This is a genomic window from Frigoribacterium sp. Leaf186 (assembly GCF_001423905.1).
Lineage (GTDB): Bacteria > Actinomycetota > Actinomycetes > Actinomycetales > Microbacteriaceae > Frigoribacterium.
The window spans coordinates 66,358-124,028 of the sequence record NZ_LMPQ01000006.1; the positions used below are offsets into that span (position 1 = coordinate 66,358).

A 57,671-nucleotide genomic window follows, 5' to 3' on the forward strand; every position below is an offset into this window, starting at 1 on the left:
TCCGGTCCGTCCCAGGCGGGGGTGTGCAACGGCGCGTCCGGCCCCGTCGTGTCCTCAGACGGGCAACGTCCCGGCCACGACGCGACCCCGCGCGACCACGGCCACGATGTTGGCCGTGTCGAGCACGCCCGCGTCGCGCCAGGGCCGACCGTGCATCACGACGAAGTCGGCTGCGGCCCCCACCGCGATCCGCCCCAGCACGGCCCCGCCCGACCCGGCACCGCCCGCGGACGGCGCGGCCCGACCGATGGCAGCCGCCGCGCGAGAGGTGCCCGCTTCGAGCACGCGTTCCGGTGACCAGCCGAAGACCTCTCCCATGCGTCGCAGTTCGTCCATCTGCTCGCCGAAGCGTACGTGGAACCCGTTCGCGTCGGTGCCGAGCACGAAGTCGACCCCGGCCGCTGCGGCGGCGGCGAATCCGGCGTCGCGAGTCGCGACCAGTTCGCGGGCGGCGGCCTGCTGGTCGGGGGTGACCGGCACCGTGCCATCGGCGATCGCGTCGTTGATCAGCAGCGTCGGGGCCACCGGCACGCCCGCGGCGATCACGTCGACGGCGAGCCCGGCACCGAGCTGTGTCGCGTGTTCGAGTGAGTCGACACCGGCACGCAGCGCGATCCGGATGCCCTCGGTCGTGTGAGCGTGCGCGGCCACGAGCAGGCCGAGCGCGTGGGACTCGTCGACGATGGCGTCGATCTCGGCGACCGTGTGGTTGCGCCATGACGGCTTGTCTCCGTCGGACAACAGCCCGCCGCTCGTGGCGATCTTGATGCCCGTTGCCCCCGCTCGGGCGTGGGCGCGCACCAACGCGCGGCAGGCGTCGACCCCGTCGGCAGTCGGCTTGCGCAGGCGGGGGTCGACCCCGGGTGGCACGAACATGTCGCCGTGCCCGCCGGTCATGCTCACCATGCCGTGGGCGAAGAGGCGCGGAGCCTCGACCAGCCCTGCCTCGACGGCCCGGGCAAGCGAGAACTGCACCTCGTCCGCCGACAGGTCGCGCAGGGTCGTCACCCCGCCGAGGAGCGCCCGACTGGCGTGCGCGAGACCGTGCAGCACCTGTTCGGTCGGCGGGGTGACCAACGGCCAGGTCAGGAATCCCGACGCTGCGCCTCCGGCGTTCCCGATCAGGTGCACGTGCGTGTCGATCAACCCGGGGATCACCGACAGCCCTTCGTAGCGAGGCGACGGGGGCACCGGCTGCAGGTCGGAGACGACCGCGTCCGGCGAGGCGTCCGTGCCCGACGGAGCCCAGGCCAGCCTGCGGGCCCCGAGGGGCTCGTGGCCGTCCCACACGTCGATTCCGTCGAGGGACGAGGGAGTGGAGCGATGGTGCACGGTGGGTCCTTGCGGTTCGGGAACGGGATCGAGGAGGCGTGGTGAGGGTCAGCTGCGTCGCGTGCGTCGAGGCACGAGTCGGCCGAGAGCGGCCGGAGGCCTCATGCGGGTGCCGGCCACCACGAGCACGGCCAGCGTGACGACGTAGGGCGTCGCGCTCGACACGGCGGCGGGCAGAGGGACGAACGCGAACACGGCGAGCAGCACGACTCCGAGCACGAGCGAGGGCACGCCGTCGCGCAGGCGTCGTCCTGGCGTTCCCCGGAGCAGTCGGCGCACCCCCACAGCGGCGAAGACGACGGCGAGCACGAAGACCAGGGCGCGCAGGGTCTCGGGACGACCGATGCCCACCGCGTCGCTGATGCCGAACAGCGAGGCGCCGAAGAAGACCCCGGACGGCGTCCAGTTGCCGAAGATCAGCGTCGCCAGGCCGATGAATCCTCGTCCGGCTGTCTGGTTCTCGATGTAGCCCTGCGAGATCAGGGTGAGGTAACCACCCGCGAACCCGGCCAGCCCCGACCCGACCAGCACCGCGATCCACCGCGTGCGGTGCACGCTGCCGCCCAGCGCCTGCAACGCGGCCGGTTCTTCGCCCGCCGATCGCCACCGCAGGCCGAACGGGGTCTTCCAGAGCACCCACGCCACCAGCGGGATCACGAGCAGTCCGAGGACGGCGGCCAGTGAGACGTCACGGGTGAGACCGCCGAGCACACCGCCGAGTTGTGCCACGACGGGCAGCTCGGAGGACTCCATCATGCGGCTGACGTCAGGCGTCCCGAGCCCGCCGCTGACCACGGGCAACGACAGGTGAGGCACGTCGCCGCCGATGCGCGGCGAACGGGCGATGGTGCCGCCGTCCATCTCGCTGAACACGACGTCCGCCATGAACCGCGCGACCGCCGCGGCGATCACGTTGATCGACACACCGACGATCAGCTGGTTGATGCCCATCTCGATGCAGAGCACGGCCATCAGCACACCGAAGCAGAGGCCACCGACGACCCCGCCGAGCAACGCGGCCCAGGGCCCGGCGAGGGTGCCGAACAGGCCCGCCATCCAGGTCCCGCCGATCATCATGCCCTCGAGGCCGACGTTGATCACCCCCGAACGCTCCGAGAACAGGCCTCCCATCGCGACCAGGGCGATCGGCACGGTCAGTCGCAGGGCGGAGCCCCAGGTCGACGATGCGGTGATGCCGGGTGCGTCGGCGAGGTAGCGCGCGAGGATCAGCAGACCGAGGCCGAGCAGGGTCCAGCGCAAGGCCGCACGCACGCGGCGAGACGACGGCCGGAGGCGCGCGACGGACGCGCGGGCCGGCACACCGTCCGACGGCGTCGGCATGGTCAGGGGGTTCGAGCCGAGGGTCATCGTGAGGTTCCTTCGGTCGGGGTCGGGGTCGACGACGCTCCGGGAGCGACGGCGTCACGCGCGGCTCGGAGGCGTCGACGCAGGGCGAGGGTCAGCGCGATGCGGGCGTCCGCGCGCTCCGTCAGCCAGTAGCCGACCGCCGACGAGAGCAGCACGACGGCCAGGAAGACCTGCCCCACCTCGGTCGGCAGCTGGACGAGGCCGAGCACCTGGGCGCTTCGCTCGACGAAAGCCAGGACGAAGGCCCCCAGGGCCATCCCGATCGGGTGCTGGCGGCCGAGCAGGGTCGCGGCGAGCCCGGTGAACATCAGGTCGGTCGGCAGCGTGCCGTCGAACCGACCGGCCACCGAGAGGATGTGCGGCAGCCCGACCAGCCCGGCGACGGCGCCGCTGATGAGCATGGCCTGCACGATCTTGCGGTCGACGCGGATGCCGGCCGACTCGGCGGCCTCGGGCGACCGGGCCGCCACGCGCAGCGAGTAGCCGAACACGCTGCGCTCGATGACGAGGTAGTAGACGATGCCGGCCAGCAGCGCGACGACGACGAAGCTCGAGACGGAGCCCTGACCGGTTCCGACACCCGGCAGGGCGGGCATCAGCCCTCCGTCGTCGATCACGGCGGTGCCGGTGTTCTGCCCGCCGCCCGAGCGGAAGACGCCGCTGAGCAGCACGGCGACGATGGTCGTCGCGATCGCGTTCAACAGGATCGACGTGATCACCTCGTTCACGCCTCGGTGGATCTTGAGCAGGGCGGGGATCAGCGCCCACCCGGCGCCGACCGCGCAGGCGATCAGCACAGTGAGCGGGAGGCGCACCGCGAGCGGGAAGGGCAGCGACGCGGCCGCGACGGCACCGGCCAGGGCCGCCATGCGGTACTGCCCGTCCACGCCGATGTTGAACAGCCCCATGCGCACCGCGAAGGCACCGGCGACGGCGGCGAGGTAGAGGGGCACGGCGTCGTTCAGGCTCGACACGAGCGAGTTCGGCTGGACGCCGTACGCCCACATCACGGAGAACGCGCTCGCGGCGCTGTAGCCGCCCGCGGTCAGGAAGAGCGCGGTGACCCCGAGGGCGAGCAGCACCGAGACGAGGGGGCCGGCCACCGTCACGGCGACGCGTCGCGGCAGACCGACCGGCAGGGTGCGTCGTCGGGTCACGACCGGCCTCCGGTCGTGGGCAGGTGGGCGCCGGTCATGTGTTCTCCGAGATCGATGGCGGTGACCGAACGGGGGTCGAGCTCGGCGACCACGCGTCCGCCGTACATGACGAGCAGGCGGTCGCTGAGGGCGAGCAACTCGTCGAGGTCGGCCGACACGAGCAGCGTGCCGAGCCCCGCGTCGCGTGCCGTGACCAACTCGCGCCAGACGGCGCTCTGCGCGCCGACGTCGACGCCACGAGTCGGATGAGCGGCGACGAGGACGGTCGGCTCCGATCCGAGCTCGCGGCCGATGATGAACTTCTGCTGATTGCCACCCGACAGCGAGCCCGCGGTCGTGGTCGGCGACCCACCGCGGACGTCGAAGCGACGGATGATGTCGGCGGCCGTCGACGCCGCCGCCGACCGGTCGAACCACCAGCCACGCTTGATCGGCGCCCGCTGTTGGTAGCCGAGTGCCGCGTTCTCGCTCAGGCTGAAGCCGAGCACCACACCGTCGCGGTGACGGTCCTCGGGGATGTAACCGACCCCCAGTGCGCGACGCTCCCGTGTCGACAGTGCATCGATGGCCTGACCGTCGAGGGTGATCTGCCCGTCGTAGTCGACGCGGCCGAGCAAGGCGGCCAACAACTCGGACTGCCCGTTTCCCTCGACGCCGGCGACGCCGACGATCTCGCCCGCGTGGACCGCCAACGACACGGCGTCGAGCAGGGGGCGCTCGTCGGGGGAGCCGACGGTGACGCCGTCGACCGAGAGCACGACGGCATCACCGGGCGGGCTGGTGCGCGGTTCGACGGTGGGCATCGCGACCTCGACCATCAGGCCGGCCAGCTCGCGCGGAGTCGTCTCGGCGGGAGTGGTCCGACCGACGACCCGCCCCGCGCGGATCACGGTGATCTCGTCGGCGAAGGCCAGCACCTCGTCGAGCTTGTGCGAGATGAAGACCACGGAGGCGCCCCGTGCGGTCAGGGTGCGGATCGAACGGAACAGCGCATTCGCCTCGGACGGCACGAGCACGGCCGTCGGCTCGTCGAGGATGATCACCCGCGCCTCTCGGTGGAGCACCTTCAGGATCTCGACGCGCTGTCGATCACCGACGCCCAGATCGGAGACGAAGGCGTCGACGTCGACGTCGAAGCCGTTCGCGTCGGCGAGTTCGGTGACGCGAGCGCGGGCCGTGGCCGCGTCGAGCCGCCACGACCTGCCCGGTTCGTCGGCGAGAACGACGTTCTCCCAGACGCGCAGGGCGCCGGCCAGCAAGAAGTGCTGGTGCACGATGCCGACCCCGGCCTGCTGCGCCTGGCGCGGTGACCGGAAATCGTGCACGACGCCTTCGACTTCGACGGTGCCCTCGTCGGGGCGCTCTTCGCCGGCGAGCACCTTCATGAGGGTCGACTTGCCGGCGCCGTTCTCGCCGACGATCGCGTGGACCGTGCCGGGGTGCACGAGGACGTCGATCCGGTCGTTGGCCGTGAACGTGCCGAACCGTTTGACGATCCCGGTCAGACGGACCGACGCCTCGTGCTCCGTCATCGGTTCAGAGTGCCGTCGGGACGGTGACGTCACCGTCGACGATCGAGGTCTCGGCTTCGTCGAGCTGGTCGGTGATGCCGTCGACGAAGCCGCCGCTGGTCGAGTAGCCGACCCCACCCGTCTCGAGGTCGAACACCTGCTCACCGGTCTCGAGCGTGCCGGCGTCGAACGCGGTGATGACGTCTTCGACCGCGACGTCGACGTTCTTCAGCGCCGACGTGAGGATGTAGGGCTTGATGTCGTCGTCGACCTGCTCGTAGGCGTCACCGTCCACGCCGATCGCCCAGACCTTCGAGTCGGGTGTGCTCGACTCGGCCGCCTGCTCGTAGACGCCCTGGCCCGACCCCCCGGCGGCCGCGTACACCACGTCGGCCCCACCGGCGTACATCGACGCCGCGGCCTCCTTGCCCTTGGTCGGGTCGGAGAAGCCGGTGAAGTCGCCCAGCGGCGAGAGATAGGTCGAGTCGATGGTGATCGACGGGTCGACCGACTTGGCGCCGGCCTCGTAGCCGACGAAGAAGTTCTGGATCGACGGCTGGTCGACGCCGCCCACGAACCCGATGTGACCGGTGGTCGAGGTGAGGGCCGCGGCGACGCCGACCAGGTACGACGATTCGTTGGCGGCGAACGAGATCGTCGTCACGCCGTCGATCTCGGTGCCGATGTCGGTGTCGACGTCGACGAAGGCCGTGTCGGGGTGTTCGGTGGTCTGCATCGGCTGGGCGAACTGGAATCCGATGCCGACCGCGAGATCCGCTCCCTGTGACACGGCGAGGTCGAGGCGGTCCTGGTAGTCGTCGGTGTTCGGGCTCGACAGTTCGACGGGGTTGAAGCCGAGCTTCTCCTGCGCGGCCGTGAAGCCGGAGTAGCCGCCGTCCATGATCGAGTAGTCGCCGGTGGTGCCGTAGAGCAGGGCGACGGTCGCCGCATCGGGGTCGGCCGACGGGGTGGTCGCGGCGGTCTGGCCCGAGCACGAGGCGAGCAGCATCGTGGCGGTGAGCGCCGCTCCGGACGCGATCACGAGGCGGTGGGCACGGACGAGGCGGTGGGAGCGGACGAGGTGCAGGGTGGGGCGGTCAGGCAGAGTGGGCACGGGGACTCCAAGGCTGTAAACGATTACCTGATCGAGAGTCGAGGGGCGTGGCTCACGGAGGTACGTCGGGGTGAAGGGGTGTCACCACGCTAGGGCTCTCGCTGTTTCGGGCGTGTTTCGAGCGCGTAAGCAATGAAGTAAACGTTCTCAAGAAAGCATCATCGTCTGCCATCGTTTCTCCATGACGACCGCACAACGCCCCGCTTCTGTCGACCTCGTGATCCGTCGGGTGACCGTGCTCACCGAGACGCGACGCCCCGTCGCGGCGTACCCCGACCTGCCACCGCTCGATCCGGCTCGCCCCCGACCGGTCACGTTCTCGCCCGACCACGCCATCGGCGTCTCGGGTGCCGACATCGTCTGGATCAAGCCCGACGACGAGGTCTCCGCCGCCGATCTCGACACGGCCCGGGTGATCGACGCGCCGGGGCGGGTCGCGATCCCGGGGATGATCAACACGCACAGCCACTCCTCGATGACGTACTTCCGGGGCTCCGCCGAAGACGTCCCCACCGCCTCCTGGTTCAACGACCACATCTGGCCGATGGAGGTCAACCTCACCGATCGCGACGTCCTGCTCGGAGCCCGGCTCGCGGTGGCCGAGATGCTGCTGGCCGGCGTCACGACCGTGGCCGACCATTACTTCTCGATGGCCCAGATCGCGACCGCCGTCGACGACGGCGGCATGCGCGCGGTGCTCGCCGAGACCTACTTCTCGTCCCAGGGGGCCGCCGGCCTGGAGCGCAGCGCCGCGTTCGCGGCCGAATGGAACGGCCGCGCCGACGGCCGCATCACGACCATGCTCGGGCCTCACGCGGTCTACACGGTCGACGACGCCGACCTCGCGCGGACGGCCGAGGCGGCACGCGCGATCGGCGTCCGCAGCCACGTGCACGCGTCCGAGACGATGCACCAGACCGAGTCGTCGCTGGCGAGGCGGGGGGCCACGCCGATCCAGGTGCTGCACGACACCGGCATGCTCGATGCCGGGGCCCTCATCGCGCACGGCACCGGCATCGTCGAGAGCGATCTCGCCTGGTTGACGCCGTACGCCGACCGCGTCGGGGTCTCCTGCTGCGCCAAGGTCTACCAGAAGCACACCCACTCGACGACGCCGATCCGGATGCTGCACGACGCCGGGATCGTCGTCGGCATCGGCACCGACGGTTGCGCGTCGAACAACACCCTCGACATGTTCGAGAGCCTGCGCAGCATGGCCCTGGTGCAGAAGGCCGACGCGGGTGACGCCACCTGGATGACGAGCGCGCACTCCCTCGACCTCCTGACCCGCCAGAGCGCCGCCGCGATCGGACGCGAGCACGACCTCGGAGCCCTGAAGCCGGGCTACAAAGCCGACATCGTGCTGATCGACCCCCGGAAACCCCACCTGCAGCCGATGAACGACCTGGCCGCGGCACTGGTGCTGAGCGTGCGGTCGAGCGACGTCGAGACCGTGATCGTCGACGGCCGTGTGGTCGTCGCCGAGGGCCGTCTGGTCGGCGTCGACCTCGGGCCGCTCATGGCAGAGATGAACGAACGCCTGCCCGGGCTGACGGACCGGTCGCACGGCACCACCATCCAGACGTACGCTCCCTGATGATGATCGACGCCGACCGCACGCCCTGGCCCGACGTGGCCGCCGCCTTCGACCGGGGGGCAGGTCTCGCCGTGCTGCCGTTCGGCGCCTTCGAGCAGCACGGGCCGCACCTGCCGCTCGGCACCGACACGGCGACCGCCGCCGAGGTGGCCGGTCGCCTGGCCGACCGACTGGACGCCGTGCTGCTCCCGCCGGTGCACTACGGGGACACCTGGAACACCGCGGGCTACCGTGGCACGCTCTCTCTGTCGACCGCGACGGTCACGGCGATCGTGGTCGACCTGGGACGGGCACTCGCGGCGTCCGGGGCCGGGGGGCTGATCGTCGTGAACGGCGACTGGGGAAACCGGGCTCCGTTGTACGCGGCCACACGCTTCCTGATCGACCAGGGCGTCCTGCCCACCGTGACGCTCGACCATCCCGGCATGGACGACGCGATCGACGACGTGCGTGAGAGCCGTGCCGCCGCGCCCGGCCTCGCTCACGCCGACGAGATCGAGACCTCGATCATGCTGCGCATCGCACCCGACGACGTGCGGCGTGACCGGTACGAGGCGAGCTACCCCGTCTTCCCGTCCGACTTCGGCACGACCCCGATGCAGTTGCACCCGTTCTCGGCGAGCGGCGTCTTCGGCGACCCCTCGTCGGCCACGGCGGAGAAGGGAGAGCGGCTGCTCGAGGCGACGGTCGACGGCGCGATGGCCGTGCTGACCGACTTCGTGGCGTCGATCGAGCACGAGCGTTCTCGTGCGAGGGACCGGTCCTCGACCGGCGGACCCGCAGAGGGTGCGGTGGACCGGTGACCCCGGTCGCCGGGCCCACCCTGGTCGACGTCGCCCGCGAGGCCGGTGTCTCGATCGCCACCGCGTCGCGGGTGCTCTCGGGTGCCCAGCACGTGTCGGAATCGCGGTCACGAGCCGTGCGCAAGGCCATCGCCGATCTCGGCTACCGGCACAACGCCGTCGCGAGCGCCCTGCGAAGCCAGCGCACCGAGACGGTCGGCCTGATCCTGCCGAGGTACACGACCGGCTTCCTGTCGGCGTTGATCGAGTCGGTCAGCGCCGCCCTCGACGACGAGGGCATGTCGCTCGTGCTGCGCTATTCGGCCGACGGCGACGACCACGACGTCGCGACGGTGGAGTCGATGCTGAGCCGTCGCGTCGACGGGCTCATCATCTGCCCGCCGAGCGAGGACGTCAGCCGCGACGCGATCGCCGCCGCCGCGCGGGTCCCGGTGGTGCAGGTCGGGCGGCACATCTTCGGCGACGGCACCGACTCGGTGGGTCTCGACGACCACCGTGCCACCGACCTGCTCGTCGGCTCACTTGCCGACGGCGGGGCACGATCGCTCGTCACGGTCGGGCTCTCGCCGGGCGATCCCGCCGACGCCCGTCGCATCGCGGCCGTGCGGGCGTCGTGCGAGCTGCGCGACGTGACGTTCGTCGAAGCGATCACGGCCGACGCTGTGCTCGCCGGGGGAGTCGCCGCGGCGAACACCCTGCTCGAGGGATCGACGTCGAACCGCGCGGGCACGGCAGCAGCAGCCGGTGCGGGACGGGGAGTCCCGCGGGGCATCGACGTCGGGCAGCACGTGGTCGACGCCGCGATCTGTGCCAACGACGACGTCGCCCACGGACTGGTCACGGTGCTCCGGCTGAACGGAGTGGCCGTGCCCGGCACCCTCCAGGTGGCCAGTCTGCTCGACGTGTCGCTCGGCGAGGACGACGACCGCGAGATCACGACCCTGCGTCACCCGTGGCCCGCGATGGGTCGCGAGGCGGTGCGGCTGCTGATCGACGCCCTGGGCTCGGCGGCGCACGCCGACGCAGGAGGCGCGCGCCGGGTCACGCTCGCACCGCGCCTCCTCACGGGGCGTTCGTCCCGCTGACGGATGCGCGGGTCAGGCGAGCGCGGCGGGGTCGAGGCCGTGCTGCTCGACCTGGATCGCTTGGCGGATCGTCAGCGGGTAGATGCGCGACAGCTCGGGGTTCGACGGGTCGCTCGAGATGTAGGCGACGCTCTCGACGTGCTGCTCGAAGGCGTTGACCTTGTCGCGCGGTGCCCCGACCACGAGCTGGAAGCCCAGCGAGGTCAGCGCCGCCAGCGCCCGGCCCGTGTATTCGGCATCGGCCTTGACGAAGCCCTCGTCGAGCACGATCGGCGCGTAGGTCGGCACCCGGTCGGTGCCGTCGCCCAACCGGAAGCGCAGGGCCGCTCCGAGCACGAACGCGATGAGCTCCTGGCCCTCGCCGCCGGACTTGCCGGCCACGCCCTCGTGCACGATCTGCGTGCCGTCGGCCCGGGTCTCGATCGCCCGGAACTGGTAGTGCTCACGGGCGTCGAGCACCCGCCGACGCCAGGCGTCACCGACCTTCGAGCGCTCCTCGAGGTGGGCCAGGTCGCGGCGGAGCCTCAGGAACCGGCGCTCGATCGCGGAGGCGTCCCGCGCCTCCTCGGGGCGTCCGCCGGTCGAGCCCTCGGCACCCGAGCCCGGCGCACCGGTGCGCTCGGCCCCGCTGGCGTGCTCGCGCAGCGTGCGCTTGAACTCGACCAGGTCGCCGTTCGAGACCGGGCGCGGCTCGATGTCGAGGGTCGAGCCCTGCCGGAACTCGATCGAGCGCAGGGCCTGCGAGATCGGGCGGACGCCGCGACGGATGACGTGGCCGTCCTCTTCGATCTGGACGAGCAGCGCCCGCAGGCTGTCGCCCACGTCGCTGCCCGCCTTCTCGAGCCAGCGCTGCTTCGCGTGCGGCAGGTCGTCGGCGACGAGTCGGCGGTGGATCGCCCGGACGGTCGGCAGGCTGTCGACGGTCGCGTCGAAGCCCGCCGTGCGGTCGAGTTCGAGGTAGCGCTCGAAGACCACGACGAGGGTCGCCTCGGCGTTCGCGCGGTCACGGTCGTGCGCGTCGACCTGGGCCCGCAGCTGCGACGCCGCGTCGCGGTACAGGCGCGCCACGTCGGTCGCCTCGCGCGGGGCGGCGAACGGCAACGGGGCCAGCAGCGCCTGCTCGTCGTCGGTCAGGGGGTCGGCGTCGGAGGCGTCGGCGAACTCGTCCTCGATGTCGACGAGGGTCGCGTGCTTCTCGTCGAGGCGGGCGAGCACCTGGTCGATCTCGGCGAGGCGTCGGGTGGCGGCGGACCGGTCGTCGTCGTGCTGCGCGGCCTCGGCCTGCAGCGTCGCGAGCTCGGGGCGCTCGATCGAGATGCGCTCGAGCTGGGCGCGCAGGTCGTCGAGCCTGGCTCGGGCGGGCGCGGTGTCGAGCTCGTCCCAGGTGAACTCCCTCGAGCGGGCCACGGCGTCGGCCACCCGACGACGCTCGGCCGCCTCGGTTTCGATCGCGTCGTACTCGGCGCGGACCCGGGCCAGTTCGGCCTCACGCCCGACGATCTCGTCGCCGAGCTCGGCGATGCGGGCGGCGTTGTCGAGGCCGATCCACGAGCGGGTCGACCGGTCGTCCTTGACCACCCGGTCGCGCGAGCCGGTGCGGAGCCCGCGTCGGGTGACGGCGCCGCGCGTGCCGGCCGGACGCGGGTCGTCGAGGTCGTCGGGGCCCTCGACGCAGAGCACGCTGCGGTCGGCGACGAGCTCGTCGTGCAGCCACCCGCGGAACGGGCTGGCCGGGTCGAGGCGCACCATCGCGGGGACCGTGTGCTCGACGGGCGTGAGCCGCGGCTCGGCGTCGAGGGTCGCGGGCACGAGCGTGACGCGTCCGCGCACGTCGTTCTCGTTCACCCAGCGGCGCACCGCGTCGAAGTCGTCACGGTCGACGAGGAGGTGCGTGGCGAGATCGCCGAGCACCCTCTCGATCGCGACGGCCCACCCGGCGTGCTCGGGCGCGACCTCGAACAGCTCGCCGGCGTAGGGCAGGCTCGACACCGGCACGCCCGCCCCCTCGGCGATGCGTCGACGTCGCTCGATCGCCTCGTCGGGCACGTTGCTGCGGCGCTGCTCGAACGACCGCTTCTGCTTCTCGAGGGCGGCCAGCGCGCGCTTCGTCTCGCCGATGCGGGCGGCGAGGTCGCTGCGGGCGTCGGCGGTCGCAGCGCGGGCCGCGGCGTCGTCGGCCGCGAGACGGTCGGCACGCTGCCCGAGGGCGGCGAGCTGCGCGTCGTCGCGGGGGAGGGACTCGCCCGTCCCGTCCAGGGCGGCGGCGAGGCGGCCGCGGGTGCGCTCCACGGCGGTGAGCTCGGCCTCGGCGGCGGCCACGTGCTCGCGGAGCGACTGCGTGGGGTCGCCCCCGAGTTCGCTGATCCGCGCCAGGGCCTGCTCACGGGACCGGAACGCGAGCTGCTCGTCCGCCTGGGCGCGCCTCCTGCGCTCGCTCTGCTCGCGCTTGTCGGCGGTGACGCGGTCGACCTCGCCGCTGACCCAGCTGCCGACACGCTCGGCCAGCCAGACGCGCAGGCGGCTGGGGCCGTCGTCGTCGACCAGCAGGCGACGCTTCGCCGAGCCGTCGCGGCCGGCGAGCTCGTACCGGTCGCCGAGGGCCGGCACCGGGTCGAGCACGTCGAGCTTCTTGCGCGTCGTCTCGAAGACGTCGTAGAGCGCCGAGGCCTCGCGGTAGGTGGCGAGCGTGGTCTCCCAGCGGCTGAGGGCCTGCGGCTGCACGAGCACGAACTGCTTGAACAGGTCGTCGATCGAGAACACGCCCTTCGAGGCCTGCGCCCGCCGCAGCAGGGTGAGGGCCTTGAGCTGCGACTCGTCGCTGCCGCCGATGCCGAGCTCGCCGCAGAGCTGCACCCGCAGCTCGGGCTGCGACGCCGTCGCGAGGTCGCGGGTCGGGTCGAGCAGCCGCGCGAGCGACCCGCGGGTCAGCGGGTTCTGGCTCGCGCCCTCGCGGGTCACCTCGGACAACCGGCTGAGGTCGAACGGGCCGTGCACGAGCAGGTAAACGCTCGCCTGGGTGACGTCGTCCTGGCTCGCGGTGTCGTCACCGATCCAGGCGACGCGGACGGCCGTGACGGTCTGGCCGAGCTCGGTCGACCACGTGATCGCGGCACCACTCGGGAACGCCTCGCCCAGCGGGCGGAGGAAGCGCGTCGTCGTGCGGTCGGTGGCGGCGTCGCGCACCTCGTCGGTCTTGCCACGCGCATAGCTGTAGACCGTGCGCTCGGACCGGTTGCGGCTGTCGTCGCGGGCGGCACGGTTGAACTCTTGCGGGTTCGGCATGATGACCGCGGCCATCGCGTCGAGCACGGTCGACTTGCCGCGACCGGTCGGGCCGAGGATGGCGATGCCGCCACGACCCACGGGCATGCGGTGCAGGCCGGCGTAGCTGCCCCAGTTGAGCAGCTGAACCTGCTCGATGCGGTACTGACCCGAGTGGAACATGCCGAGGTCGGGCGCGGTGTCGGCGGTGCTCATGACTGGGGTGCTTCCGGGTCGGTGTCGGGGTGGGTGCCGGGGGCGGTGCCGGCCGCGGGGTGGGTATCGAGGTCGAGGTCGAGGTCGAGGTCGAGGTCGAGGTCGAGCGGGACGGCGGTCGGGTCGGGCTCGGGGGAGTCGTCGGGCTCGGCGTCGGGGTCGGCGCTGTCGTCGGAGTCGGGCTCGACTTCCGGTTCGAGGGCATCGACGTCGGCATCGACGTCGCCCCGGGGTTCGTCGCCGGACCCCTCCACGCTCGCCTCGACATCCCCCTCGACCCCGGCCGCCTCGAGGTAGACGCGCTCGAGGTGGGCCAGCCGGTCGGCGGTCATCAGCGGAACGATCGCGGGCGACACGACGAACAGTTCGGGGTCGTCGGGCTCGGGCGAGAGCAGGTCGCGAGCGACGAGCGCGGCGATCGCGGCGTCGGCCCGGCGTCGCGCCCGCACCTCGTCGGCGCCCGAGTCGTCGTGGTAGCGCCCGACGAACTCGACGACCGCGTCCCTCGAGATCACGACCGCCTCGTCGAGGCCGTCGGTGAAGGCGTGCTCGCGGCGGGCGAAGACCATCAGCAGCGACGCGTCGCGTGACAGCGGCTTCTCGCGGCGCAGCAGCACGGGCACGTCGTCCTCGCCGCCCTGCCGCTTGAAGGCGACCTCGTGGTCGTGGTCGACGACCAGCACGAGGAACATCTCGTCGAGCCGGGCCCGGATCTCGGCCTCGTGGGCGAGCAGGCCGGCCCAGGCCTCCTGCTGCCGGGCACGCGACACGAACCGGTGGGTCAACAGCGTGACGAGGGCCTTGCGGCCGGCCAGCGGCAGGGCGTCCGAGGCCGCGCCCGACGGTGCGTCGTCCGCGTCGCCGTCGTCGAACGCGTCGCGGGAGGCTCGGGCCGGCTCGTCGACGGAGCCGCCGGTCGCCTCCACCGAGGAGGCGCGGGCCGGCTCGTCGACGCCGGTCTCGTCGAGCGGGGCTGCGGGGCTCATGCGGGGTCCTTCGTGCGGGGGGTGCTGGTCGTGAGGGCGGGCGCGACGGGTGCGGCGGGCTCGACGTCGGGCGGTGCCGCGGCGGGTTCGACGTCGGACGGAGCCGCGGGGGCTCGCCGGAAGACGAGGCGGGGGAGCGTGACCTGCCGGACCGCGCCTCCTCGACCCGCGCCTCCTGGGCCTGCGCCCCCGGTCCCCGTGCCGCCGGGCACCGTGGCGTCGGCCGGGTCGCCGGCGAGCTCGACCGTCTCGGTGTCGTCGCCGACGACGCCGCGGTCGAGGGCGAGGTCGAGCATGCTCAGCACGAGCCCGAGGCGGCGGAACTCGGGGTCGGTGGCGCGGTAGACGTCGGCGCTCGTGACCTCGTCGCGGTCGGCGAGCAGGCGGTCGATCGTCGCCGAGACGGCCGCTGTGCTCGTGCCCGAGGTGAGGCGCAGGGCGGCACGGTCGGCTTCGGGCAGGGCGGCGTCGCCGATCGTGACCTGCACGTCGACGGTCGGACGGGCACGGTCGGTGTGCAGCTGCACCTGGCTGACGTCGCGGACGTCGAGCGCCCCGAGCCCGAGCCCGTCGCCGTGGTCGGCCGGCAGCATCGCGTGACCCGGGCGCCGTTCGGCCCAGACGCCCCCGGCGTGCAGGGCCCGGTCGGCCAGGGTGAGCAGTCGCTGCTGCTGGTCCGAGCCCGACCGGGTCAAGAACCGGCGGAGCGACGACGTCCACCGGCCGTAGGTCTCTTGCACGGTCTGTTCTTCGGCGAGCAGCGACGAGATGAGCGACTCGAGCTGTGTGCGCTGCCGTTCGGTGAGCTGCTCGGCCGCGTCGGTTTGGGCCAGGACCTTCTCGATGTCGGCCCGCATCACGTCGATCTCGCGCGACGAGAGCATCTGCGCGAAGCCGCGGTAGGCCCGACCCTCGGGCGTCTGCTCGAGCAGGTCGTTGTCGCGCAGGTACTGGTCGACGAGCGCGCCCTTGCCGACGTGCTCGGACGACGCCCGGCGCGCGACCTCGCGGTGTCGCTGCTCGACCATGGCGCCGAGCTGCCGGAAGTCCTCGGGCAGCGAAGCGGTGAGGCGCACCACCTCGCGCACCTGCCGACGCAGCACGTCGGGGGCGGCCGGCTCGGTGCCGTGCCGCTCGATCTGCCGCTTGCGTCGCTCGAGCTCGGCGATCTGCTCGTCGAGCCGCGCGAGCTGGGCCTCGCGGCTGGGGTCGGCGAGGCCGGCGAGCTGCCCGACGGCGTGGGCGATGCTGCCGAGGCGGGCCTCGCTGACGGCGTTGTCCCGTTCGACGAGGTCGCGCACGAGGCGCAGCGCCTTGAGGGCGTGCGGCGACAGGCGGTACTCGGCGCGAGCGTCCGGTCCGGAGGCGCGGGTGCGGACGAGCCAACGGCTCTCGACCCAGCTGCGGCAGTACTCGGCCGGGGTGGTGCGGCCTTCGGCGGGAGGCGCGGGGGTGGTGGAGGAGGCCGGATCGGTGGGGGTGGCGTCCGCGGTGGTCGGGGTGGCGACGGTCGACGAGGACGCGACCCGCCCCTCCTCGGGGTGCTCGGACGCTGCCCGCTCGGACGCTGCCTGCTCGGCGGCGTTCTGTTCGACGGCGTCGGCGACCTGCCGGTGGAACCAGTCGGCCGACACCGGCCCCTCGGCGTGCTCGAGGTGGCGGGAGAAGAGCGGCAGCATCCAGCGGGCGTTGTAGCCGCGGAGCAGGGCCCAGGTGGGGTCGTCTTCGTACGCCGCGCGCACGTCGTCGCGGCTCAGGGCGTCGTCGTGCCCCGACGGGTGGTTCACCAAGCAAGACCTCCGGCAGTCGTCGGACGACGATACCAACTGGCCCGCACCTCCTGGTCGCCGTCGGTCGGGCGTCGCGGGGTGGGAGTCACCTGCCACTCGTGGAGGAACGACGGAGGCGCGTGGTGCAGTCTCGGACGATGAGTCCTGCACCCGACACTGCTCCCGTCGACCACGCCGACCCGACACCTGTCGTGCACATCCTGCACGACAACGCCGAGTGGCTGCCGCCGCTCGTCGCCGCGCTCGACGCCGCGGGGGTGCCCCACCGCGAGCACCTGCTCGACGGGACGTCGTTCGACCTCGCGGCCGCGCCTCCTGAGGGGGTCTTCTGGTCGCGCCTGAGCGGCTCGGCCCACACCCGTGGGCGGGCGACGGCGAAGGAGGTCGCCCGCGCGACCCTGCGCTGGGCCGAACGGCACGGGCGCCGGACGATCAACGGCAGCAGCGTCGTCGAGCTCGAGGTGAGCAAGGTCGCGCAGTACCTGGCGTTGGCGTCGGCCGGCTTCGACGTGCCCGCGACGACCGCCGTCTTCGGCACCGCCGACCTCAAGGCCCGGGCCCGCGAGCAGGCGCTGCCGTTCATCACGAAGCACAACCAGGGCGGCAAGGGCCTGGGCGTGCGCCGCTTCGACGACCTCGACTCGTTCGACGCCTACGTCGACGGCCCCGACTTCGAGGTGCCGGTCGACGGCATCACCCTGTTGCAGGAGTTCTTGCAGGCGGAAGAGCCGTTCAACACCCGCGTCGAGTTCGTCGGCGGGCGATTCGTCTACGCGGTGCGGGTCGACACCTCGGCGGGCAGCTTCGAGCTGTGCCCGGCCGACGCGTGCGTCGTGCCCGACGGCGCCGACCCGGCCACGTTCGCGCCGTTCGCCGTGCGCCCGTCGGTCACCGCCGAGCACCCGCTCGTGAAGCGTCTCGAGGCGTTCGTCGCCGAGCAGGGCATCGAGGTCGCGGGCATCGAGTTCATCGAGACCGCCGACGGCCGCTTCGTGCCGTACGACGTCAACACGAACACCAACTACAACCCCGACGTCGAGCGCGAGTCGTCGGTGTCGGCCGCGGCGACCCTGGCCGCCTGGCTCGGCGACGTGCTCGCGGCGGAGTACGCGCCCACCCCGGCCTGACGCCCGGCCATCGAAAGGTCCCGAAGCGTCCTTCGTTCGCGATCGAAGGACGCTTCGGGACCACTCGGTGCAGGCGTCGCCCGTCGAGTGGGCGGAAAGTGTCCTTCGTCGCTGGCGGAAGGACGGTTTCTGCCCACTCGACGGGACGGACGCGCCGCGGTGCGACGAGCTAGCGCCGAGGAGGCGCGGGTGGCGCCGGCGAGGTCGCGAACGCCCCGGCCGCGAGGGCCGTCAGCACGGCCGCACCGATCGTCACGGGCCCGAGCGGCCCGGCGAACGCCGCGGCCGGGCCCACCGTCGTGCCGAGGCCCACGACGAGCTGGCCGATCAGCAGCAGCACCAGGCCGAACGCGGAGCCCAGGAGGCTCACCCGGGCCAGGTCGTGCAGCCGCCGGGTGTCGTCGTCCGAGTGACGGGCACCCGCCGACTCGGACCCGAGCCGACGCCGCGTCCGCACGAAGAGCACGAGCGCCACGACCGAGAGCACCAGCGGGATCGCACTGCCGATCGTGAGCGCGGTCTGCACGACGCCGAACAGGGCGTCGGTGCCACCGGGGGAGGGCGGGGTGCTCATGCGTCTCCGTTCTGCCCTGACCGGACACGGCGACGCCGACCCGGCGATGAACCGGGTCGGCGTCGGGGCCGTGCGGCCGGGTGCCTAGTAGCGGGGCTTGCGGGCGGGCCGGTCGCCACCGGAGGACCGGTCGGGGCGGTCGTCGCGGCGGGGCGCGCCTCCTCGGCGGTCGGGCTTGATCTCGATCAGCTTGCCGCTGATGCGCGTGTCGCTCAGGCGGTCGAGCATGTCACTCGAGACGTCGGACGCGAGCTCGACCACCGAGAAGTCGGGACGGATCTGGATCGCCCCGAAGTCGTCACGGCTGAGACCGCCCTCGTTCGCCAGGGCGCCCACGATCTGACGCGGCTCGACGCGGTGACGACGACCGACCTCGATGCGGTAGGCCGTCATCGGCTTCGACGTGCGCGGTCCGCGTTCGCGGCGCTCACCCCGGTCGTCGTCGCGGCCGGCGCGCGGGGCACGGTCGTCGCGCTCGCGCAACGGACGCTCGTCACGCTGCGGACGCTCGTCTTTCGGGTCGAGCAGCAGGGGCGTCTCGCCCTGGGCCACGACCGCGAGGGCGGCGGCGACGTCGGCCTCTGGCACGTCGTGGTGCTCGACGTAGTGGCTGATGATGTCGCGGAAGGCCGAGATGCGGGCCTCTTGCGAGAGTGCCTCGGTGATGGCGTCGTCGAAGCGGGTGAGCCGCGTGCTGTTGACGTCTTCGACCGTGGGCAGCTGCATCTGCGTGAGCGGCTGACGGGTGGCCTTCTCGATCGCGCCGAGCAGACGGCGCTCGCGCGGCGTGACGAAACTGATCGCGGCACCGCTGCGGCCGGCACGACCCGTGCGGCCGATGCGGTGCACGTACGACTCGGTGTCGATCGGGATGTCGTAGTTGACGACGTGGCTGATGCGGTCGACGTCGAGACCGCGGGCCGCGACGTCGGTCGCGACGAGGATGTCGAGCTTGCCGCTCTTCAGCTGGTTGACCGTGCGCTCGCGCTGCGCCTGGGCGACGTCGCCGCTGATCGCGGCGGCCGAGTAGCCGCGGGCGCGCAGCTTCTCGGCGAGGGTCTCGGTCTCGCTCTTGGTGCGGACGAAGATGATCATGCCCTCGAAGTTCTCGACCTCGAGGATGCGCGTCAGGGCGTCGACCTTCTGCGGGTACGACACCATCAGGTAGCGCTGGGTCGTGTTGACCGAGGTGGTGGTCTTCGCCTTGACCGTGATCTCTTCGGCGTCGTTCAGGTACTGCTTCGAGATGCGACGGATCTGCGGCGGCATCGTGGCCGAGAAGAGGGCCACCTGCTTGTCGTCGGGGGTGTCGGCGAGGATCGTCTCGACGTCTTCGGCGAAGCCCATCTTCAGCATCTCGTCGGCTTCGTCGAGCACGAGGTACTTCAGCTCGCTCAGGTCGAGGGTGCCCTTGGCCAGGTGGTCCATGATGCGACCGGGCGTGCCGACGACGACGTGGACGCCGCGGCGCAGGGCGCTCAGCTGGACGCCGTACGCCTGACCGCCGTAGACCGGCAGGACGTGGACGCCGCGCATGCCCGAGGCGAACTGCTCGAACGCCTCGCAGACCTGCAGGGCGAGCTCGCGCGTGGGCGACAGCACGAGGGCCTGCGGCTTCTTGGCCGAGACGTCGAGGCGCGACAGGATGGGCAGGGCGAAGGCGGCCGTCTTGCCGGTTCCGGTCTGCGCGAGGCCGACGACGTCACGGCCGTCGAGCAGGGTGGGGATCGTGGCGGCCTGGATGGCCGAGGGGGTCTCGTAGCCGATCTCGCGGATCGCCTTGAGCACCTGGTCGCTCAAGCCCAGATCGGAGAACGTCGGCGTCGTGTCGGCTTGCTCTGTGGCGTCGCTCGGGGCTTGCTCGGTGGTGTCACTCATGGTGCAACGGTATCTCGTCCCGGGCCCCTGCCGGTGCCCCTCGCCCCGAGTCGGGCCGAGGGAGCCCCCGAGTTGGGCCGAGGTCGGGCCGAGGTCGGGCCGACGTCAGACCGGCACGAGCGCCAGGGCGGCCGCGACGAGGGTCGCGACGACGACGATCGTCGTGACCGCGGCGCAGGCGACGGCCGCCCACCGCAGCGTGTGGGACCGCCCGGGGCGGCGACCGACCGTGGCCGCCAGGAGGGCCGACACGGCGAAGGACGCCGACGTCAGCCCGACCACCGGTGCGGTCGCGCGTCGACCGCGGGCGAGGCCCAGGGGGAACTCGGCGGCGCCCTCGGACAGTTCGGTCCAGCCCCAGGCGAGGTAGCAGGCGACGGCGACTGCGCAGAGGGCGAACGCGAGTGACGGTTGGTGGGGGATCGGCTCGCGGTGCACGTAGACGGTCGGCGGGCGCCGCCGCGGCCGGCGACGGGGTTGCAGGATCGGGTCGTCCGGGTCGAGTGTCACGTCGAGGGGCAGGCGGCCCTGGCGATGGAGGACGATCACCTCGTCGACGGGTCGACGGCGTCTCGGGTCGGGGGACTGCTCCGTCGCAGGTGACAACACGGTCGTTAGCCTACTGGTCGTGCGGAGAACGGGCGCCCGTCGATGTCGGCGGCCCGAAGTAGTCTTCTCGACGACCTCCCCCCGACCCGCGACACCCCGAAGGACGACGTGCAACCGACCTACCGCACCGCCAGCGGTCGGCTCTTCCAGGCCGACTGCCTCGAGGTCCTCGCCGAGCTCGACGACGAGTCGGTCGACCTCGTGTTCGCCGACCCGCCCTTCAACCTCGGCAAGGTCTACGGCGCGGGCATCGACGACTCGCTCGACGACGACGCCTACCTCGTCTGGTGCCGCCGGTGGATCGCCGAGTGCGTCCGCGTGCTGCGGCCCGGTGGGTCGTTCTACCTCTTCAACCTCCCGCGCTGGAACATCGAGCTGGGCCACGTGCTCAACGGCGAGGGCATGACCTTCCGCCACTGGGTCGCCGTCGACATCAAGTACGGCCTGCCGATCCCGGGCAAGCTCTACCCCTCGCACTACTCGCTGCTCTACTACAGCAAGGGCAAGCCGTCGCGCTTCGTCCGGCCCCGACTGCCGATCCAGGTGTGCCGGCACTGCGGTCGTGACATCAAGGACTACGGCGGGCACCGCGGCAAGCTCCACCCCGACGGCATCAACCTCACCGACGTCTGGCTCGACATCCCGCCCGTTCGTCACCGGGCGACGAAGACCCGCGGGGCGAACGAGCTCAGCGAGAAGCTGCTCGAGCGCGTCCTGACCATCAGCTCCGAGCCCGGCGACCTCGTCCTCGACCCCTTCGGCGGCTCGGGCACGACGTACGCCGTGGCCGAGAAGATGCACCGACACTGGATCGGCGCCGAGATCGGCGACGTCCAGCCGATCGTCCGACGCCTCGAAGGCGAGGAGGCGCAGGTCGAGCCCCCAGGACGCGGCGACACCGGGCGGGGCGACACCGGGCGCGGGGCAGCAGCGGCCGTCGACCGCTAGTCGCTCGCGGGCGGCGTGTCCGCCGAGGGGGCGCCGGTGCGGACGGGCGTGGACAGGGCCACCCCGGGCAACCGGGGCGAGTCCGGGTCCGACAAGCGAGGACGCCCGGGCGCCTGCGACGGCATCGGCGTGGTGGCGAGCGGCAGCGGGGCGGTGGTCGGATCGTCAGCAGGGGCAGGGGCAGGGGCAGGGGCAGAAGCAGGTGCAGGCGCGGGTGCAGGTGCGGGTGCCGCGGCCGGCGCCGCCCCCGGCGCAGCGATCACGCTGATCGGCGTCGTGTCGGTGTGGACCGACTGCACGCGGACGCGCTTCGTCCGGCGCAGCCACCGTCGGGCCCCCGGGGTCGCCAGCAGGTTGCCGAGCACGAGCCCTGCGCCGATCGCGAGCGTCGTCAGCATCGAGAACACGAAGTCGACCTCGGCGCCGTCGGTGCCGGCCATGAAGTTCAGCAGCGACGACGCGACCGCGAGCGACGGCAGCAGCGACCCGCAGAACGCCGGCACGGCGATCACCGTCGCGGCCGTGCGCAGGCGGGCTGCCGCGACGGTCGACAGGGCGCCGAGCAGGGTGGCGGCGACGAACGTCGCGCCCATCAGGGGCAGGCCGAGCTGGCGCAGCGTGAACAGCGAGAGGTTGCCGACCAGGGCGACGCCGATCGTGATCGGGATCATGCGGGCGGTCGACCCCTGGGCGATCGAGTTGGCGGACGCCGCGGCGAAGCTCGAGATGAGCGAGAGCCAGAGGGGCAGGGCCTGCAGCGTGATGTTCGTCGGGTCGACCTCGATCGCGACGAACCGGGCCGTCACGGCGAGCCCGGCCGGGATGCCGCAGACCACGCCGGCCACGATCAACCCGATGACGAGCGCCCGGCCGACCGCCATCGAGCGGAACCCCGAGATGGCGTCCTGCGCCCAGGTGACGATCGTGGGGTGCGGCAGCACGAGGACGACCACCGCCGCGACCATCGCGGCCGCGCCTCCTGGTCTCAGCAGCCCCGCCCAGATGCCGAGGGTGCCGAGCGTCGCCGTCGCCGCGGCCTGCAGGCCGATGACGAAGAACTGCGGGATGCCCCGGGCGGTCAGGCCCCGCCCCGAGGTCATGATGCCGATCATCACCACGAAGGCTCCGACGGCGGCCTGCCAGGTGCCGCCGGCCTGCAGCGTCACCGAGACGCCGAGCAGGCCCATGGCGAGGTCGGTCAGCCACGACGGCCAGCGCGGCGGCGACTTCAGCACGTCGACGAGCCCGGCCACGGCCTCGGTCATGTCGCGGTCGTCGTGCAGCAGGTCGTCGACGATCTGGTAGACCAGCGACAGCCGGTGCAGGTTCGAGCCCTCGGCGTAGATGACGCGGGTCTTGACGAGCGGGTTGTGGCCGGCCGGCGCGTACTGGATCGTGATGGCCGTGCCGGTGATGTCGAGTTCGAGGGGCGCGAGGTTCCACTTGGTGCTGACCGCCACGATGGCGACCTCGGTGCTGCGCACGTCGGCACCCGACGAGAGCATCACGTCGCCGAGGTCGAGGCAGAAGTCGACGATCTGCCGGGGCGAGTAGAGGTCGCCACCGATGCCGTGCTCGGGCGTCGTGCCCTCGTAGATCGTGCCGCGGAGCCGGGCCCGGACGTCGCGCAGCTCGTGCTGGTTGACGAGGCGCGACTGCGCAGGCCCCCGGGGCTTGCCCTTCGGGGGCTTGGGCACGCGCGTCGGGCGGGCCTTCGGCGGGGCCGGTCGGTCGGTTCGTCTCGCGTCGGACACGCTGCCCCTCTCGCTCGCTGCGGACCGGGTCTCGGCACCGCCAGGCCGGGGCGGCGGGACCCGTCCGTCGAGTCTAGGAGGCGCGGGCCGCGTCGGGCACGACCGTCACCTCGCGCAGTCCCCGCTGGCCCGGCAGGTCTCGCGGGCGCCGCCGAGCCCGCTGGTGTCGCCGGTCCCCGAGGTCAGGACGCGTGGTCGGAGTCGTCGTCGTCGCGGTCTTCCCGCGACTCGCCCGAGTCTCTCCGCTCGCGACCGGCGTCGGCCATGTCGCGACGCCCGTCGACCGAGCTGCCGTGGTCGACCCTCGAGGCCGCATCGTCGCCGTCGAGCTCGGCCGCGTGGGCGCGGGCGTCTCGCTCGGCCTGCGCAATGAGTTCGGGGTCGTCGTCCATGTCGTCGTGGCCACCGGCGAACGGGGTCTGCGTCTGGGCGACGATCGCCTGCGAGGTCGACCCGAGGATGACGCCCGGGTCGACGCCCTTCTCGTGCGCCAGCGCGGCGGTGAGGCCCGCCGCCAGGCTGCCGCCGGCGGTGCCGAGGGTCGCGACGACGTCCTCCTGCCGGGCGGTGAACGGTTCATCGGTCAGTTCGCCAACGACCTCGCGCAGGTTCTCGTCGCTGGCCTCGACGGCCTCCGGGTCGCCCTGCGTGATGGCCGCGGCCTGCGACACGACGGCGAGCGCCAGGGCGGCGGCCTCTTCCTCGGGCGTCCGGGCGGTGGGCTCGTTCGTGTCCTGATCCATGGGCCGACCGTACGCCCGGCGCGTCGGGCTCCTTGTCAGGTGTGAGCCCCCGGGGTACGGGCCGGTCGGCCCCGGGCGGGAATGCCGGGGGACGCCCGCGGCTTGGGGCACAGATGAGCTCCACCGAGACACCCCAGACCGACAGCACCCGGCCCCAGAGCCCCGACACGGCCCCCGGCACCGCCCTCGTGGTGGGTGCCAGCGGCATCACCGGCACCGCGCTCGTCGAGCAGTTGACGCGCGAGGGGTGGGACGTCCTCGCCCTCTCGCGCCGCGCCTCCTCGTCCGCGGGCGTGACGGGCATCGCTGCCGACCTGACGAGCGCCGAGAGCCTGCGCACCGCGCTGGCGGACGCGAAGCCGACACACGTCTTCTTCGCCGCCTGGCAGCGGCGCGACACCGAGGCCGAGAACATCGCGGTCAACGGCGCCATGGTGCGCGACCTGCTGGCCGCCCTCGACCACGCGCCCCTGCGGCACGTGTCGCTCGTCACCGGGCTGAAGCACTACCTCGGCCCGTTCGAGGCCTACGGCAAGGGCGACATGCCCGACACGCCCTTCCACGAGGACGAGGAGCGCCTGCCCTACCCGAACTTCTACTACGCGCAGGAGGACGAGCTGTTCGCGGCCGCCGAGCGCCAGGGCTTCACCTGGTCGGTGCACCGTTCGCACACCGTCATCGGCTTCGCCGTCGGCAACGCCATGAACATGGGGCTGACCCTCGCCGTGCAGGCCGCGCTGAGCACGCGCCTCGGCCGCCCGTTCACGTTCCCCGGCAGCGAGACGCAGTGGAACTCGCTCGTCGACGTCACCGACGCCGGAGTGTTGGCCGAGCAGATGATCTGGGCCGCGACCGACCCGGCCGGCGCCGACGAGGCGTTCAACATCACGAACGGCGACGTGTTCCGCTGGCGCTGGCTGTGGCCCCGCCTCGCCGGACACCTCGGCGTCGACCCCGCGCTCGTCGAGGGGTTCGAGGGCGAGCCGCGGCCGCTCGAGCAGCAGATGGCCGGCCTTGAGCAGGAGTGGCGCGACCTCGTCGCCGAGCACGACCTCGCCGAGCCCGAGCTGTCGCGCCTCGCCTCGTGGTGGCACACCGACGGCGACCTCGGCCGCGACATCGAGGTCGTCACCGACATGGGCAAGGCGCGCGACGCCGGGTTCACCCGGTACCGCCGCACCGAGCAGACCTTCGTCGACCTGTTCGAGCGCTACCGCTCCGCCCGCCTGATCCCGTAGGGGCGGCAGGCCGAGGAGGCGCGGGGCCGCAGGCCGAGGAGGCGCGGGGCAGCAACCGGGGCCGTGCCGGGCGGCGGCCCAGGAGGCGCGGGGCGGCAGCCGGGGCGGCGTGCGGCGGCCGCACGGGCGATGCACAGGGGATGGCCAGGGCCGCGCGCCCCGGGCGTCGGTACGGTCGGCGAAAGCGACCCACCCGAGACGGAGCCGACATGACCCGCCCGACCCGCGCCTCCTGCGCCGCCCATCCGACCGCCTCCCGCCCCGCCGCGTGCCCGACCGCCTCGCGCCGCCCCGCGACGACGACGGCGACGATTCGATGAGGGTCACCGACACCAGCGACCTGTGGTGGAAGACCGCCGTCTTCTACAACCTCGACGTCGAGACGTACCTCGACTGGAACGACGACGGCGTGGGCGACCTCGAGGGGCTCGCACACCGTCTCGACCACCTCGCCGAGCTCGGCGTGACGTGCCTGTGGCTGGCGCCGTTCTACCCGTCGCCGCAGCAGGACAACGGCTACGACATCTCGGACTACTACGGCGTCGACCCGCGCTACGGGCACCTCGGCGACTTCGTCGAGGTGGTCCGCACCGCGAAGGACCGCGGCATGCGGGTGATCGTCGACCTCGTCGTGAACCACACGAGCGACCAGCACCCGTGGTTCCAGGCCGCGCGGCGCGACCCGGAGAGCCGGTTCCGCGAGTACTACCAGTGGCGCGACGACGTGCCCGACGACCAGCCCGAGAACATGTTTCCCGACGTCGAGGACGGCGTCTGGTCGTTCGACGAGACCGCCGGCCAGTACTACCGGCACTCGTTCTACTCGCACCAGCCCGACCTGGCGACCCACCGGCAGGCGGTGCGCGACGAGATCGCGAAGGTCATCGGCTTCTGGCTGCAGCTCGGCATCGACGGGTTCCGCGTCGACGCCGTGCCGCACCTGATCGACACCGAGGACGGTGCCGAGCACGAGTTCCTGCGGGCCCTGCGCGGGTACGTCTCGCGACGCAGCGGCAGCGGCATGATGCTCGGCGAGGTCAACCTGCCCTACGACGAGATGGTCGCGTTCTTCGGGGAGGACGACGGCGACGAGCTGACCATGCAGTTCGACTTCGTGGCCAACCAGGCGCTCTACCTCTCGCTCGCCCGGCAGGACGCCGCGCCGCTGGCGGCCGCGCTCGCCGACCGGCCGGCCCTGGCGCGAAGCAACCAGTGGGGCAACTTCGTCCGCAACCACGACGAGCTGACCCTCGACCAGCTGAGCGAGTCCGAGCGCGACGAGGTCTTCGAGGCGTTCGCCCCGCTCGAGTCGCAGCGCATCCACGGCCGGGGCATCGTGCGTCGCCTGCCGCCGATGCTCGACGGCGACCCGCGGCGGGTCCGCATGGTCTACAGCCTGATGTTCTCGACGCCGGGAGCGCCCGTGCTGTTCTACGGCGAAGAGATCGGCATGGGCGAGAACCCCGAGGTCTCGGGCCGCGGCGCCGTCCGCACGCCCATGCAGTGGACCGACGAGCCCGGCGGTGGCTTCTCGCGCGCCGACGCCGACGACCTGGTCGCCCCGGTCGCGGCCGAGGGCTGGGCGCCCGAGCACGTCAACGTCTCGCGGCAGCGCCACGAGCCCGACTCGATGCTGCGCTTCGTGCAGAACCTGATCCGGCACTACCGCGCCTCGCCCGAGATCGGCTGGGGCGACCTCACCGTGCTGGACTCCGGTCACGGTTGCGTGCTGGCCCACGCCGTCCACGGCAGCACGGGCACGCTCGTCGCGCTGCACAACTTCGCACCCGACGGCCGCTCGGTCGACCTCGACCTGGGAGCACTCGACCTCGACGGCTCGGCGAGGGTCGTCGACCTGCTCGCCGACCTGGCGACACCCGAAGAGCTGGCCGCCGACGGTCACCTGCGCGTCGAGCTCGAGGGCTACGGGTTCCGCTGGCTGCGCGTGCTGCGGCCGGGCGAGAAGCGGCTCGTCTAGCGGCCCGACCCGACGACCCAGGACGCGACGACCCGACGACCCGAGGAGGCGCGGTGCCGGTGACGAGACCGGCGCCGCGCCTCCTGTGTGCCTGACCCGCGCCTCCTGCGGTCTCGCTACGCGCCGGGGTCGACGCGCTCGGCGTCGGCGATCGCGTCGCTCGGCACGGGCTTGCCCCGGCGCGACACGAAGGTCACGAGCCAGAGCAGCACGCCGATCGCGAGCAGCCCGCCGGCGATCGTGTACTGCTCGGCGCCGCGACCGGACGACACCGGCAGCACGAGCCACAGGCAGGCCACCACGCCGATGATCGGCAGCACCGTGCCCGCCCGGAAGTGCCGGTGCGTCACGGTGTCGCGGCGCAGCACGAGCACGACGACGTTGACCAACGTGAAGACCGACAACAGCAGCAGCGACGTCGTGCCGCCGAGCACCGCGACGATCGGCGATTCGGGCGAGAGCGAGACGTAGCCGATCAGCAGCAGGCTGAGCGCCGTGGTGAAGACGATCGAGGCCCACGGCGTCTGGCGCTTCGGGTGCACCCGGCCGAGGAAGCCCGGCAGCACGCCCTGCTTGCTCATGCCGTAGAGCAGGCGGCTGGCCATCATCATGTTGATGAGGGCGCTGTTGGCTACGGCGAACATCGAGATGAACGGCAGCAGCTGACCGATCGGGAAGTCCGGGGCCGCCGTGTTCACGACGGTCACCAGTGGCGTCTCGTTGTCGGCCAGCTCGCCGATCGGCACGATGGCGACGGCGCAGATCGACACGAGCACGTAGATCACGGCGGTGATGCCGAGCCCGGTCAGCATGACCTTGGGGAAGATCCGGCTCGGGTCCTTCGTCTCTTCGGCCATGTTGACCGAGTCCTCGAAGCCCACCATCGCGAAGAACGCGAGCGACGTCGCCGTGCTCACGCTCAACAGCAGCGACTTGTCGCCGGGCGTCTCGAACAGCACCACCTGACCCCAGTCGGCGTTGCCGCCCGCGATGAACCAGAAGCCGATCAAAATCACCATGACGAGACCCGACAACTCGATCAGCGTCAGCACGACGTTCGCCTTGACGCTCTCGCTCACGCCTCGGAAGTTCACGGCCATCACCAGCAGCATGAACGCCATCGCGATCAGCATCACGGCCGAGTTCGACAGCTCGACCCCGATGCCGGCCGCCAGGTTCGCCGCGAACGCCCGCGACGCCGTCGACGCGCTCGTGATGCCCGAGCACATCACGACGAAGCAGACGATGAACGTCACGAAGTGGATGCCGAACGCCTTGTGCACGTACAGGGCCGCACCCGCGGTCTGCGGGTACTTCGTCACGAGCTCGAGGTACGAGAAGGCCGTCACGAGGGCCACGGCGAACGCGATCAAGAAGGGCAGCCACGCCGCGCCGCCGACCTCGGCCGCGACCTGGCCGGTCAGAGCGTAGACGCCCGTGCCGAGGATGTCCCCGACGATGAACAGCAGCAGCAGCTTCGGCCCGATCGCCCTCTTCAGCTCGGTCGGACTCTCGCCCGTGTCGGTCGTGGGCTGCTGGTTCGTCGTCGACATGCTGACCTCCGGGGCGCATCGGTGTGTCTCGGGCGTTCCGGTCATCCTGCTCCCGTCGCGGCCGGGGCGGAAGAGCCGGGAGCACATCGTCACGGCCCGGAAACACCGGCGCCGGCCCGGCCCGAGGACGCAGGCGGTTCACGAACACCGCGACGTACCCTGGGCCCATGTCGGTCCGCCTGTCCCCACCCCCGTCGTCGACGCCCGGCCCCGCCCCGACGCCCGGTGCCACCGACCCGATGACCCCACGGGCCGCCGGCCTCTGGGCCGCCCTCGTCGGCATCGTCTCGATGGCCGCGTTCCTCGCCGCCGCCGAGGTCGTCGCCCTGGCCACCGGCCCGACCGGCAGCCCGCTCTTCGCCGTCGGCTCGGCCGTCATCGACCTCGCCCCCGCCGGGGTGAAAGACACCATGGTGTCGCTGTTCGGCACCGGCGACAAGGTCGCACTCTTCGTGCTGATGGGCGTGCTGCTCGTCGTCATCACCGGCGCGGCCGGCTACGGCGAGTACCGCCGCCAGCCGATCGGCAAGGTCGCCTTCGTGGCGGGCGGGGCGCTCGCCGTGGTGGCGGTCCTGACCCGCGCGGACGCCGGCCAGGTGGACGCCATCCCGAGCCTCGTCGGCACCTTCGCGGCCGTCGTGCTGGTCGACAAGCTGGCCTCGCGCCTCCGTCGGTGGGTCGGCTCGACCTCGCCGGGCTGGGCCGAGCAGACGCAGCCCGTGCCTCCGTTGCGCGGGGCCGGCCTCGAGCGCCGGTCGTTCCTGACCTACACGGCGGTCGCCGGCGTCGCCGCGGTCGTCGTGGGCACGGGGGCCCGGGTCGTCAACGCGGGCCGAGCGAATGCGGCGGCGCTGCGGCGTGCCCTGACGTTGCCGAGCGCGAGCGTGACCGAGGCCGCGGTACCGGCCGGCGCCTCCCTCGACGTCGAGGGCATCACCCCGTACGTGACGCCCAACGCCGACTTCTACCGCATCGACACCGCGTTGCAGGTGCCGTCGATCGACCCGGCCGACTGGAGCCTGCGCATCCACGGCCTGGTCGACCGCGAGGTCACGATCTCGTTCGACGAGCTGCTCGCGCTGCCGCTCGAGGAGCACATGGCGACCCTCAGCTGCGTCTCGAACGACGTCGGCGGCGACCTCATCGGCAACGCGCTGTGGCTCGGGTACCCGATCCGGTCGCTGCTCGAACGCGCGGGGCCGAACGGCGGCGCCGACATGGTGCTCTCGCGCAGCATCGACGGCTTCTCGGCGGGGACGCCCCTCGACGTGCTGCAGGACGACGAAACCGACGCCCTGCTCGCCGTCGGCATGAACGGGCAGCCGTTGCCGATCGAGCACGGGTTCCCGGTGCGGATGGTCGTGCCGGGCCTGTTCGGCTACGTCTCGGCGACGAAGTGGGTCGTCGAGATGGAGGTCACGCGCTTCGCCGACGCCCAGGGGTACTGGACGCCCCGCGGCTGGGACGCCCTCGGGCCCGTCAAGCTCGAGTCGCGCATCGACGTGCCCCGCGACGGTGGCTCGGTCGACGCGGCGACGGTCTCGATCGCCGGCGTGGCCTGGCAGCCGCACACCGGGGTCGAGGCGGTGCAGGTGCGCATCGACGGCGGGTCCTGGCTCGACGCGACGCTCGCCGACTCGGTCTCGGCCGACACCTGGCGCCAGTGGGTCTACCGGTGGGACGCCGCGGCGGCCGGGTCGGGGTCGCACACGATCGACGTCCGGGCCCGGGGCGCCGACGGCACCTGGCAGGCCGAGGAGTACGTCCAGCCGGCACCGAACGGAGCCGAGGGCTGGCACCGGGTGACGGTCGACGTCGCCTGACCCGTCCCCGGCGCCGCTCGGCGACGCCGCCGCGACGCCGTGAGGCCGTGACGCTGTGAGGACGTCAGGAGGCGCGGGTGCCAGGGTGGGAGGGCGCGGCCCGTCCGCCGCGCGGCCCGCCCCCGGGGCCGCCGCCCGATCGAAGGAACCCCCATGCCCACCACCGTCCACCTCGAACTGCACGTCGACCCCGCCCGCCTCGACCTCGCCCACGAGATCGCCCGCGAGACGCTCGTCGCCACGCGCGCCTGGCCCGGCTGCGAGGGGCTCGAAGTGCTGATCGACGACGCCGACCCGTCGGTCATGATCGTCGTCGAGAGCTGGGCCACCTCGGCCGACCACGACGCCTACGTGGCGTGGCGCGCGACGCCCGAGGGAGCCAACCGCCTGCCCGAGGTGCTCGTCGCCCCGCCCACCACCCGGTCGTTCGCCGAGACGGTGCCGCTGGGCTGAAGGCTTGGGCCGCTGGCGCTGGCGCTGGCGCCGGCGCCGGCCGGCCCGGACCGACCCGCCCCGCCGTCAGGCGTCGAGCAGGCCGCGGATGTCGTCGGCCGTGAGCGCCGCGCTGAACACGGCGTCGTCGTCCATCACGGCGTCGAACAGCTGGGACTTCTGCGCCTGCAGGGCGAGCACCTTCTCTTCGATGGTGTCGTTGGCGATCATCCGGTAGACCATGACGTTGTCGGTCTGGCCGATGCGGTGCGTGCGGTCGACGGCCTGCGCCTCGGTCGCGGGATTCCACCACGGGTCGAGGATGAACACGTAGTCCGCCTCGGTGAGGTTGAGCCCGAAGCCGCCCGCCTTCAGGCTGATCAAGAACGCCGGGGCGTCACCCGTCTTGAAGCGGTCGATCACCTCGCCGCGCCTCCGGGTCGAGCCGTCGAGGTACTCGTAGGCGACGCCGCGTCGTTCGAGCCGGGCGGCCACCTTGTGCAAGAACGTCGTGAACTGGCTGAAGATCAGGGCGCGGTGCCCCTCGGCGACCACGTCGTCGAGTTCGTCGAGCAGCTGGTCGAGCTTGGCCGACGGGATGTCGGCGTAGGCCTCGTCGACGAGCGAGGCGTCGAGCGAGAGCAGCCGCAGCAGGGTCAACGACCGGAACACGATGAAGCGGTTGCGGTCGAGGTCGTCCATGAGGCCGAGCAGCTTCTGCCGCTCGCGCTGGAGGAAGGCGTCGTAGAGGTCACGGTGCGCGGGGTCGAGGTCGACGCGGAGGACCTGCTCTTGCTTGGCGGGCAGGTCGGACGCGACCTGCTCTTTCGTCCGCCGCATCATCAGCGGTCGGATGCGGCGGCGCAGCCGCTGCAGCAGCTCGGGCGCCTCGCCCGTGGCGATCGGCTTGACGTAGTCGTCGGCGAAGCGGACGCTGCTGCCGAGCAGGCCGGGTGCCACCACGTGCAGCAACGACCACAGGTCGGTGAGGCTGTTCTCCAGCGGCGTGCCCGTGATCGCGAGCTTGAACGGCACGTCGAGGTCGACCGCACAGCGGTGCGCCTGCGAGGAGCGGTTCTTGACGAACTGGGCCTCGTCGAGGATCAGCCCGGCCCAGCCCTCGGCCTGGTAGGCCGCGAAGTCGAGGCGGAACAGCGCGTACGACGTGACGACCACGTCGGCGCCCTTGGCCAGGTCGTGCACCGAGCCGCGCCCGCCCTTCGCCTGGGTGGCGGTGACCGCGCGGACGGTCAGGCCCGGGGTGAACCGGGCGGCCTCGGCCACCCAGTTCGACACGACCGACGTGGGGGCGACGACCAGGAAGGGCGCAGGCGTGGTGCCTTCGCCCGCGGGGACGGGTGACGCGGCGGGGACGGGCGACGCGGCGGGGGCCGGCGACCCGCCTTGGGCCGGTGAGGCCGCCGCCTCGCCTCGTGCCCGCTCGGCCTCGCGGACGTGTGCGACGAGCGCCAGGGTCTGCAGGGTCTTGCCGAGTCCCATGTCGTCGGCGAGGACGCCGCCGAGCCCGTGCTCGTGCAGGAAGGCCAGCCAGGCGAACCCTTCGTGCTGGTACGGACGCAGGGTCGCGTCCACCGAGGCTGGCACCGGCACGGCCGTCGCGGCGTCGAGACCGCCGGACTCGGCGAGGGCCAGCAGCCCGCCGACGGCCCGCTGCCACTCGGCGGCCGGGATCGTCTCGTCGGCGAGGTCGTCGAGCTCGGACCAGAGACTCGCCTGGTAGCGGTTGATGCGCGGGGCGACCTGCCACTCGTCGAGGGCCGAGGCCTCGTCGATCAGCCGCTTCAGCTCGTCGAAGGCCGGGTGGTCGAGCGAGAGGTACGAGTGGTCGACCAGCAGCAACTTCTTGCGACCCTTGGCGAGGGCGGTGATGAGCGGCGTGAAGGGGACCGTCCGGCCCTCGACCGTCACCATCACGCCGAGGTCGAACCAGTCGCGCTTGTCGGTCGGCATCGTGGTGATCGTCAGTCGGGGCGTGTCGGTCAGCTCGCGGTAGTCCGGGCGCGTGCCGACGAGGTCGACCCGCAGGTCGGGTCGCGCCTCGAGGGCGGGCAGCGTGCCGGTGGCGAACTCGGCCGCGGTCACGCCCGTCAGCACCTGGTCGCGGGGGACGACGTCGAGCTCGCCCAGGTCGGGCACGGGGGAGTGGACGGTCAGCGGCCGCAGTCCGCCGTCGATCGTCCACCCCCAGGCGAGGCGGATCGTCTGGGCCTTGTCGAACCCGACGGTCAGCGTTAGCATCGGCGGCACGATCGTCGGGAACTCGACCGAGGCGTCCGAGCTGACGACGTCGACGTTCCGTCGCAGGGTCGGGTAGTAGTCGCGCAAGAACTCGGCCGAGTCGCCGGCTGGCACGACCACCTCGGGGGTGATGGTCAGCAGGCGTCGCTGTTCGTCGTCGAGCGGGGACGCGGTCGGTGCGAGGGTGAAGGTCAGCACGGGTTCGTGCGCGACGCACCAGACGCCGTGGTCGGCGATCACCCCGGTCGACTCGGCACGACGGGCCACGCCGTCGACGGTGACACCGGCGGTCAGCAGCATCGACCCGTCGTCGCCCCGCACGGCGTCGACCGTGACGCGGGCCTCGTCACCGACCACGACGTCGGTCGACCGCTTGCCCGTCACGAGCGAGACGCCGAGCCGCTCGGCCTCGGCGAGCAGGGGCCAGAGCAGCGGGCTCGCGAAGTCGTCGACGAACAGCCAGTCGGCGTCGCCGGGCGTGTAGGTCGAGACGGCCGAGCGGTGCAGCGCCGCGAACTGGCCGAACCAGGCGTGCTGTTCGGGCTCGATGGCGAGCCGGTTGAGCTGGTAGGGCAGCGACGACCACGTCAGGTTGCCTCGCACCCAGTTGCCCGTGCCGCTGAGGGTCACGGGTCGCACGCCGAGTCGCTGGACGGTCGGGCCGCCCTGACGGCGTGCCGAGGGGGCGACCGCCCGCCCCCGGGTCGAGTGCGCCCGGTCGCGGAGCTCGAACAGCAACCCCATGCGCGTCGTCCGAGCCGAGGAGGCGCGGGTGGGCCGCCCGACCGCCCCCACCGTCGACCGCCAGTCGCCCGTACCCGTGCCGGGCCGTGCGGCGCCCAGCGCGGTCACGCCCCCGGTCGTGAGGTCGTCGGCGCTGGGCGACGGTGCGCTGCGGTCGGCCACGGCGCGGGAGTTGCTCTGCAGCAGGGTCGCCGCGACGTGCTTGCAGTCGCTGCCGATCGGACAGCTGCACCGACTTCGGACCGGACGGCTGTACTCGCCCCGGGTCGCCCGCAGGTCGACGACGACCTGGTAGGGAGTCGTCTCGGCGCCGCGGACGGTGCCTTCGAGTCGCTCGTCGGCCGGGTGCCACGTGGTCTCGAGCACGGCGCCGTCGCGGACGTACTCTTTGGCCCGGTTGAACGCCCGGGGACCCACGAGCCGGATGACGTCGACGGCGTCGACGAGCGGCACGGTCGTCGAGTGGACGGGCCCGTCGGCGTCGTCGGGGTCACCGCCCGAGGCGTCGCGAGCGGCACCGGAGCCGGCGGCCGGGAAGCTACCGTGCACGTCGAACTCGTCGCCCAGGTCCATGTCGCCCATGATGTCAGCCGCCACCGACAGCTCGACCGCCCTCCACAGCCCGGAGAGCCGCCCCCAGGCAGGCCGGAGGCGACGCGACGTCCTGTCCCCAGGGAGGCCGTCGTCCACACCCCGGACGAGTGGCTAGGTGTCCGGCCGGAGCGGTGCCACACTTGACCCGTGCGGTTCACCCCGCACCACCCTCGTCGGCGCAGCAGCTGGCTCGCATCACCCCCGCTCGTCCCGTTGCCCCGCCTCAGTCCCGCCCCGCCTCAGTCCCGCCCCGCCACAGTCCTGCCCCCGCATCGCTCCCGCCTCACCGGCACCGGGCCGTCGTCGCCCCGGTGCCGATCATCCTGCCCCCACGCTCGAAGGGACCGGCACCCCCGTGTCTTCCGCCACGCCCCGCGATGCCTCGCGCCTCGCCCACCTCGACGCCCTGCTCTTCGACCTGGACGGCGTCCTCACGCCGACCGCCGAGGTCCACATGCGCGCGTGGTCCCGGCTCTTCTCCGAGTACTTCGCCGCGCACGACCTCGCGCCGTACACCGAGGGCGACTACTTCGAGCACGTCGACGGTCGTCCCCGCTACGACGGCGTCCGCGCCATGCTCGCCGCCCGCGACGTCGTGCTGCCCGAGGGCTCGCCCGACGACGGCCCCGACGTCGAGTCGGTCTGCGGTCTCGGAAACCGCAAGAACGCCGCCTTCGCCGCCGAGCTCGACGAGAACGGCGTCACGCCCTACCCGGGGTCGGTGGCCTTCCTCGACCGCGCCATCGCCGAAGGCGTGCGGGTCGCCGTGGTCTCCAGTTCGCGCAACGCCGTCCCCGTCCTCGAGGCCGCCGGCCTGCGCGACCGCTTCGACGTCATCGTCGACGGCGTCGTCGCCGCCGCCGAGGGCATCGCCGGCAAGCCGGCCCCCGACACCTACCTCGAGGGCGCCCGCCGCCTCGGCCTGACCGCCGACGACTGCGTCGTCGTCGAGGACGCCCAGTCGGGCGTCGAGGCCGGCCGCCGTGGGGCCTTCGGCCTCGTCCTGGGGGTCGACCGCGGCACCGGTGCCCAGACCCTGCTCGACTTCGGTGCCGACCTCGTGGTCGACGACCTCGGCACGCTGGTCGGGGCACTCGACCGAACCCGTGCCTCCTCGGCTCCGAACCCCGGCCAGGCGACACCGAGCACCCCCTCGAACAGCAGCAGCAGCACCGGCACCACGGAGGCACAGTCGTGAACCACATCACGTCCGACCCGCTCGATCGTTCGAGGTTTCCCGTCGACGAGTGGGCGCTCGTCGAGGACGAGTACATCCAGGGTGACGAGGGCCTGACCGAGACCGTCTTCGCGGTCGGCAACGGCTACCTGGGCCTCCGCGGCAACCCCGACGAGGGCCGCGGCGGTCACTCGTTCGGTACCTTCGTGAACGGGTTCCACGAGACCTGGCCGATCCGGCACGCCGAAGAAGCCTTCGGCTTCGCCCGCGTCGGCCAGACCATCGTCAACGTGCCCGACGCCAAGGTGATCCGCCTCTACGTCGACGACGAGCCGTTCGTGCTCTTCGAGGCCGACATCCTGCGGCACACCCGGCGCCTCGACTTCCGTGACGGCGTGCTCGTCCGCGAGATCGACTGGCGGACGCCCTCGGGCAAGCGCGTTCTGGTCACGAGCCGTCGCCTGGTCAGCTTCGAGGACCGCCACCTCGTCGTGATCGAGTACGAGGTGACGATGCTCGACTCGTCGGCCTCGTTGCTCATCTCGAGCCAGATCCTCAACCGTCAAGACCTCGGCGACCAGTACCACGCCGGCATGCGGGCCGCGGCCGAGGCGTTCGACCCGCGCAAGGCCGAGTCGTTCGACGACCGCGTCCTGCAGCCCGTGCTCAAGCGCAACGGCGGCACGCGAGCCGTGCTCGGCTACCGGACGACCAACTCGGGCATGACGATCGCGGTCGGGGCCGACCACCGCATCGAGACCGACGCCGAGTGGGACCAGTCGTCGCAGATCGACGACGACATCGCCAAGCACGTCTACCGGGTCAAGGCCCAGGCCGGCCAGAAGGTGCGGCTGGTCAAGACCATCAGCTACCACACCAGTCGGGGCGTGCCCCCGCGTGAGCTGGCCGACCGGTGCGACCGCACCCTCGACCGGGCGTCCGAGACGCCGACCGCCGAGATCTTCGCGCACCAGCGGGCCTGGCTCGACGACTACTGGCAGCGCAGCGACGTGCAGGTCGCCGGGCAGCCCGAGATCCAGCAGGCCGTCCGCTGGAACCTCTTCCAGCTCGCCCAGGCCACGGCCCGCACCGACGGCCAGGGCGTCGCCGCGAAGGGCGTCACGGGGTCGGGCTACGGCGGCCACTACTTCTGGGACACCGAGATCTACGTCCTGCCGTTCTTGACCTACACGTCGCCGAACGTCGCTCGCAACGCCCTGCGCTTCCGCCTCGGCATGCTCGACGCCGCTCGCGACCGTGCGGTCGAGCTCAACCAGCGCGGGGCACTCTTCCCGTGGCGGACGATCAACGGGCTCGAATCGAGCGCCTACTACGCGGCCGGCACGGCGCAGTACCACATCGACGCCGACATCAGCCACGCGCTCAGCCAGTACGTCCAGGCGACGGGCGACGAGGACTTCCTGCAGCGGGGCGCGGTCGACATCCTGGTCGAGACCGCCCGGCTCTGGGCCGACCTCGGCTTCTGGCGCTCGAACGGCGACCAGCGGTTCCACATCGACGGCGTCACCGGGCCCGACGAGTACACGACCGTGGTCGACGACAACCTCTACACGAACGTCATGGCGCGGGCCAACCTGCGTGCGGCCGTCCGGGCGGTCACCCGCCTGAAGGACGACGCGCCGGTCGCGTTCGACCGCATGGTCGCCCGCCTGGGTCTCGAAGAGCACGAGATCACGGGCTGGCAGCTGGCCGCCGAGGCCATGCACATCCCCTACGACGACCACCGGGGCATCCACCCGCAGGACGCGCAGTTCCTCGACAAAGAGCTGTGGGACCTCGAGGCCACCCCGGCCAACAAGCGTCCGTTGCTGTTGCACTACCACCCGCTGGTCATCTACCGCTTCCAGGTGCTCAAGCAGGCCGACGTCGTGCTGGCGCTGTACCTGCAGGGCGACGAGTTCACGCCCGAGCAGAAGCTGCGCAACTTCGAGTACTACGACGCGCTGACGACGGGCGACTCGACCCTGTCGGGCGTCGTGCAGTCGATCATCGCGGCCGAGGTCGGTCACCACCAGCTCTCGCAGCAGTACTTCCTGTCGTCGCTGTACGTCGACCTCGCCGACCTGCACAAGAACACCTCCGACGGCGTGCACGTCGCCTCGACGGGCGGCATCTGGAGTGCGCTCGTCAACGGCTACGGCGGCATGCGCGACTGGCTCGGGTCGTTCACGTTCGACCCCCGCCTGCCGTCCGACTGGGACGAACTGTCGTTCCGGGTCTCGATCAAGGGCAGCCGCCTGCGGGTCGACCTCGCCCAGCACGAGATCGTCTTCACGATCGAGACGGGCGACGCGGTGACCGTGGCCGTCCGAGGCGAAGAAGTCCACGTGTCGCCCGATGCGCCGGTCCGCGTGGCGCTCGAGGGCCAGGGCCCACGCATCACGACGCCCGTGCCCACCACGAGCGACCTGCGAGGCCTCATGCGCGCCGACGGCTCGGTCATCACCGCGTCGATCCCGACCATCAGCGTCGACCGCTACGACGAGGACGAAGCCGCGTCCTGACGGGCGAGGCGTCGTGACGGGCGACGCGTCCTGAAGGGCGCGGCGTCCTGACCGACGCGGCGTCGTGACCGGCGCGACGTCCGTCACCGACACGACCCGCGCCTCCCCGGCCCCGAGGGCTGAGGAGGCGCGGGTCGTCCGCGTGCGCGGCTCGCGTCAGTGCACCGGCACCGGGGCGTCGACGGCGGGCGAGGTCGACGGGTCGACCTGGTCGGTCTGCGGCACGCGTCGGCGGAACACCAGCGCCGCGACGACCGCGCCGACGGCGAAGAACCCGGCTCCCCACCAGTACGCCGTGGCGTAGCCGGTGACCGCGGCCTCGGCGGCGACGGCTCCGGTCGCGGGCAGGTGGTCGGCGACGTAGTTCGCGGCCGCGGTCGCGGCCAGCGTGTTGAGCAGTGCGGTGCCGATCGAGCCGCCGACCTGCTGGCTGGTGTTGACCATGGCCGAGGCGACGCCCGCGTGCCCGCGGTCGACGCCGAGCGTGGCGGTCTGGATCGACGCGGGCATGATCGAGCCCATGCCGAAGCCGAGCACCATCAGGGCCGGCAGGACGTTCGCGGCGTAGGTGCTCTCGAGGTCGAGTCGGGTGAGCAGCAGCATGCCGATCACGCCGAGCGTCATGCCGAAGGGGACCATGACCTTCGGCCCGAAGCGCGGCACGAAGATGTTCGTCGACAGTTGGGCCGCGAGCACGAGCATGGCGATCATCGGCAAGAAGGCGAGCCCGGTCTTCGTCGGGGTGTAGCCGAGCGAGGTCTGCAGGTAGTAGGTCACGAACAGGAAGATGCCGAACATGCCGGCGCCGGCGATGGTGACCGAGGCATAGGCGGCCCCGCGGTTGCGGTCGAGGACGATCGACAGCGGCAGCAGGGGGTGCTCGGCCCGACGCTGCCACGCCACGAACGAGCTGAGCAGCACGACGGCCGCGACCAGGAACCCCCAGGTCAGCGGTGAATCCCAGCCCTGGGTCTCGGCGTTCGAGAACCCGTAGACGAGCGAGAACAGGGCGCCCGAGACGAGCAGCGTGCCGGGCACGTCGAGCTTCGGGCGCGGGCCGGTGCGGGTGACGTGCGACACGAAGATCGCGGCCCCGACCACGGCGACGGCGGCGATCACGACGTTGATGTAGAGGTTCCAGCGCCACGAGGCGTACTGCGTCAGGAACCCGCCGAGCAGCAGGCCGATCGCGCCGCCGGCCCCGGCGATGGCGCCGAAGACGCCGAAGGCCCGGGCGCGCTCCTTGGGGATCGTGAAGGTCGTCGTCAGCACGGCCAGCGCGGTCGGGGCGAGCAGCGCGCCGAAGGCACCCTGCAGGGCGCGGGCGAAGACGAGCAGCCCGAAGGTGCCGGCCGCACCGCCGAGGGCCGAGGCGAGGGCGAAGCCGATCAGGCCGATGATGAAGGTGCGCTTGCGACCGATCAGGTCGCTGACGCGTCCGCCGACCAGCAGCAGGCTGCCGAACGCGAGCGAGTAGGCGGTGATGATCCACTGCCGGTCGCCGTCCGAGAAGCCGAGGTCGGTCTGGGCGGCGGGCAGGGCGATGTTGACGACGGTGGAGTCGAGCACGACCATCAGCTGCGCGAGCGCGACCGTGGTGAGGGTCCACCAGCGCCGTGACGACGGCGGGGTGGGCGAGGACGAGGAGGCGCGGGTCGCGCCGTCACGGGAGGTGGAGGCCTGAGACATGAGCGCGAGCATATACGAGTCCCGACAGTTTCGGATACAGCCAGTTTCGTAAACATCCGATGTAGAGTCACCCCATGACCGACAGGGAAGGCGAGGCGACGACGCCCGCCGAGGCCGAGCCCGCGACGCCCGCGACGCCCGGGCGACCCGGGCGCAAGCGCGACCACAGCCGCGACCCCGAGATCCTCCAGTGCACCATCGACGTGCTGGCCGAGACCGGGTTCGAGGGCATGACCATCGAGATGGTCGCGGCCCGCGCCAAGGCCGGCAAGGCCACGCTCTACCGTCGCTGGGCGTCGAAGGGCGAACTCGTCGTCGACGCCGTGGCCTGCCTCAAGCGGGGTGCCGTCGATCTCGACGACCTGCCCGACACGGGCACGTTGCGGGGCGACCTCGTCGCGATGATCAAGCCGCAGAGCATCGACGAGGCCGAGAAGAAGATGCGGGTCATGGCCGGCGTGGTCACGATGCTCTCGACCACCCCTGAACTGGCCGAGGCGGTCGACGCCGCGATCGTCCAGCCCCGCGCCGAGGCCAACCGACTGCTCATGCGCCGTGCCCTCGAGCGGGGCGAGATCTCGGCCGACGCCGACATCGAGGCGCTCGCGCTCGTCACGCCGTCGATGGTGTCGTACCGGGTGCTCGTGCTTCGCAAGCCTGTCGACCGCGAGTTCCTGATCGGACTCATCGACGGCGTGCTGCTGCCCGCCGCGGGGGTGCGCCAGACCGCCGAGGTCTGACCCGGCCGACGACCCGGGCGGTGACCCGGCCGACGACCCGGCCGGTGATGCGGCCGGTGACCCGGCCCGCGCCTCCTCGTGTTCCGATCATGTGAACTCCTCATGAAACCGGGGACGCGGTGGGGACGCGCCCCTACTGTGCAGGCATGAGCGCAGAGCTGACGCTGGGGGCCGAAGAAGAGCTGCACCTGATCGATCTCGAGACGGGGCGGTTGTCGGCCCGGGCGCCGCACCTGCTCGCTCGCCTTCCTGCCGACCGCTACGGGGCCGAGCTGCAGCGGACGACGGTCGAGACCAACGTGCCCGTCGTGACCACGCTCGACGACCTGCGCCGCGAGATCCTGACGCTGCGGCGCGACCTGGTCGAGGTGACGAGCACCGAGGGGCTGGCCATCGGGGCGGTCGGCACGGCGCCCCGCAGCGAGTTCGCCGACTTCGAGCTCACCACGACCGGTCGCTACGGCCGCATGCACGAGCAGTACCGGCTGCTGGTCGACGAGCAGCTGATCTGCGGCCTGCAGATCCACGTGGGCGTGGCCGACCGCGACCTGGCCGTGCAGATCGCCGGGCGCATCGCCCCCGTGCTGCCGGCCCTGCTCGCCCTGAGCGCGAGTTCGCCCTACTGGAACGGGCAGGACACCGGGTACGCGAGCATCCGCTCGATCATCTGGCAGCGCTGGCCGAGCGCCGGGGCGACCGGGCCCATGGCCGACGCCGCAGAGTACGACCGCCTGCTGGCCGACCTCATCGACACGGGCGTGATCGCCGACAGCAAGATGGCCTACTTCGACGTGCGCCCGTCGAGCCACGAGCCGACCCTCGAGCTGCGCACCTGCGACGCGTGCCCACTGGTCGACGACGCCGTGCTGATCGCCGGGCTGTACCGCGCCGCCGTCCGTCGGGCCGAGACGGACGTCGAGGCCGGTCGACCCGCCGAGCACCGGGCCGCACCCCTGCACCGCGCCGCGATGTGGCAGGCCGCGCGCAGCGGGCTCGGCGGCGAGCTGCTCGACCTCGAGCAGCACCCGTCGCGGCTGCCCGCGGCCGAGGCGGTCCGCCAGCTCGTGACCCGGCTGCGGCCGCAGCTCGAGGAGTTCGGCGACTGGCAGACCGTGACCGACCTGGCGGAGGCGACGCTCGCCCGTGGCAACTCGGCCGACCGGCAGCGCGCCGCGTTCGCCGAGCGGGGGCGGCTCGACGACGTGGTCGACCTCGTCGTCCGCGAGACGCACGGCCCGGCCGCGGGGCTCGACGCCCCCACGCCGACCCTCGTCGGGTACCGGTTCCGCGCCGGCGACGAGGCGATCGGGCCAGGGCTGCACCCGCGCCCGGCCTACCGTGACGTGGCCGGGTTCTTCCAGGAGCTCGGGCCGACCGAGGCCCACGCCCGCGCCGTCGCCCGTGACGCGTGGTGCGAGCAGGCGGGGCTCGGCTTCGGGGTCGGGGGCGACCACCGGGCGTTCCACTGCGACCTGGTGCCCCGCATCGTCACGCGCCACGAGTGGAGCCAGCTCGAGGCCGGCCTCACCCAGCGGGCCCGGGCGATCGAGGCCTTCCTCCGCGACGCCTACGGCGAACGCCGGGTCGTCGCCGACGGTGTGCTGTCCGCCGAGCAGGTCGTCGGTGCGGCGGGCTGGCGGGACGAGGCCTCGCGACTGCCCGTGGACGCGGTCCGGGCGCCGGTGCAGGGCTTCGACCTGGTGCGGAACGAGCTCGGCGGCTGGCGGGTGCTCGAGGACAACGTGCGCTCGCCCAGCGGGGCGGCGTTCTCGATCGCCGTGCGGCGGCTGCTCGACGAGGTGGTGCCGGACGCTCCGCGGCCGGCGGGGCTGCTCGACCCGACGAGCGTGTTCGCGGTGCTGCGGGCGACGTTGCTGGCGCACGCCGCGCCTCCTCGGGATGACGACGGTGGCGACGGTGGCGACGGTGCCACCCGCGTGCCGGTCGGGGCGATCCTGTCCGAGGGGCCGACGAGCTCGGCCTGGTACGAGCACCGCACCCTCGCCGAGGGGGCCGGCCTGCTGTTGCTGCAGGCCGACGACGTCGAGGTCCGGGAGGCGCGGGTCGTCGACCGCAGGACGGGCACCGTCGTCGACGCCCTCTACCTGCGCCTCGACGGTGAGTTGGTCGAGCTGCATGCGCCGCACGACCCGCTGCTCGGCGAGCACCTGATGGACGTGGCGGCCGCGGGCGACGTCGTGCTCGCGAACGCCCCCGGCAACGGGCTGGCCGACGACAAGGCGATGTACTGCGCCGTGCCCGACCTGATCTGGTACTACCTGGGCGAGCGTCCGCTGCTCGAGTCGGTGCCGACCTACCGGACGGGCGACCCGGCCGAGCGGATGGCCGTGCTCGAGCGCGTGGGCGAGCTGGTCACCAAGCCGGTCGACGGCGAGGGTGGTCGGGGCGTGCTGATCGGTCCGTCGGCGAGCGCCGCGGTCGTTGCCGAGCGCCGGGCCGAGATCGCCCGGGATCCGGCGGGCTGGGTCGCCCAGGAGGTCGTCACGCTGTCGTCGCACCCGACCCTGACCTCGACCGGGCTGCAGCCGCGACACGTCGACCTGCGCTGCTTCGTCTACCTGACCGGCACCGGTGCGGGCGAGAGCGTGCTGGCCGACCTGGGGCTCACCCGGGTCGCTCCCGAGGGCAGCCTGATCGTCAACTCGTCGCAGGGCGGGGGAGCGAAGGACACCTGGATCGTCGGGGACGTGAGCTGACGCAGGGCCCGCGCCGCCCGGGTCAGAAGGGCCCGGCGGCCGTGGCGATCGCCTCGAAGAGGGCGGTGGTGTCGTCGTCTCGGCGCTTGACCGAGGTACCCACGGTGCCCCCGGGGGAGTGCACCTCGGCCGCGACGCGGCTGCCGCGGTCGGAGGCCGTGAAGTCGAGTCGCACGGCGTCGGCGACGCTCGCGGACGCCGACCGCCGCAGCAGGGTGGCGCCCGATTCGTCGGCGTCGCTCAACGAGAACGTCGGGCTCGCCTGCAGGGCCCGGCGCACCAGCCCGGGCAGCATCGCCACCGGCAGCTTGAGGTCGAGCGTCGCCCGGGTCACCTCGGGGTCGCCTCGGACGATCTGGGGTCCACGCGTGTCGGCCATGGTCGGAGCGTAGCGCCGACCGTCGGGTCGTGCGTGCGGCAGCGGCGACCATCTGTGAGGATTCCTCGCCCAGGAGGGCCGGCCCGTACGCTGTCGGCATGAGTGAACCGACCCCTCTGCCTGCTTCGAGCGGCACGCCGTTGCCGCCGCCGCGGTCCGCCGACGAGATGCGGGTCGCCAGCGAACGCATCGACGAGCTGGCACGGGTCGCCGAACTCCGCGGCATCGACGACATCGACGCCCAGGCCGACCTCTGGGACGCGATCTTCGCGCTCGACCGCTGGTGGTTCGTCGCCCGCGGCGAACTGCCCGACGTGCAACCGCTGGTGGCCGAGGTCGACGGTCGTCCGATGGTGCTGGCGTTCACGTCGCCCGAGCGGGCACGGCAGCACGGCCTCGCACGAGGACTGCCGGACGACGAGGCCGGCCGACTGCTCGCCCTGCCCTCCGCCGGATTCGTCGACGACGCCGCGGCCCTCGAACGGACAGGCGTGTTCGGCGTCCTCGTCGACGTGCAGGGCAGGGGCCCCTTCGCGCCGCTCGGAGCGCTCGAGGCCATGCGCCGCTTCGGCCTCGACAGGCAGGCGCGACGCGGGAAGGCTGCCGAGGCGCCCGCGGACCGTCGACCGGGTCGCCCCGCGTCCGACGACGCGCCCGCCGACCGCTTCGCGCTCCCGACCGACCCGCCGGTGCTCGTGGCCGCCCACGACGGGCGTCGGCTGCGTCGTCAGCTGGTCGGTTCCGGGCTCGGCGTCCTGCTCGCCCTCGCGTTGATGGCCGCCCTCGTCACCTGGTCGATCACGAGCACGGGGTGGCTGTGGTTCGTCGTGGCCCTGTGGGTGCTGCCGACCCTGCTGCCCGTCGCGACCTTCTCCGAGTACGTCGGTGCGGCGCGTCGTCGCGGCAGCCGGTTGCTGGCGGTCCACGCGTCGGCGATCGTGATCGACGGCAGCGTCGTCGTGCCGTGGAGTTCCGTCACGCGCGTGAGTTGGGTCGACGGGCCGGCCGAACCCCTGGCCGGCGGTACCGGTCGATCGATGCGCCGGGTCTCGTTCGTGGCGCGCCTGTTCGCGATCGGCGACGGCAAGCGGCTCGTCAACGTCCACCTGCGGGACCACGACGAGGTGCGTCGGCACGCCGGCGGCGCGGGGACGACCCGTCTCGTCGACCCGACCCGGGCGACGCCCTCGCTGCCGGCCGACGCCGCGCACGCGTACGTGGTCCTGACCGACGCCCTCGGCCCGAAGGACTTCGCGGCCCTGACCACGGCCCTCCGTGGCATGGTCGAGGCCCGCGGGCTCGGCTGGGCACGCGCGGCGGAGTAGCCGGACGAGTCGGCCCGACGGGCCCGGCCCGGTCGGCCCACGTCCGCCCGGCCCGGTCGGCCGCCGTGTCCGGCTCCCGTCCGGTCGCCGCGCACCGGGTCGCCCTACGCTGGGTCGATGCCGAGCCCCGACCCGTCGACCCGCCGCCGACCGAGCGGCACCGCCGCCCTGACCTGGGGCGTCGTGCTGCTCGCGATCGCCGTGGTCGGCTCGCCGATCGGGGCGTCGGTGCTGCTCGTCGGCCTCGTGGCGCCGGGGCGCCAGTCGTCGGTCGACGTCGTCGTCGCGCTCGTCGTCGTGGCCGTGCTCGTCGCGGGCGGTGTCGTGCTCGTGCGCATCGGGGTGACCCAGAGGAGGCGCGCGCGGCTCGAGCGGGTCGTCGACCGGACCGCCTCGCCGGCCGGTCGCCCGGGGTCGACCGTCACCGCGCCTCCTGCGGTCGCACCCGTGGTCGGGGCACCCGTCCCGGCTCCCGTCCCGACCCCCGGCCCGGCGGACGCACCGCAGGAGCGGATCGCCGCGATCGTCGCCGACGACCCCGTCGCCCTCTGGCGCTCGGCGTTCCGCCTCGAGGCCTGGTGGTTCGTCGACCGCGGCACCGCGGGGGCGTCGAAGCCCTTCGCCGTCGTCGACGAGGGCACGCCGACGCTGCTCGCCTTCACGTCACCCGAGCGCGCCCGCGACGCCGCGCTCGCCCGGGGGCTCGACCCCTCGGCGGCCGACCGGATCGTCTGGCGGGCACCCGCCGACTTCGTGGCCGACGTCGGCACCTACACGCGGGCCGGGCTGAAGCGGCTCGCGCTCGACCCCGACCAGCACGGGGCGTCCGGCACCCTGGCGACGCTGCCCGAGATCGCACGGCTCGTCCGGCGCTGAGGGCCGGCGCCGAGGGCCGGCGCCGAGGGCCGGTGCCAGCGGCCGGCAGTGCCGTCCGACGCGGACGACCGCGTCAGAGCCCGGGGAACGCCTCGGTCAGCGACGTGAGCACGGCGTCGGCCCCGGCCTCGCGGAGTTCGTCGACCGAGTGCTTGCCGCTCGCGACGCCGATGCCCGTCGCCCCGGCCGCGTGGGCGCTCGTGACGTCGTGCGGGGTGTCGCCGACGACGAAGACCTCGGTCGGCGACAGGTCGTGGCCGACGAGCAGCGACGCCTTGCGGATCGCGGCCCGGGTCGCCTCGGTCCGGTCGGGGCTGTCCGAGCCGTAGCCGCCGAAGACGAACCAGCGGCCGAGCCCGGCCGGCTCCATCTTCGTGCGGGCCGCGCCCTCCATCGCGCCCGAGATCACGCCGAGGACGACGCCCGCGTCGCTCAGCGCCCGCAGCGCCTCCTCGGCTCCGTCGAGCACCCGGTACCCCTCGGAGGTGCGGATGTCGTCCGCGAGGTGCCAGAGGTAGGCCGCGTAGAGCGCTGCCATCTCGGCGTCGGTCGGCGTGCGCCCCATCACGCCCTCGAAGGTCTGCCGGCCGACCTCGGGGTCGGTCTCGCCCGCACTCGTGTGGTCGCCGATGTCGGCCGCCACGCCGTGCAGGTGGTCGAAGGCCCAGGTCCAGCTGCGTCCGCCGGCCCCGCCGGTGTGCACGAGGGTCTCGTCGATGTCGAACAGAACGGCCAGTGGTTTCTGCATCGTCCCGGTCTACCGGCCCCGTCGGGCGGCTCGCCCAGCAGGCCGGCCGTCGGGGTACGCCGGGTCAGTTCCAGCGGTAGCCGTGCTCGGGGCGGCCGGGGCTGCCGTACCGGGGTTCTCGGGTCGCCGCCCCCGTGTCGGCGAGGTGTTCGAGGTAGCGGCGGGCCGTCACGCGCGACACCCCGGCCGCGTCGGCCACCTCGCCGGCGGACGGCGACCCGCCCCGACGCAGCACGGCCACGACCTGGTCGAGGGTCGCCGGGGCGAGCCCCTTCGCCAGCGCCGGGGCCGGCGCCTGCCTCAGGCTGGCGAGGCCCAGGTCGACGTCGGACTGCGTCACCTGCCCCTGCCCGGCGGCGAGCGACTCGCGGAACGCCCGGTAGGCCCCCAGTCGCTCGGCGAAGGTCGCGAACGTGAACGGTTTGATCAGGTACTGCACGATGCCGAGCGACACGGCCGTCCGCACCACGGACGCGTCGCGGACGGCCGTGATCGCGATGACGTCGACCGTCGAACCCGCCGCGCGGAGGGCCCGGCACAGCTGGAGGCCGTGGGTGTCGGGCAGGTTCATGTCGAGCAGCACGAGGTCGAGCCCCGTGCCCCCGGGTGCACCGGCCGCACGCACCGCGTCGAGCGTCTCGCGACGGTCACGGGCCCGGCCGACCACCTCGAAGCCCTCGAGTCGTTCGAGGTAGGCGACGTGCGCCTCGGCGGTCAGGGGCTCGTCCTCGACGACGAGCACCCGGACCCGGTCGTCGGACGAGGAGGCGCGGGTCACGACCGCACCCCGCCCCGGTGCCGCACGTCGGCGTCGGCGTCCCCGGGCCGTGGGTCGGGCAGCAGCACCGAGAAGGTGGTCCCGTCGGGCCCCGTGGCGACGTCGAGCCGGCCCCCGACCCGACCCACGGCCTGACGCACGAGCGCGAGGCCGATGCCGCGCCCGCCCACCGCCGCCGGCTTCGTGCTGAAGCCCCTCCGGAACGCGAGTTCGACGTCGTCGAGCCCCGGCCCGTCGTCCTCGACGTCGAGCTGCACGCCGCCCTCGACCCGGGCCACGGTCACCTCGACCCGTGGCGGACGGACCGGGGAGGGCGCGGGGACGGGGTCGGCGGCGGGGTCGAGCGTCGGGGCCACGGCGTCGAAGGCGTTGTCGAGCAGGTTGCCGACGATCGTCACGAGGTCGCCGGGCTCGACGTCGATCGCCCCCAGCCCGGGTTCGACGTCGACGCGCAGGTCGATCGAGCGCTCGCGGGCCTGCGCGGCCTTGCCCAGCAGCAGGGCGGCGAGGGTCGGCTCGTCGATCGAGGCGACGACCCGGTCGGCGAGCCTCTGGCCGAGGTCGAGCTCGTCGGCGGCGAAGCGCAGCGCCTCGTCGCCGCGGCCGAGCTCGATCAGCGACACGATCGTGTGAAGCCGGTTCGAGAACTCGTGCGTCTGCGACCGCAGCGCGTCCGAGAGCGTGCGCATGGTCTCGACTTCGCCCGAGAGGTGCGCGAGCTCGGTGTGGTCGCGCAGGGTCGTCACCGTCCCGAGCGTGCGCCGGGGGCGGAGGCGGGCCGCGCCGGTCGCGGGCGCCGCGCCTCCTGCGGGCACCGCGCCTCCCGGGGTCGACGCGGCCACTGCGGGCACAGCACCTGCCGGGACCGACGCGTCGGGCACGGATCTCGTGCCCCGGCGGCCGGGCGGGGGAGGCGTGCCGTCCGAGGGCTCGGTGACCTCCTGGTTGACGACGAGGACGCGGTCGTCGGTCACGTGCACCTCGTCGGAGGCTCGGCGACCCGAGGCCAGCAACTCGCGCAGCGAGGCGGGCAGCTGCAACTCGTCGAGCGGCACGGGCGCGGCGATGCCCCCGGGCGGCAGGTCGAGCAGCTCGGCGGCCTGGTCGTTGTAGAGCGTCAGGCGCCCGCGCTCGTCGACCAGGACGAGGCCCTCGCGCACCGAGTGCAGCACGCCCTCGTAGTAGGCGAACATCCGCGCGAGCTCTTCGGGCCCGCGACCCCAGGTGACCCGACGCAGGTAGCGACTCAGCAACCACGACACCACGCCGCCGAGCAGCACGGTGGCCCCGGCGGCGGCGAACACCAGGGGCAGGCGCTCGCCGACGGACTGCGTGATGGAGTCGACCGTCACGCCGGCCGACACCAGGGCGACGACCTCGCCGTCGCTCTCGATCGGCACGACCGCCCGGACTGACGGGCCCAGGGTGCCGGCGTAGGTCTCGGTGAACGACTCGCCGCGCAGCGCGGGGGCGACGGTGCCGACGAACGGACGGCCGATCTCGGCGGGGTCCGGGTGCGTCAGGCGGGTGCGGTCGGGGCGCATGATCGTGACGAAGTCGGTCGATGTGTCACTCATCAAGGCCACGGCGTAGGGCTGCAGGCGTTCGCTCGGGTCGTCGGTCGCCAGCGCGTCGACGACGTAGGGGTTGTCGGCGATCGAGGTGGCGAGGGCCAGGCACGCCCGCGCGGCCGAGCGGTCGGCGTCCTCGCGGGCCGAACGGAGGGTCCCGGCCGTCGCGAGCACGGCGACGGCGACCACGAAGACCACGAGCAGCGCGAAGAGCCGGGTGGCGATGCTCCACCGGGTGGGATCGACGGTCATCTCGGGCGGGCTCCTCGCTGCGCTGCGGCCGGGTCCATCATGACGCACGGCAGGACCGGAGCGCGCGTGACCGCTGCGCAGGGCGCGACGGGATCGCACGGCTCGACCGGACAGCACGGCTCGACCGGACAGCGCGGCGCGACCGGACCGCACGGCGCGACCAGTATGACCACAAGGTCGACGACCGTCGGGCGAGCGACCAGAGTCGCGTCACCGCACCCCCGCACGACCGTCGACGACGACGCCGCCGGTCATGAGCTCGAGGAAGACCCCATGGCAAAGACGCACAAGGGCCCGCAGACCCCCACCCCCGGCGGCACGACGCTGACGAACGGCGTTCGTGCCCGTCGCCGCATCGACCGCTCGCACTGGCTGTACATCGCGGTGATCGTCGCCGTCGCGGCCGGCATCGTCGTCGGCCTGACCGCCCCCGAGGTCGCGGTGCAGCTCAAGCCGATCGGCACGGCGTTCGTGTCGCTCATCTCGATGATGATCGCGCCGGTGATCTTCTGCACGATCGTGCTCGGCGTCGGCTCGATCGCGAAGGCCGCCACCGTCGGCAAGGTCGGCGGGCTGGCGCTCGGCTACTTCATCGCGATGTCGACCTTCGCGCTCGCGATCGGCCTGGTCGTCGGCAACCTGATCCACCCGGGCGAGGGCCTGATGGTCGGCTCGACCGGCTACGAGGCGCCTGCCGCCGAAGAGGCCGGCGGCACCGCGGCCTTCCTGCTCGGCATCATCCCCGAGACGCTCGTGTCGTCGCTGACCAGCGGGTCGATCCTGCAGACGCTGTTCGTCGCGCTGCTCGTCGGCTTCGCCCTGCAGCGCATGGGCGACCGCGGCAAGACCATCCTCGAGGGCGTCCGCAACCTGCAGCTGCTGGTGTTCCGCATCCTCGCGATGATCATGTGGGTCGCCCCGATCGGTGCGTTCGGCGCCATCGCCGCCGTCGTCGGCGAGACCGGCGTCGCGGCCATCGTCGCGCTCGGCACGCTGATGGTCGCCTTCTACATCACGTGCATCCTGTTCGTCGCCGTCGTGCTCGGCACGATCCTCAAGCTCGTCACCGGCGTCAACATCTTCCGGGTGATGAAGTACCTCGGCCGCGAGTACCTGCTGATCGTGTCGACCTCGTCGAGCGAGGTCGCCCTGCCCCGCCTCATCGCCAAGATGGAGCACCTGGGCGTCTCGAAGCCCGTCGTCGGCATCACCGTGCCCACCGGGTACTCGTTCAACCTCGACGGCACGGCCATCTACCTGACCATGGCGTCGCTCTTCATCGCCAACGCCATGGGCACGCCGCTCAGCGTCGGCGAGCAGGTGTCGCTGCTGCTGTTCATGATGATCGCCTCGAAGGGTGCCGCCGGCGTCACCGGGGCCGGCATCGCCACACTGGCCGGCGGCCTGCAGGCCCACCGCCCCGACCTGGTCGACGGCGTCGGCGTCATCGTCGGCATCGACCGCTTCATGTCGGAGGCCCGCGCCCTGACGAACTTCACCGGCAACGCCGTCGCGACGATCCTCGTCGGCACCTGGACGAAGCAGATCGACAAGGACCGCGTCGAGACCGTGCTGTCGGGTCGCGCGCCCTTCGACGAGGCGACCATGAACGCCGACGGGCACGGCGCCTCCTCGGCCTCCGGTTCGTCGGGTCCGCTGGCCGCGACCGCCCACGAGGACGAGGCCGCGCTCTCGACCGACGACGCCGGTCGACCCACCGGGGCCCGACTGCTCGACGGTCGCACGGGTGGGCTCGGCTCGCTCGAGGGCACCTCGCCCGACCGCATCTCGACCGGGTCGCTGCACGCGATGGTCGGCACCGACGGTCGCCGGGCCGACGAGCAGCTCGCCGACGCCCCGGCGGGCGACGCCCACTCGGACGACGAGCCGCGCCTCCGGTAGGGCCCCGGCCCGAGACCCCGGAAAGTCGCCGAGACCCCCGTGCGCGCGCGGGGGTCTCGGCGCGTTCCCGGGGTCTCGGCGCCCGCCCGCCGAGCGGCGGCGGGGGCGGCGGCGGGTGCAGCGTGCAACATCGGCCGTGGCGGCGTAGCGTCGCACCCGATGTGCGGTCACGCCCGCGGTCAGAGCCGACCGACCGGGCCCCGCAGGACGGAGTCACCATGCTCGCCGGACGCCTCGACGTCAGCACCCGCCACTTCTCGGTCACCGAGGTGCCCACCCCCGACGCCGGGCCCGGTCAGGTCCGCATCGCCGTCGCCGCCGCCGGCGTCTGCCTGAGCGACGTGCACCTGATCCAGGGTTCGCTCACGCCGCTGAAGCTGGCGGGTGACACCGTGACCCTCGGCCACGAGGTCGCGGGCACGGTCGACCAGGTGGGCGAGGGTGTCACGCACGTCGCCGTCGGCGACCGCGTCCTGTTGCAGGCCGGTGAGGAGCGCGACGGCCAGGTCTTCACCCGCGGCGTCGACTACGACGGCGGCTGGGCCGAGTTCGCCGTGGCCCGCGCCGACACGGTCGTGCCGATCCCCGACTCGCTGCCGTTCGAGCAGGCCTGCTTCATCCCCGACGCGGTGTCGACGCCATGGGCCGCCCTGACCACGACGGCCGACGTCCGCCCCGGCACGGCGGTCGGCGTCTGGGGCGTCGGCGGTCTCGGCGCCCACGCCGTGCAGCTGCTCTCGCTGATCGGTGCCGCGCCGATCATCGCGGTCGACCCGCTGCCCCGGGCCCGCGAGCGGGCGCTCGAGTTCGGTGCCGACCTGGCGCTCGACCCCGCCGACCCGGACTTCGCCACGGCGCTCGGTCGGGCCACCGGCGGGCGCGGGCTCGCCCGGGCCTTCGACTTCGCGGGCGTGCCGGCCGTCCGCGAGCAGGCGATCGCCTGCCTCGGGTACCGCGGCCGGCTGACGCTCGTCGGCCTCTCGGACAAGCCGATCACGATCACCGACGGCACGAAGTTCAGCTTCCTGCAGCAGCAGGTGCTCGGGCACTACGGCTCGGAACCCTCCGACGTCACCACCCTCGTCGCGCTGGCAGGCCGGGGGCGGCTCGACTTCTCACGCTCGGTCAGCGCCACCGTGCCGCTCGCCGAGGCCGAACGCGCCGTGCAGATGCTCGAACGCAAAGAGGGCGACCCCATCCGGATCGTGCTCGTCCCGTGAGCGACGCCACCCGCGCCTCCTCGGCCTCGGCCTCGCAGGGCGGGGGCGCCTCCCGAGACGGTCACGACGGGGTCGAGCACGTGGACCTGCTCGTGGTCGGGGCGGGCCTGTCGGGCGTCGGCGTGGCGGCCCAGCTGCGTCGGGACTTCCCCGGCCGCAGCCTCGCGGTCGTCGAGGCGCGCGACGCGATCGGCGGCACGTGGGACCTCTTCCGGTACCCGGGCGTCCGGTCCGACAGCGACATGTTCACCCTCGGCTACGGGTTCCGGCCGTGGCGCGACCGCCGGGCGATCGCGCCGGGGGCGGCGATCCGCGACTACGTGCGCGACACGGCGGACGAGACGGGCGTCGCCGGGCTGATCCGCTTCGGACACCGGGTCGTCTCGGCCGACTGGTCGTCGGCCGACGCCCGCTGGACGGTGACGCTCGACGTCACCGACCCGGCCCACCCGGCAGCCCCGGTCGGCTCGGCGGGGCGTCCGACGGCCGCGTCCGACGGCGAAGGAGGCGCGGGCACCGCCCCGGCCCCTCGTCGCGTCACGATCTCGTGCGCGTTCTTGTTCGTCTGTTCGGGGTACTACCGCTACGACGAGGGCTGGTCGCCCGCGTTCCCGGGGCAGGACTCGTTCGCCGGGCGCATCGTGCACCCCCAGCACTGGCCCGCCGACCTCGACGCGACCGGCAAGCGCGTCGTCGTGATCGGCTCGGGCGCCACGGCGGTGACGCTCGTGCCCGCCCTCGCCGAGACCGCCGAGCACGTGACCATGTTGCAGCGGTCGCCGACCTACGTCCTGGCGCTGCCGTCGCGGCGGAAGCGTCCCCGTGCCTGGCGGCGGCTGCTGCCACAGGTCGTCGACGACCGGTTGATCCGTTGGCGCAGCATCGGGATGGCCCTGCTGAGCTTCCAGACCAGCCGACGGTCGCCCGAGAAGATGAAGGCCTTCCTGCGGGCTCAGGTGGCCCGGCGGCTGCCCGACGACTTCCAGGTCGACCGGCACTTCCAGCCGAGCTACGACCCGTGGGACCAGCGGCTCTGCATCACGCCCGACGGCGCGCTCTTCCGGTCGTTGCGATCGGGTGACGCCGAGATCGTGACCGACGACATCGTGGGGTTCACCCCCGACGGGGTCCGGGTCGCGGGCCGTGACGGTCAGGAGGCGCGCGAGCTGCCCGCGGACGTGGTCGTCACGGCGACCGGGCTGAACCTGTTGCTCTTCGGCGGCATGCAGCTGTCGGTCGACGGTGTCGCGGTCGACCCGGCGACCCGGTTGACCTACAAGGGGTTCATGCTGTCGGGGGTGCCGAACCTGGCCTTCGCGATCGGTTACACGAACGCGTCCTGGACCCTCAAGATCGACCTGGTCGTGCACTACGTCTCGCGGGTGCTGCGGCATCTCGACCGCCGGGGGTACCGGTCGGCGGTACCGGTCGCCCCGACCCGGCCCGGGCCGACGAGCCCGCTGATCGACCTGTCGAGCGGGTACGTCTCGCGCGGGGTGCACCTGATGCCGAGGCAGGGAGCGCGTTCGCCGTGGCGGATGCACCAGAACTACCCGCGGGACGTGCTGCTGATGCGCCTCAGCACGCTGACGCGCGACGGCATGCGGTTCGAGCGCTGACGTCCGCCGCCGGCTGCGCGGGCGGACTCAGCCGACCACGGCGAGGGCGAACGGCAGCACGGCCGGAGCCCCGGCACGGCGCAGGTCGCGGCCGGCGACGGTGAGGGTCCAGCGGCTGTCGACCAGGTCGTCGACGAGCAGCACCGGACCGGTCACGTCGCCGAGCGCGGCGGCGAGCTCGGGGCCGACCTCGAAGGACTGCCAGACGTCGGCCAGACGGTAGACGCTGTTGCCCCCCTGGCCACGGCCGGCCGACGGGCGGGCGCTGCCGAGGGTGCCGAGCAGCGGCAGCCGCCCGACGGTGCTGATCGCCTCGGCGAGCGACCCGACGAGTTGCGGGCGTGACGTCGACGGCATGGCCACGACGCCCACCGGGCGCTCGGCCCACGGCCACTCCTTGAGCACGCGCACGACCCCGTCGAGGAGGTGCTTCGACAGGGGGGCGTCGGGGGCGGTCGTGGCGAAGACCTCTCGCAGGGTGTTGCCCCACCCGAGGTCGGTCAACCGGGCCAGCGCGCGACCCGGCTCGACCCTCTCGCCCTCGGGGATCTTGCCCTTGACGGGGACCCCGGCCCGGTCGGCACCCGTGGGCCACTGGGCTCGGGGGTCGATCTCGACGCCGACCCGGTCGAGCGTGCTGGCGGCCGAGGTGGCCGCCTCGCCCGCGATGTCGGTCGGGTACCAGGCGCCGGCGCAGACGTCGCACCGCCCACAGGGCTCGGCGGCGGGGTCGTCGAGATCGAGCTGCAGCATCTGCATGCGGCAGGTCGCCCCGCGTTCGAACGTGAGCATCGACTCCTGTTCGGTCACCCGGGCCGCGGCGATGCGCTCGTAGCGTTCGGCGTCGTAGACCCAGGGCAGGCCGGTGCTCACCCAGCCGCCCTGCACCCGGCGGACGGCACCGTCGACGTCGAGCACCTTGAGCATGAGCTCGAGCGGGGTGCGCTTGACGTCGACCCTGGCCTCGAGGGCCGGCGTCGACAGGGGCGTCTCGCCCAGCTCGGCGAGCACGGCCGAGGCCCGCGCCTCGGACGGCATCGACGCCGTGGCGAAGTACTGCCAGATCTCGGCGTCTTCGGTGCCCGGCAAGAGCAGCACGTCGGCGTTGTCGGTGGCCCGGCCGGCGCGGCCGATCTGCTGGTAGTAGGCCACGGGTGACGACGGGGCGCCGAGGTGGATGACGAAGCCGAGGTCGGGTTTGTCGAAGCCCATGCCGAGGGCACTGGTCGCGACCAGCGCCTTGAGGTCGTTGTCTTTCAGCCTCTGTTCGAGCAGTTCGCGTTCTTCGGGGTCGGTGCGACCGGAGTACGAGCGGACGTCGTGGCCTGCCTCGCGCAGGAGGCGAGCGGTGTCGTCGGCCGCCGAGATGGTGAGCGTGTAGATGATGCCGCTGCCCGGCAGGTCGGCCAGGTGGCTGAGCAACCAGCCGAGTCGGTCGCGTGACGTCGGCAGCTGCAGCACCCCGAGGCGGAGGGAGGCGCGCGCGAGCGACCCGCGGATCGTCAGCACCTCGTCGCCCGGCCCCACGGCGAGTTGCTCGGCGACGTCGGCCACGACGCGGGCGTTGGCCGTGGCGGTCGTCGCCAGCACGGGGACGCCGGAGGGCAGGGTGCGGATGAGGTCGGCGAGGCGGCGGTAGTCGGGGCGGAAGTCGTGGCCCCAGTCCGAGATGCAGTGCGCCTCGTCGACGACGAGCATGCCCAACCGGGCGATGAGGACGGGCAGCTGCTCGTCGCGGAACCGCGGGTTGTTCAGGCGCTCGGGTGAGACGAGCAGCACGTCGATCTCGTCGTCGACGAGGCGCTGCTGCACGTCGGACCACTCGTGGGCGTTCGCCGAGTTGACGGCCACCGCCCGCACGCCGGCTCGGGCCGCCGCGGCGACCTGGTCGCGCATCAGCGCCAGGAGGGGCGACACGAGCAGGGTCGGGCCCGTGCCGCGTCGGCGCAGCAGCAGCGTCGCGATGAAGTACACCGCGGACTTGCCCCACCCGGTGCGTTGGACGACGAGGGCCCGGCGTCGATCGGCGACGAGCGCCCGGATCGCCTCGAGCTGGCCGTCGTGGAAGACCGCGTCGTCGCGGCCGGTGAGCGCGCGCAGCAGGTCGAGTGCCTCCGCGTCGATGTCGGTCGCGGTGCTCGTCGGTGTCATGGCCCCATGGTCGCAGAGGCCACCGTCACCCGGTGTGCGGACGAAGGGCGCGACCGCCCGTCACCGGGAGGTCGCGCCCTGGGGACGAGACGAGACGACGCCTGGGGATCAGGCCGCCGAGGAGTCGGCGTCCGGCTCGGTCGGCGGGGTCGCACGCTTGCCCAGTTCGACCGCGACGAACGAGGCGGCGACGCCGGCGACGAGGGCGAAGACCGTCCCGCCGGCACCCCACGACTTCTTGCCGAAGAGCTGGTCGACCGAGGGCCCGCCGGGGCCCGAGGCCAGGGCCGCGGCCGCGGCGATCAGGACGGCGTTGTACTCGTAGCCGCCCTCGGTGACCCACGGCCCCTTGGCCAGGTGCACCTTGCGGACAGCCGTGACCATCGTGCCGACGATGCCGGCGGCGGCCAGCGGGGTCGCGGCGCCGAGGGCCAGGGCGGCGCCGCCGGCGGTCTCGGTGACGGCGACGAGACGGGCGTTGCGGGCGGCCGGGTGCATGCCCGTGCCGGCCATCATCTGCTCGGTGCCGGCCAGGCCGGGCCCGTCGAAGGCGCCGGTCAGCTTCTGGAGTCCGTGGCCGACGAAGAAGCCGCCGACGGTCAGGCGGAGGAGGGTGGATGCGAGGCTCATGCACCGTTCCTACCCGCTGTCGCGCGCCTCCGTCCGGGGTGACGGGCGACCGGCGCCCGGCTCGTGTCAGGATCGGGGGATGCGCGCCGTTCAGTACGACCAGTTCGGGTCGGTTCCGTCCCTCGTCGACCTCCCGACTCCGGCCCCGCCGGACGACGGAGTCGTCGTCCGCGTCGCGGCGACGGGGGTGTGCCGCAGCGACTGGCACGCCTGGAAGGGCCACGACGACTCGGTCCGCCTGCCCCACGTGCCGGGTCACGAGTTCGCGGGCGTGGTGACGGCGGTGGGCCCGGCGGTCTCGCGGGTCGCCGTCGGAGCCCGCGTGACGGCCCCCTTCGTCTTCGCGTGCGGCAGGTGCGAGCAGTGCCGGGCCGGCGCCACCCAGGTGTGCACCCGTCAGCAGCAGCCCGGGTTCACCCTGCCCGGGTCGTACGCCGAGTCCGTGGTCGTGCCGCACGCCGACGTGAACGTCGTCGCCCTGCCCGACGCGGTCGGCTTCGTCGAGGCGGCCGCGCTCGGCTGCCGGTTCGGCACGGCGTACCACGCGCTGCACGCCCGGGCCCGGGTCGAGGCGGGGGAGTGGGTCGCCGTGTTCGGCTGCGGCGGCGTGGGGCTCTCGGCCGTGGCCGTGGCGGTCGCCGCCGGTGCGCGCGTCGTGGCCTCGGACATCTCGTCCGCCGCCCTCGACCGGGCCGCGGCGCTGGGTGCCGAGGTCGTCCCGATGGACGACGACGCCGTCGAGCGGGTGCGCGCCGTGACAGGAGGCGGTGCCCACGTCGCGCTCGACGCGTTCGGCAGCCGAGTCACCTCGGCGGCGTCGGTGGCGTCGCTCCGCCCGCGTGGTCGACACGTCCAGGTGGGCTTGTTGCTCGACGACGAGGCCACCCCGGTCATCCCG

The 57,671-nt window shown here is 72.8% G+C and carries 41 protein-coding genes (1 of these 41 running past the window's edge); 19 read left to right on the forward strand and 22 right to left on the reverse strand.

Going from position 1 to position 57,671, the window contains the following annotated elements; all coding sequences use genetic code 11:
- Positions 1-54 precede the first annotated feature (54 nt).
- The 5 genes from ASG05_RS05690 to ASG05_RS05710 are packed head-to-tail and all read right to left on the reverse strand — an operon-like array spanning position 55 to position 6,482.
- Positions 55-1,332: an amidohydrolase family protein gene (locus tag ASG05_RS05690; protein WP_082486482.1), complete on the reverse strand. Its 1,278-nt coding sequence runs from the start codon at positions 1,330-1,332 to the stop codon at positions 55-57.
- A 48-nt stretch (positions 1,333-1,380) separates the two neighbouring features.
- Entirely contained in the window at positions 1,381-2,700 is a 1,320-nt protein-coding gene (locus tag ASG05_RS05695) for an ABC transporter permease (RefSeq protein WP_056258655.1), read from the reverse strand.
- Complete coding sequence (locus tag ASG05_RS05700) at positions 2,697-3,857, reverse strand: ABC transporter permease (protein WP_056258658.1); 1,161 nt, start codon at positions 3,855-3,857, stop codon at positions 2,697-2,699. The genes ASG05_RS05695 and ASG05_RS05700 overlap by 4 nt, the downstream gene beginning before the upstream one ends.
- Positions 3,854-5,389 carry an ABC transporter ATP-binding protein gene (locus ASG05_RS05705; protein WP_056258660.1) on the reverse strand — a complete coding sequence of 512 codons (1,536 nt, stop codon included), beginning with the start codon at positions 5,387-5,389 and terminating at the stop codon, positions 3,854-3,856. Before ASG05_RS05705 ends, ASG05_RS05700 begins: the two co-directional genes overlap by 4 nt.
- Before the next feature lie 4 nt (positions 5,390-5,393).
- Positions 5,394-6,482 (reverse strand): BMP family protein, encoded by a 1,089-nt coding sequence (locus ASG05_RS05710; protein ID WP_056258663.1) that lies wholly within the window; start codon positions 6,480-6,482, stop codon positions 5,394-5,396.
- Between the two features lie 181 nt (positions 6,483-6,663).
- Here ASG05_RS05710 and ASG05_RS05715 point away from each other — a divergent pair, with 181 nt between their 5' ends.
- From ASG05_RS05715 to ASG05_RS05725, 3 genes are read left to right on the forward strand one after another with little or no spacing between them, the layout of a single operon-like run.
- Positions 6,664-8,079 (forward strand): amidohydrolase, encoded by a 1,416-nt coding sequence (locus tag ASG05_RS05715; protein ID WP_082486483.1) that lies wholly within the window; start codon positions 6,664-6,666, stop codon positions 8,077-8,079.
- Positions 8,079-8,882, forward strand: coding sequence for a creatininase family protein (locus ASG05_RS05720; protein WP_082486484.1), 804 nt, complete (start codon positions 8,079-8,081; stop codon positions 8,880-8,882). The genes ASG05_RS05715 and ASG05_RS05720 overlap by 1 nt, the downstream gene beginning before the upstream one ends.
- Positions 8,879-9,967, forward strand: a complete 1,089-nt coding sequence (locus ASG05_RS05725) for a LacI family DNA-binding transcriptional regulator (protein WP_056258672.1) — start codon at positions 8,879-8,881, stop codon at positions 9,965-9,967. The genes ASG05_RS05720 and ASG05_RS05725 overlap by 4 nt, the downstream gene beginning before the upstream one ends.
- A 12-nt stretch (positions 9,968-9,979) precedes the next feature.
- Here the strand turns inward: ASG05_RS05725 and ASG05_RS05730 are convergent, their stop codons facing one another.
- From ASG05_RS05730 to ASG05_RS05740, 3 genes are read right to left on the reverse strand one after another with little or no spacing between them, the layout of a single operon-like run.
- Positions 9,980-13,444 (reverse strand): ATP-binding protein, encoded by a 3,465-nt coding sequence (locus ASG05_RS05730; protein ID WP_056258673.1) that lies wholly within the window; start codon positions 13,442-13,444, stop codon positions 9,980-9,982.
- Positions 13,441-14,430 carry a DUF4194 domain-containing protein gene (locus ASG05_RS05735; RefSeq protein WP_056258676.1) on the reverse strand — a complete coding sequence of 330 codons (990 nt, stop codon included), beginning with the start codon at positions 14,428-14,430 and terminating at the stop codon, positions 13,441-13,443. The genes ASG05_RS05730 and ASG05_RS05735 overlap by 4 nt, the downstream gene beginning before the upstream one ends.
- Positions 14,427-16,217, reverse strand: a complete 1,791-nt coding sequence (locus ASG05_RS05740; RefSeq protein WP_056258680.1) for a DUF3375 family protein — start codon at positions 16,215-16,217, stop codon at positions 14,427-14,429. Before ASG05_RS05740 ends, ASG05_RS05735 begins: the two co-directional genes overlap by 4 nt.
- 140 nt (positions 16,218-16,357) lie before the next feature.
- On the opposite strand from ASG05_RS05740, the gene ASG05_RS05745 reads away from it, so the two are divergent.
- Positions 16,358-17,347, forward strand: a complete 990-nt coding sequence (locus ASG05_RS05745; RefSeq protein ID WP_056258683.1) for a RimK family alpha-L-glutamate ligase — start codon at positions 16,358-16,360, stop codon at positions 17,345-17,347.
- Positions 17,348-17,516: 169 nt separating this feature from the next.
- Here the strand turns inward: ASG05_RS05745 and ASG05_RS05750 are convergent, their stop codons facing one another.
- The 3 genes from ASG05_RS05750 to ASG05_RS05760 all read right to left on the reverse strand — a co-directional run bounded on the left by ASG05_RS05750 (position 17,517) and on the right by ASG05_RS05760 (position 20,408).
- On the reverse strand, positions 17,517-17,921 hold the full coding sequence (locus tag ASG05_RS05750) for a hypothetical protein (protein WP_056258685.1): 405 nt from the start codon (positions 17,919-17,921) through the stop codon (positions 17,517-17,519).
- An 84-nt stretch (positions 17,922-18,005) separates the two neighbouring features.
- Complete coding sequence (locus tag ASG05_RS05755; RefSeq protein WP_056258688.1) at positions 18,006-19,799, reverse strand: DEAD/DEAH box helicase; 1,794 nt, start codon at positions 19,797-19,799, stop codon at positions 18,006-18,008.
- Positions 19,800-19,904: 105 nt separating this feature from the next.
- Positions 19,905-20,408: a hypothetical protein gene (locus ASG05_RS05760; protein WP_157490089.1), complete on the reverse strand. Its 504-nt coding sequence runs from the start codon at positions 20,406-20,408 to the stop codon at positions 19,905-19,907.
- A gap of 108 nt (positions 20,409-20,516) precedes the next feature.
- On the opposite strand from ASG05_RS05760, the gene ASG05_RS05765 reads away from it, so the two are divergent.
- Positions 20,517-21,356, forward strand: a complete 840-nt coding sequence (locus tag ASG05_RS05765) for a site-specific DNA-methyltransferase (protein WP_200936762.1) — start codon at positions 20,517-20,519, stop codon at positions 21,354-21,356.
- Here ASG05_RS05765 and ASG05_RS05770 read toward each other — a convergent pair.
- Together ASG05_RS05770 and ASG05_RS05775 are read right to left on the reverse strand one after the other, a co-directional pair.
- Entirely contained in the window at positions 21,353-23,053 is a 1,701-nt protein-coding gene (locus tag ASG05_RS05770) for a threonine/serine exporter ThrE family protein (protein WP_235491417.1), read from the reverse strand. The genes ASG05_RS05765 and ASG05_RS05770 overlap by 4 nt on opposite strands.
- 239 nt (positions 23,054-23,292) lie before the next feature.
- Positions 23,293-23,853, reverse strand: a complete 561-nt coding sequence (locus tag ASG05_RS05775) for a hypothetical protein (RefSeq protein WP_056258692.1) — start codon at positions 23,851-23,853, stop codon at positions 23,293-23,295.
- A 113-nt stretch (positions 23,854-23,966) separates the two neighbouring features.
- Between ASG05_RS05775 and ASG05_RS05780 the strand changes: the two genes are divergently transcribed.
- Positions 23,967-25,091, forward strand: coding sequence for an SDR family oxidoreductase (locus ASG05_RS05780; RefSeq protein ID WP_056258695.1), 1,125 nt, complete (start codon positions 23,967-23,969; stop codon positions 25,089-25,091).
- A gap of 316 nt (positions 25,092-25,407) precedes the next feature.
- Positions 25,408-27,069 (forward strand): alpha-amylase family protein, encoded by a 1,662-nt coding sequence (locus tag ASG05_RS05785; RefSeq protein WP_056258814.1) that lies wholly within the window; start codon positions 25,408-25,410, stop codon positions 27,067-27,069.
- A gap of 116 nt (positions 27,070-27,185) precedes the next feature.
- Here the strand turns inward: ASG05_RS05785 and ASG05_RS05790 are convergent, their stop codons facing one another.
- On the reverse strand, positions 27,186-28,622 hold the full coding sequence (locus ASG05_RS05790) for an APC family permease (RefSeq protein ID WP_056258698.1): 1,437 nt from the start codon (positions 28,620-28,622) through the stop codon (positions 27,186-27,188).
- A gap of 167 nt (positions 28,623-28,789) precedes the next feature.
- Here ASG05_RS05790 and ASG05_RS05795 point away from each other — a divergent pair, with 167 nt between their 5' ends.
- Both ASG05_RS05795 and ASG05_RS05800 read left to right on the forward strand, forming a co-directional pair.
- Positions 28,790-30,445 (forward strand): molybdopterin-dependent oxidoreductase, encoded by a 1,656-nt coding sequence (locus ASG05_RS05795; protein WP_369814039.1) that lies wholly within the window; start codon positions 28,790-28,792, stop codon positions 30,443-30,445.
- Between the two features lie 153 nt (positions 30,446-30,598).
- Entirely contained in the window at positions 30,599-30,898 is a 300-nt protein-coding gene (locus tag ASG05_RS05800; protein WP_056258700.1) for a putative quinol monooxygenase, read from the forward strand.
- A gap of 66 nt (positions 30,899-30,964) precedes the next feature.
- Here the strand turns inward: ASG05_RS05800 and ASG05_RS05805 are convergent, their stop codons facing one another.
- Complete coding sequence (locus ASG05_RS05805; protein WP_157490090.1) at positions 30,965-34,477, reverse strand: SNF2-related protein; 3,513 nt, start codon at positions 34,475-34,477, stop codon at positions 30,965-30,967.
- A 352-nt stretch (positions 34,478-34,829) separates the two neighbouring features.
- Between ASG05_RS05805 and ASG05_RS05810 the strand changes: the two genes are divergently transcribed.
- Positions 34,830-35,672, forward strand: coding sequence for an HAD family phosphatase (locus ASG05_RS05810; RefSeq protein ID WP_082486487.1), 843 nt, complete (start codon positions 34,830-34,832; stop codon positions 35,670-35,672).
- Complete coding sequence (locus ASG05_RS05815; RefSeq protein WP_056258706.1) at positions 35,669-38,176, forward strand: glycoside hydrolase family 65 protein; 2,508 nt, start codon at positions 35,669-35,671, stop codon at positions 38,174-38,176. The genes ASG05_RS05810 and ASG05_RS05815 overlap by 4 nt, the downstream gene beginning before the upstream one ends.
- Before the next feature lie 156 nt (positions 38,177-38,332).
- On the opposite strand, the gene ASG05_RS05820 is transcribed toward ASG05_RS05815, so the two are convergent.
- The gene (locus ASG05_RS05820) at positions 38,333-39,865 is read right to left on the reverse strand and encodes an MFS transporter (RefSeq protein WP_056258820.1); all 1,533 of its coding nucleotides are present in this window, start codon (positions 39,863-39,865) and stop codon (positions 38,333-38,335) included.
- A gap of 74 nt (positions 39,866-39,939) precedes the next feature.
- Here ASG05_RS05820 and ASG05_RS05825 point away from each other — a divergent pair, with 74 nt between their 5' ends.
- Both ASG05_RS05825 and ASG05_RS05830 read left to right on the forward strand, forming a co-directional pair.
- Positions 39,940-40,605, forward strand: a complete 666-nt coding sequence (locus ASG05_RS05825) for a TetR/AcrR family transcriptional regulator (protein ID WP_056258708.1) — start codon at positions 39,940-39,942, stop codon at positions 40,603-40,605.
- 146 nt (positions 40,606-40,751) lie between these two features.
- A complete protein-coding gene (locus ASG05_RS05830; protein ID WP_056258710.1) occupies positions 40,752-43,322 on the forward strand; it encodes a carboxylate--amine ligase/circularly permuted type 2 ATP-grasp protein in 2,571 nt (856 codons plus the stop codon).
- A gap of 22 nt (positions 43,323-43,344) precedes the next feature.
- Here the strand turns inward: ASG05_RS05830 and ASG05_RS05835 are convergent, their stop codons facing one another.
- The gene (locus ASG05_RS05835) at positions 43,345-43,701 is read right to left on the reverse strand and encodes a hypothetical protein (RefSeq protein WP_056258712.1); all 357 of its coding nucleotides are present in this window, start codon (positions 43,699-43,701) and stop codon (positions 43,345-43,347) included.
- A 98-nt stretch (positions 43,702-43,799) separates the two neighbouring features.
- On the opposite strand from ASG05_RS05835, the gene ASG05_RS05840 reads away from it, so the two are divergent.
- Positions 43,800-45,026 (forward strand): hypothetical protein, encoded by a 1,227-nt coding sequence (locus ASG05_RS05840; protein ID WP_157490091.1) that lies wholly within the window; start codon positions 43,800-43,802, stop codon positions 45,024-45,026.
- A 117-nt stretch (positions 45,027-45,143) separates the two neighbouring features.
- Positions 45,144-45,902: a hypothetical protein gene (locus ASG05_RS05845; protein WP_056258718.1), complete on the forward strand. Its 759-nt coding sequence runs from the start codon at positions 45,144-45,146 to the stop codon at positions 45,900-45,902.
- 73 nt (positions 45,903-45,975) lie between these two features.
- On the opposite strand, the gene ASG05_RS05850 is transcribed toward ASG05_RS05845, so the two are convergent.
- From ASG05_RS05850 to ASG05_RS05860, 3 genes are all read right to left on the reverse strand, one after another.
- Complete coding sequence (locus ASG05_RS05850) at positions 45,976-46,650, reverse strand: HAD family hydrolase (RefSeq protein ID WP_056258720.1); 675 nt, start codon at positions 46,648-46,650, stop codon at positions 45,976-45,978.
- A 64-nt stretch (positions 46,651-46,714) separates the two neighbouring features.
- Positions 46,715-47,428, reverse strand: coding sequence for a response regulator (locus ASG05_RS05855; protein WP_056258723.1), 714 nt, complete (start codon positions 47,426-47,428; stop codon positions 46,715-46,717).
- Positions 47,425-49,251, reverse strand: a complete 1,827-nt coding sequence (locus tag ASG05_RS05860) for a sensor histidine kinase (RefSeq protein WP_056258726.1) — start codon at positions 49,249-49,251, stop codon at positions 47,425-47,427. The genes ASG05_RS05855 and ASG05_RS05860 overlap by 4 nt, the downstream gene beginning before the upstream one ends.
- Positions 49,252-49,524: 273 nt before the next feature.
- On the opposite strand from ASG05_RS05860, the gene ASG05_RS05865 reads away from it, so the two are divergent.
- The 3 genes from ASG05_RS05865 (at position 49,525) to ASG05_RS05875 (ending at position 53,992) form a co-directional block, all read left to right on the forward strand.
- Complete coding sequence (locus ASG05_RS05865; protein WP_082486488.1) at positions 49,525-51,153, forward strand: cation:dicarboxylate symporter family transporter; 1,629 nt, start codon at positions 49,525-49,527, stop codon at positions 51,151-51,153.
- Between the two features lie 218 nt (positions 51,154-51,371).
- Positions 51,372-52,373, forward strand: coding sequence for a zinc-binding dehydrogenase (locus tag ASG05_RS05870; protein WP_056258728.1), 1,002 nt, complete (start codon positions 51,372-51,374; stop codon positions 52,371-52,373).
- The gene (locus ASG05_RS05875) at positions 52,370-53,992 is read left to right on the forward strand and encodes an NAD(P)/FAD-dependent oxidoreductase (RefSeq protein WP_082486489.1); all 1,623 of its coding nucleotides are present in this window, start codon (positions 52,370-52,372) and stop codon (positions 53,990-53,992) included. Before ASG05_RS05870 ends, ASG05_RS05875 begins: the two co-directional genes overlap by 4 nt.
- Positions 53,993-54,019: 27 nt before the next feature.
- Here the strand turns inward: ASG05_RS05875 and ASG05_RS05880 are convergent, their stop codons facing one another.
- Both ASG05_RS05880 and ASG05_RS05885 read right to left on the reverse strand, forming a co-directional pair.
- Positions 54,020-56,143 carry an ATP-dependent DNA helicase RecQ gene (locus ASG05_RS05880; RefSeq protein WP_056258731.1) on the reverse strand — a complete coding sequence of 708 codons (2,124 nt, stop codon included), beginning with the start codon at positions 56,141-56,143 and terminating at the stop codon, positions 54,020-54,022.
- Positions 56,144-56,251: 108 nt separating this feature from the next.
- Complete coding sequence (locus ASG05_RS05885) at positions 56,252-56,773, reverse strand: DoxX family protein (RefSeq protein WP_056258734.1); 522 nt, start codon at positions 56,771-56,773, stop codon at positions 56,252-56,254.
- A 79-nt stretch (positions 56,774-56,852) separates the two neighbouring features.
- On the opposite strand from ASG05_RS05885, the gene ASG05_RS05890 reads away from it, so the two are divergent.
- Positions 56,853-57,671 carry the 5' portion of an alcohol dehydrogenase catalytic domain-containing protein gene (locus ASG05_RS05890; RefSeq protein WP_056258736.1) on the forward strand. Its footprint extends 213 nt past the window's final position, so only the first 819 of its 1,032 coding nucleotides appear in the window; the start codon lies at positions 56,853-56,855; its stop codon lies beyond the right edge, outside the window.

What these genes read in the sequence shown, in the direction of transcription:
- ASG05_RS05695 (WP_056258655.1), bottom strand. Translation starts at nt 2,700, where the DNA reads ATGACCCTCGGCTCGAACCCCCTGACCATGCCGACGCCGTCGGACGGT.
- ASG05_RS05705 (WP_056258660.1), bottom strand. Translation starts at nt 5,389, where the DNA reads ATGACGGAGCACGAGGCGTCGGTCCGTCTGACCGGGATCGTCAAACGG.
- ASG05_RS05715 (WP_082486483.1), top strand. Translation starts at nt 6,664, where the DNA reads ATGACGACCGCACAACGCCCCGCTTCTGTCGACCTCGTGATCCGTCGG.
- ASG05_RS05720 (WP_082486484.1), top strand. Translation starts at nt 8,079, where the DNA reads ATGATGATCGACGCCGACCGCACGCCCTGGCCCGACGTGGCCGCCGCC.
- ASG05_RS05730 (WP_056258673.1), bottom strand. Translation starts at nt 13,444, where the DNA reads ATGAGCACCGCCGACACCGCGCCCGACCTCGGCATGTTCCACTCGGGT.
- ASG05_RS05735 (WP_056258676.1), bottom strand. Translation starts at nt 14,430, where the DNA reads ATGAGCCCCGCAGCCCCGCTCGACGAGACCGGCGTCGACGAGCCGGCC.
- ASG05_RS05745 (WP_056258683.1), top strand. Translation starts at nt 16,358, where the DNA reads ATGAGTCCTGCACCCGACACTGCTCCCGTCGACCACGCCGACCCGACA.
- ASG05_RS05750 (WP_056258685.1), bottom strand. Translation starts at nt 17,921, where the DNA reads ATGAGCACCCCGCCCTCCCCCGGTGGCACCGACGCCCTGTTCGGCGTC.
- ASG05_RS05755 (WP_056258688.1), bottom strand. Translation starts at nt 19,799, where the DNA reads ATGAGTGACACCACCGAGCAAGCCCCGAGCGACGCCACAGAGCAAGCC.
- ASG05_RS05775 (WP_056258692.1), bottom strand. Translation starts at nt 23,853, where the DNA reads ATGGATCAGGACACGAACGAGCCCACCGCCCGGACGCCCGAGGAAGAG.
- ASG05_RS05780 (WP_056258695.1), top strand. Translation starts at nt 23,967, where the DNA reads ATGAGCTCCACCGAGACACCCCAGACCGACAGCACCCGGCCCCAGAGC.
- ASG05_RS05785 (WP_056258814.1), top strand. Translation starts at nt 25,408, where the DNA reads ATGAGGGTCACCGACACCAGCGACCTGTGGTGGAAGACCGCCGTCTTC.
- ASG05_RS05790 (WP_056258698.1), bottom strand. Translation starts at nt 28,622, where the DNA reads ATGTCGACGACGAACCAGCAGCCCACGACCGACACGGGCGAGAGTCCG.
- ASG05_RS05795 (WP_369814039.1), top strand. Translation starts at nt 28,790, where the DNA reads ATGTCGGTCCGCCTGTCCCCACCCCCGTCGTCGACGCCCGGCCCCGCC.
- ASG05_RS05800 (WP_056258700.1), top strand. Translation starts at nt 30,599, where the DNA reads ATGCCCACCACCGTCCACCTCGAACTGCACGTCGACCCCGCCCGCCTC.
- ASG05_RS05820 (WP_056258820.1), bottom strand. Translation starts at nt 39,865, where the DNA reads ATGTCTCAGGCCTCCACCTCCCGTGACGGCGCGACCCGCGCCTCCTCG.
- ASG05_RS05825 (WP_056258708.1), top strand. Translation starts at nt 39,940, where the DNA reads ATGACCGACAGGGAAGGCGAGGCGACGACGCCCGCCGAGGCCGAGCCC.
- ASG05_RS05830 (WP_056258710.1), top strand. Translation starts at nt 40,752, where the DNA reads ATGAGCGCAGAGCTGACGCTGGGGGCCGAAGAAGAGCTGCACCTGATC.
- ASG05_RS05835 (WP_056258712.1), bottom strand. Translation starts at nt 43,701, where the DNA reads ATGGCCGACACGCGTGGACCCCAGATCGTCCGAGGCGACCCCGAGGTG.
- ASG05_RS05840 (WP_157490091.1), top strand. Translation starts at nt 43,800, where the DNA reads ATGAGTGAACCGACCCCTCTGCCTGCTTCGAGCGGCACGCCGTTGCCG.
- ASG05_RS05845 (WP_056258718.1), top strand. Translation starts at nt 45,144, where the DNA reads ATGCCGAGCCCCGACCCGTCGACCCGCCGCCGACCGAGCGGCACCGCC.
- ASG05_RS05850 (WP_056258720.1), bottom strand. Translation starts at nt 46,650, where the DNA reads ATGCAGAAACCACTGGCCGTTCTGTTCGACATCGACGAGACCCTCGTG.
- ASG05_RS05860 (WP_056258726.1), bottom strand. Translation starts at nt 49,251, where the DNA reads ATGACCGTCGATCCCACCCGGTGGAGCATCGCCACCCGGCTCTTCGCG.
- ASG05_RS05865 (WP_082486488.1), top strand. Translation starts at nt 49,525, where the DNA reads ATGGCAAAGACGCACAAGGGCCCGCAGACCCCCACCCCCGGCGGCACG.
- ASG05_RS05870 (WP_056258728.1), top strand. Translation starts at nt 51,372, where the DNA reads ATGCTCGCCGGACGCCTCGACGTCAGCACCCGCCACTTCTCGGTCACC.
- ASG05_RS05880 (WP_056258731.1), bottom strand. Translation starts at nt 56,143, where the DNA reads ATGACACCGACGAGCACCGCGACCGACATCGACGCGGAGGCACTCGAC.
- ASG05_RS05885 (WP_056258734.1), bottom strand. Translation starts at nt 56,773, where the DNA reads ATGAGCCTCGCATCCACCCTCCTCCGCCTGACCGTCGGCGGCTTCTTC.